This is a genomic window from Guptibacillus hwajinpoensis, from assembly GCF_020171785.1.
In the GTDB taxonomy this organism is placed as follows: Bacteria; Bacillota; Bacilli; order Bacillales; family Guptibacillaceae; genus Guptibacillus; species Guptibacillus sedimenti.
On record NZ_JAIVAE010000007.1, the window covers coordinates 173,015 to 230,685 of the forward strand.

At 39.3% G+C, this 57,671-nt stretch carries 51 protein-coding genes (1 of these 51 cut by a window edge); 33 read left to right on the plus strand and 18 right to left on the minus strand.

Going from position 1 to position 57,671, the window contains the following annotated elements; translation table 11 throughout:
- Window positions 1-169, plus strand: partial view of a 30S ribosomal protein S14 gene (gene rpsN, locus LCL91_RS11770; RefSeq protein WP_224882601.1) — the 3' portion only. 101 nt of this gene lie to the left of the window's left edge; 169 of the gene's 270 nt are visible here — the last part of the coding sequence; its start codon lies beyond the left edge, outside the window; its stop codon occupies window positions 167-169.
- A 113-nt stretch (window positions 170-282) separates the two neighbouring features.
- Here the strand turns inward: rpsN and LCL91_RS11775 are convergent, their stop codons facing one another.
- Both LCL91_RS11775 and LCL91_RS11780 read right to left on the minus strand, forming a co-directional pair.
- Window positions 283-1,488 (minus strand): PLP-dependent aminotransferase family protein, encoded by a 1,206-nt coding sequence (locus LCL91_RS11775; RefSeq protein ID WP_224882604.1) that lies wholly within the window; start codon window positions 1,486-1,488, stop codon window positions 283-285.
- Between the two features lie 167 nt (window positions 1,489-1,655).
- On the minus strand, window positions 1,656-3,311 hold the full coding sequence (locus LCL91_RS11780; protein ID WP_224882605.1) for a M4 family metallopeptidase: 1,656 nt from the start codon (window positions 3,309-3,311) through the stop codon (window positions 1,656-1,658).
- A 231-nt stretch (window positions 3,312-3,542) separates the two neighbouring features.
- Between LCL91_RS11780 and LCL91_RS11785 the strand changes: the two genes are divergently transcribed.
- Complete coding sequence (locus LCL91_RS11785; RefSeq protein ID WP_224882606.1) at window positions 3,543-4,559, plus strand: serine hydrolase domain-containing protein; 1,017 nt, start codon at window positions 3,543-3,545, stop codon at window positions 4,557-4,559.
- A 61-nt stretch (window positions 4,560-4,620) separates the two neighbouring features.
- Here the strand turns inward: LCL91_RS11785 and essA are convergent, their stop codons facing one another.
- The 6 genes from essA to LCL91_RS11815 are packed head-to-tail and all read right to left on the minus strand — an operon-like array spanning window position 4,621 to window position 14,467.
- Window positions 4,621-5,100, minus strand: coding sequence for a type VII secretion protein EssA (gene essA / locus LCL91_RS11790; protein ID WP_224882607.1), 480 nt, complete (start codon window positions 5,098-5,100; stop codon window positions 4,621-4,623).
- Window positions 5,090-8,134 (minus strand): type VII secretion protein EsaA, encoded by a 3,045-nt coding sequence (esaA, locus tag LCL91_RS11795; RefSeq protein ID WP_224882608.1) that lies wholly within the window; start codon window positions 8,132-8,134, stop codon window positions 5,090-5,092. Before esaA ends, essA begins: the two co-directional genes overlap by 11 nt.
- Window positions 8,131-12,582 carry a type VII secretion protein EssC gene (gene essC / locus LCL91_RS11800; protein WP_224882609.1) on the minus strand — a complete coding sequence of 1,484 codons (4,452 nt, stop codon included), beginning with the start codon at window positions 12,580-12,582 and terminating at the stop codon, window positions 8,131-8,133. The genes esaA and essC overlap by 4 nt, the downstream gene beginning before the upstream one ends.
- A gap of 15 nt (window positions 12,583-12,597) precedes the next feature.
- A complete protein-coding gene (essB, locus tag LCL91_RS11805) occupies window positions 12,598-13,860 on the minus strand; it encodes a type VII secretion protein EssB (RefSeq protein ID WP_224882611.1) in 1,263 nt (420 codons plus the stop codon).
- A gap of 14 nt (window positions 13,861-13,874) precedes the next feature.
- The gene (locus LCL91_RS11810) at window positions 13,875-14,117 is read right to left on the minus strand and encodes an EsaB/YukD family protein (RefSeq protein WP_224882613.1); all 243 of its coding nucleotides are present in this window, start codon (window positions 14,115-14,117) and stop codon (window positions 13,875-13,877) included.
- A gap of 56 nt (window positions 14,118-14,173) precedes the next feature.
- On the minus strand, window positions 14,174-14,467 hold the full coding sequence (locus tag LCL91_RS11815; RefSeq protein WP_194219140.1) for a WXG100 family type VII secretion target: 294 nt from the start codon (window positions 14,465-14,467) through the stop codon (window positions 14,174-14,176).
- Window positions 14,468-14,937: 470 nt separating this feature from the next.
- Here LCL91_RS11815 and LCL91_RS11820 point away from each other — a divergent pair, with 470 nt between their 5' ends.
- A complete protein-coding gene (locus LCL91_RS11820; protein WP_224882614.1) occupies window positions 14,938-16,488 on the plus strand; it encodes a sodium:solute symporter family protein in 1,551 nt (516 codons plus the stop codon).
- The gene (locus LCL91_RS11825; protein ID WP_224882615.1) at window positions 16,469-16,699 is read left to right on the plus strand and encodes a hypothetical protein; all 231 of its coding nucleotides are present in this window, start codon (window positions 16,469-16,471) and stop codon (window positions 16,697-16,699) included. Before LCL91_RS11820 ends, LCL91_RS11825 begins: the two co-directional genes overlap by 20 nt.
- A gap of 448 nt (window positions 16,700-17,147) precedes the next feature.
- On the opposite strand, the gene LCL91_RS11830 is transcribed toward LCL91_RS11825, so the two are convergent.
- Window positions 17,148-18,050, minus strand: coding sequence for an EamA family transporter (locus tag LCL91_RS11830; protein ID WP_224882755.1), 903 nt, complete (start codon window positions 18,048-18,050; stop codon window positions 17,148-17,150).
- Between the two features lie 497 nt (window positions 18,051-18,547).
- Here LCL91_RS11830 and LCL91_RS11835 point away from each other — a divergent pair, with 497 nt between their 5' ends.
- The 13 genes from LCL91_RS11835 (at window position 18,548) to LCL91_RS11895 (ending at window position 31,891) form a co-directional block, all read left to right on the plus strand.
- Complete coding sequence (locus tag LCL91_RS11835; protein ID WP_224882616.1) at window positions 18,548-19,879, plus strand: M20/M25/M40 family metallo-hydrolase; 1,332 nt, start codon at window positions 18,548-18,550, stop codon at window positions 19,877-19,879.
- On the plus strand, window positions 19,860-21,062 hold the full coding sequence (locus LCL91_RS11840) for a M24 family metallopeptidase (RefSeq protein WP_224882617.1): 1,203 nt from the start codon (window positions 19,860-19,862) through the stop codon (window positions 21,060-21,062). The genes LCL91_RS11835 and LCL91_RS11840 overlap by 20 nt, the downstream gene beginning before the upstream one ends.
- Window positions 21,063-21,076: 14 nt before the next feature.
- Window positions 21,077-22,384, plus strand: a complete 1,308-nt coding sequence (locus tag LCL91_RS11845) for a M20/M25/M40 family metallo-hydrolase (RefSeq protein ID WP_224882758.1) — start codon at window positions 21,077-21,079, stop codon at window positions 22,382-22,384.
- Entirely contained in the window at window positions 22,344-23,558 is a 1,215-nt protein-coding gene (locus LCL91_RS11850; protein ID WP_224882618.1) for a M24 family metallopeptidase, read from the plus strand. The genes LCL91_RS11845 and LCL91_RS11850 overlap by 41 nt, the downstream gene beginning before the upstream one ends.
- Window positions 23,491-24,498: an ABC transporter permease gene (locus LCL91_RS11855; protein ID WP_425589679.1), complete on the plus strand. Its 1,008-nt coding sequence runs from the start codon at window positions 23,491-23,493 to the stop codon at window positions 24,496-24,498. The genes LCL91_RS11850 and LCL91_RS11855 overlap by 68 nt, the downstream gene beginning before the upstream one ends.
- 27 nt (window positions 24,499-24,525) lie before the next feature.
- Entirely contained in the window at window positions 24,526-25,446 is a 921-nt protein-coding gene (opp4C, locus tag LCL91_RS11860; RefSeq protein WP_224882622.1) for an oligopeptide ABC transporter permease, read from the plus strand.
- A gap of 14 nt (window positions 25,447-25,460) precedes the next feature.
- A complete protein-coding gene (locus LCL91_RS11865) occupies window positions 25,461-27,137 on the plus strand; it encodes an ABC transporter substrate-binding protein (RefSeq protein WP_224882624.1) in 1,677 nt (558 codons plus the stop codon).
- 67 nt (window positions 27,138-27,204) lie between these two features.
- Entirely contained in the window at window positions 27,205-27,441 is a 237-nt protein-coding gene (locus LCL91_RS22045) for an aminopeptidase P family N-terminal domain-containing protein (protein ID WP_255640018.1), read from the plus strand.
- Window positions 27,438-28,268, plus strand: coding sequence for an aminopeptidase P family protein (locus LCL91_RS11875; RefSeq protein ID WP_255640019.1), 831 nt, complete (start codon window positions 27,438-27,440; stop codon window positions 28,266-28,268). Before LCL91_RS22045 ends, LCL91_RS11875 begins: the two co-directional genes overlap by 4 nt.
- A gap of 15 nt (window positions 28,269-28,283) precedes the next feature.
- Window positions 28,284-29,309, plus strand: coding sequence for an ABC transporter ATP-binding protein (locus LCL91_RS11880; protein WP_224882626.1), 1,026 nt, complete (start codon window positions 28,284-28,286; stop codon window positions 29,307-29,309).
- Window positions 29,275-30,264: an ABC transporter ATP-binding protein gene (locus LCL91_RS11885; RefSeq protein ID WP_224882628.1), complete on the plus strand. Its 990-nt coding sequence runs from the start codon at window positions 29,275-29,277 to the stop codon at window positions 30,262-30,264. The genes LCL91_RS11880 and LCL91_RS11885 overlap by 35 nt, the downstream gene beginning before the upstream one ends.
- Entirely contained in the window at window positions 30,264-31,406 is a 1,143-nt protein-coding gene (locus LCL91_RS11890) for an NAD(P)/FAD-dependent oxidoreductase (RefSeq protein WP_224882632.1), read from the plus strand. Before LCL91_RS11885 ends, LCL91_RS11890 begins: the two co-directional genes overlap by 1 nt.
- Before the next feature lie 11 nt (window positions 31,407-31,417).
- Window positions 31,418-31,891 (plus strand): DUF3830 family protein, encoded by a 474-nt coding sequence (locus LCL91_RS11895; protein ID WP_224882634.1) that lies wholly within the window; start codon window positions 31,418-31,420, stop codon window positions 31,889-31,891.
- Between the two features lie 346 nt (window positions 31,892-32,237).
- Here the strand turns inward: LCL91_RS11895 and LCL91_RS11900 are convergent, their stop codons facing one another.
- Entirely contained in the window at window positions 32,238-33,368 is a 1,131-nt protein-coding gene (locus LCL91_RS11900) for an aminotransferase class V-fold PLP-dependent enzyme (RefSeq protein ID WP_224882636.1), read from the minus strand.
- Window positions 33,369-33,401: 33 nt separating this feature from the next.
- On the opposite strand from LCL91_RS11900, the gene LCL91_RS11905 reads away from it, so the two are divergent.
- The 7 genes from LCL91_RS11905 to LCL91_RS11935 all read left to right on the plus strand — a co-directional run bounded on the left by LCL91_RS11905 (window position 33,402) and on the right by LCL91_RS11935 (window position 42,554).
- On the plus strand, window positions 33,402-34,106 hold the full coding sequence (locus LCL91_RS11905; protein ID WP_224882639.1) for a Crp/Fnr family transcriptional regulator: 705 nt from the start codon (window positions 33,402-33,404) through the stop codon (window positions 34,104-34,106).
- Window positions 34,107-34,573: 467 nt separating this feature from the next.
- Window positions 34,574-35,968 carry a cytochrome ubiquinol oxidase subunit I gene (locus tag LCL91_RS11910; protein WP_224882641.1) on the plus strand — a complete coding sequence of 465 codons (1,395 nt, stop codon included), beginning with the start codon at window positions 34,574-34,576 and terminating at the stop codon, window positions 35,966-35,968.
- A complete protein-coding gene (gene cydB, locus LCL91_RS11915; RefSeq protein WP_224882643.1) occupies window positions 35,965-36,978 on the plus strand; it encodes a cytochrome d ubiquinol oxidase subunit II in 1,014 nt (337 codons plus the stop codon). Before LCL91_RS11910 ends, cydB begins: the two co-directional genes overlap by 4 nt.
- Window positions 36,978-38,693, plus strand: coding sequence for a thiol reductant ABC exporter subunit CydD (gene cydD / locus LCL91_RS11920; RefSeq protein WP_224882646.1), 1,716 nt, complete (start codon window positions 36,978-36,980; stop codon window positions 38,691-38,693). The genes cydB and cydD overlap by 1 nt, the downstream gene beginning before the upstream one ends.
- Entirely contained in the window at window positions 38,693-40,447 is a 1,755-nt protein-coding gene (gene cydC / locus LCL91_RS11925; RefSeq protein ID WP_224882648.1) for a thiol reductant ABC exporter subunit CydC, read from the plus strand. The genes cydD and cydC overlap by 1 nt, the downstream gene beginning before the upstream one ends.
- A gap of 313 nt (window positions 40,448-40,760) precedes the next feature.
- On the plus strand, window positions 40,761-41,699 hold the full coding sequence (locus tag LCL91_RS11930) for a peptidoglycan-binding protein (RefSeq protein ID WP_098444676.1): 939 nt from the start codon (window positions 40,761-40,763) through the stop codon (window positions 41,697-41,699).
- 216 nt (window positions 41,700-41,915) lie between these two features.
- Window positions 41,916-42,554 carry a YczE/YyaS/YitT family protein gene (locus LCL91_RS11935; RefSeq protein ID WP_224882650.1) on the plus strand — a complete coding sequence of 213 codons (639 nt, stop codon included), beginning with the start codon at window positions 41,916-41,918 and terminating at the stop codon, window positions 42,552-42,554.
- A 32-nt stretch (window positions 42,555-42,586) separates the two neighbouring features.
- Here LCL91_RS11935 and LCL91_RS11940 read toward each other — a convergent pair whose 3' ends face one another.
- The 4 genes from LCL91_RS11940 to proB form a co-directional block, all read right to left on the minus strand.
- Window positions 42,587-43,387: a DUF2252 family protein gene (locus LCL91_RS11940; protein WP_369522952.1), complete on the minus strand. Its 801-nt coding sequence runs from the start codon at window positions 43,385-43,387 to the stop codon at window positions 42,587-42,589.
- A 248-nt stretch (window positions 43,388-43,635) separates the two neighbouring features.
- The gene (locus tag LCL91_RS11945; RefSeq protein ID WP_224882654.1) at window positions 43,636-44,745 is read right to left on the minus strand and encodes an NADH:flavin oxidoreductase; all 1,110 of its coding nucleotides are present in this window, start codon (window positions 44,743-44,745) and stop codon (window positions 43,636-43,638) included.
- Window positions 44,746-44,890: 145 nt separating this feature from the next.
- Window positions 44,891-46,156 carry a glutamate-5-semialdehyde dehydrogenase gene (locus tag LCL91_RS11950; RefSeq protein ID WP_224882655.1) on the minus strand — a complete coding sequence of 422 codons (1,266 nt, stop codon included), beginning with the start codon at window positions 46,154-46,156 and terminating at the stop codon, window positions 44,891-44,893.
- A gap of 33 nt (window positions 46,157-46,189) precedes the next feature.
- Complete coding sequence (proB, locus tag LCL91_RS11955; RefSeq protein ID WP_224882656.1) at window positions 46,190-47,332, minus strand: glutamate 5-kinase; 1,143 nt, start codon at window positions 47,330-47,332, stop codon at window positions 46,190-46,192.
- Window positions 47,333-47,752: 420 nt separating this feature from the next.
- Here proB and LCL91_RS11960 point away from each other — a divergent pair, with 420 nt between their 5' ends.
- A complete protein-coding gene (locus LCL91_RS11960; protein ID WP_224882657.1) occupies window positions 47,753-48,313 on the plus strand; it encodes a methyltransferase family protein in 561 nt (186 codons plus the stop codon).
- A gap of 114 nt (window positions 48,314-48,427) precedes the next feature.
- Entirely contained in the window at window positions 48,428-49,720 is a 1,293-nt protein-coding gene (locus LCL91_RS11965; protein ID WP_224882660.1) for a DUF2254 domain-containing protein, read from the plus strand.
- Between the two features lie 42 nt (window positions 49,721-49,762).
- Here the strand turns inward: LCL91_RS11965 and LCL91_RS11970 are convergent, their stop codons facing one another.
- A complete protein-coding gene (locus tag LCL91_RS11970; RefSeq protein ID WP_224882662.1) occupies window positions 49,763-50,368 on the minus strand; it encodes a hypothetical protein in 606 nt (201 codons plus the stop codon).
- An 11-nt stretch (window positions 50,369-50,379) separates the two neighbouring features.
- The gene (locus tag LCL91_RS11975; protein ID WP_224882663.1) at window positions 50,380-50,910 is read right to left on the minus strand and encodes a sigma-70 family RNA polymerase sigma factor; all 531 of its coding nucleotides are present in this window, start codon (window positions 50,908-50,910) and stop codon (window positions 50,380-50,382) included.
- 273 nt (window positions 50,911-51,183) lie between these two features.
- Here LCL91_RS11975 and LCL91_RS11980 point away from each other — a divergent pair, with 273 nt between their 5' ends.
- From LCL91_RS11980 to LCL91_RS11995, 4 genes are all read left to right on the plus strand, one after another.
- Window positions 51,184-52,374 (plus strand): DUF418 domain-containing protein, encoded by a 1,191-nt coding sequence (locus LCL91_RS11980; RefSeq protein WP_224882664.1) that lies wholly within the window; start codon window positions 51,184-51,186, stop codon window positions 52,372-52,374.
- Window positions 52,361-52,915 carry an HD domain-containing protein gene (locus LCL91_RS11985; protein ID WP_224882666.1) on the plus strand — a complete coding sequence of 185 codons (555 nt, stop codon included), beginning with the start codon at window positions 52,361-52,363 and terminating at the stop codon, window positions 52,913-52,915. Before LCL91_RS11980 ends, LCL91_RS11985 begins: the two co-directional genes overlap by 14 nt.
- Window positions 52,916-53,003: 88 nt before the next feature.
- Complete coding sequence (locus LCL91_RS11990; protein ID WP_224882668.1) at window positions 53,004-53,459, plus strand: DUF948 domain-containing protein; 456 nt, start codon at window positions 53,004-53,006, stop codon at window positions 53,457-53,459.
- On the plus strand, window positions 53,446-54,087 hold the full coding sequence (locus LCL91_RS11995; RefSeq protein ID WP_224882670.1) for a YtxH domain-containing protein: 642 nt from the start codon (window positions 53,446-53,448) through the stop codon (window positions 54,085-54,087). The genes LCL91_RS11990 and LCL91_RS11995 overlap by 14 nt, the downstream gene beginning before the upstream one ends.
- Before the next feature lie 75 nt (window positions 54,088-54,162).
- Here LCL91_RS11995 and LCL91_RS22050 read toward each other — a convergent pair whose 3' ends face one another.
- On the minus strand, window positions 54,163-54,291 hold the full coding sequence (locus LCL91_RS22050; RefSeq protein ID WP_255461919.1) for a hypothetical protein: 129 nt from the start codon (window positions 54,289-54,291) through the stop codon (window positions 54,163-54,165).
- Window positions 54,292-54,573: 282 nt separating this feature from the next.
- Between LCL91_RS22050 and LCL91_RS12000 the strand changes: the two genes are divergently transcribed.
- Entirely contained in the window at window positions 54,574-54,960 is a 387-nt protein-coding gene (locus LCL91_RS12000) for a response regulator (protein ID WP_160918473.1), read from the plus strand.
- A gap of 106 nt (window positions 54,961-55,066) precedes the next feature.
- The gene (locus LCL91_RS12005) at window positions 55,067-55,858 is read left to right on the plus strand and encodes a TIGR00266 family protein (RefSeq protein WP_224882672.1); all 792 of its coding nucleotides are present in this window, start codon (window positions 55,067-55,069) and stop codon (window positions 55,856-55,858) included.
- A gap of 75 nt (window positions 55,859-55,933) precedes the next feature.
- On the opposite strand, the gene LCL91_RS12010 is transcribed toward LCL91_RS12005, so the two are convergent.
- Window positions 55,934-57,055: a DEAD/DEAH box helicase gene (locus LCL91_RS12010; protein ID WP_224882673.1), complete on the minus strand. Its 1,122-nt coding sequence runs from the start codon at window positions 57,053-57,055 to the stop codon at window positions 55,934-55,936.
- 213 nt (window positions 57,056-57,268) lie between these two features.
- Here LCL91_RS12010 and LCL91_RS12015 point away from each other — a divergent pair, with 213 nt between their 5' ends.
- Window positions 57,269-57,517, plus strand: coding sequence for a hypothetical protein (locus tag LCL91_RS12015; RefSeq protein ID WP_098444658.1), 249 nt, complete (start codon window positions 57,269-57,271; stop codon window positions 57,515-57,517).
- Window positions 57,518-57,671: the final 154 nt, after the last annotated feature.

A 57,671-nucleotide genomic window follows, 5' to 3' on the forward strand; every position in this document is an offset into this window, starting at 1 on the left:
AGCACTGCGTAAGCTGCCTCGTGATTCTTCACCAACTCGTCTTACAAATCGTTGTGAAGTGACAGGGAGACCAAGAGCATATCTAAGAAAGTTCAAGATGTCCCGAATTGCGTTTCGTGAGTATGCTCATAAAGGACAAATCCCTGGCGTGAAAAAATCTAGCTGGTAAAAAGGTGAAATGGGTGTAAAATACAAGTGGAAAACAAGTGACCTCTTATGATTAAGAGGTCACTTCTGTTTAAACAAAGCTAAAAAAAGATCATGTCAAAAAAGATAGAATACCTATTGATGGATCTTTTCCAAATCCAGTTCAGCTGCCTCTTGAAACACGTCAACCAAAATCTCCATCCCTTTCTCAATTTTATCCTGAGTGGAATGCGTGAAATTCAATCGCATTGTATTTTGCTTTGCATCAGCTACATAAAAAGGTGCGCCAGGAACGTAGGCAGCGCCTTTTTTTACAGCTGTATTTAATAAAAGGGTCGTATTAATGTCTTCCGGTAATTCTACCCAAAAGAACATCCCACCTTTAGGTACTGTATAGGAAAGACCAGGTAGTTCTGCTTGATCAAGCAAACGCTGCATCACTTTCATGCGCTCATAATAGGTGCGTCTTAAGTTTTGGATATGACCGTTCAAATCAAAGTCGGTACAAAGGTGATAGAGGGCATGATGGGCTAGAGAGTTTGAATGCAAATCGGCTGCTTGCTTTGCCTGCGCCATAATGCGGATGATTTGATGTGGGCCTTTGATCCATCCTGTTCGTAACGCAGGCACCACCGTTTTCGAAAAGGTACTCGTATAGACGGTGTGCGAGCCATCGTCTAACGCTGAGATTGGTGTGTAGGTTTGACTACTATCAAATTTGATCTCACCATAAGGATCATCTTCAAAAATGATAACTTTCTTTCGAATGGCCGTGTCTAAGAGATGCTGTCGTCTTTCTAACGACCATACTTTTCCCATTGGATTAGAGAAGGTAGGGACAACGTACACACACTTTGGCTTGTACTTTTTCATTTTATAATTTAGATCCTCGGGGACCATCCCATGCTCGTCTGTTTCAACCGGAATAATCTTTACTTCATAGGACTGAAACACTTGAACAGCTGCTAGATAGGTAGGATTTTCAGTTAGAACGATGTCACCAGGGTTGAACATGACCCGTGCAAATAAATCGATTGCTTGTTGAGAGCCGGTAGTAAGCATAATGTCTTCTACGCTTGAAGCAATTCCTTTCTTACCCATACGATCCACAAGCACTTCACGAAGTGGGGCATACCCCTCTGTGGCGTCGTATTGAAATGCTTTTCCACCAGAATCAAATGTCTTTGTGAACGCATTTTGTACGGCTTCTACAGGGAACAGTTCGTCATCCGGTAATCCCCCTGCAAACGAAATAACATCTCCTTTATTCGTGATTTTTAGTATATCTCGTACCGCTGATGATTGAAGATGCTGTACTCTTTTAGCAAACCCGTACCTCATGACTAAAACGCCTTCCTTTGTTTTAATATTTAAAATATTATTATTATAGCATTTTAATGCGGTGAAAGGCTAGTGTGTTTCGTGTGAAATAAAGCTATTGCGTAAAGTGAAGAACGAGAAAAAGCATAAAGCTAATTAGCTTCATGCTTTTATCTTTAATTAGTCTGTTATTCTAAAATCCCTACCGAATTAAAACCGCCTGCAGCTGCTTCAACTTCTGCACTGCCTTCACCGTAAAGGTCAATAGCGGACTGAATGATTGCTTGTCGAGCATCACTGAAGTCGGAGTTAGGTGTGAGGTATTGAGTCAAAGCACGATAATAGATTTGTCCAAGCTTCTCACGTCCAATGTCCTGTGCAGTTAAGTAAGCGGCGTGATTAATAATGGAAGAATTGATGTGAACCCCGCCGTTATCTAAGTCACGAGGTAGATCGTAGAATTCATCCATATGAGAAGGATATTTTCCTTCACCATTTCCATATGGCACATAAGCAGCACCAACAGGGTATTTACTAGGATCACTTAAGCTTCTAAGAGAGGTTCGTCCATCTGCAACGGCAGCAGGTGCCATAATGTCTTCTCCAATCTCCCAGTCCGATTCATCGATTAATGCCCCGAAGATATCCGAGAAGGCCTCATTCAAAGCACCAGATTGGAAGCGGTAAATAAGGTTAGCTGAATTAGAGGTTACGCCATGAGTCATTTCATGGGCTGCAACATCCAGGCTAGCGGAAAGAGGAATAAAGAATTCACCATCGCCATCTCCATATACCATGTAGGTCCCGTTCCAGAACGCGTTGTTGTAATTATCACCATAGTGAACAACTGATTGAATCGGCATACCATTATCGTCGAGTGAGTTCCGTCCATGCTCACTTAAATAATAATCATAGACTTGTTCAGAATTATAGTGAGCATCCACTGCAGGTTCAGCAAATTCAGATTTGAACGCAGCGCTTTTATTTGAAAAGACCTCGAGGTAGTTTTTGGAGTAATCATAGGTAATGATTCCATCTAACCCATCATGACTGTAATCTGCTAGTTGAAAAGTGCTTCCTTCATTTTCAACCTTGTTTTTTGTTACATGTAGAAGACGGTGATCACCTAGTACGCCGGTACCAGTTCCCGTTTGGGTTTTGTAATGTCCTGCGTCCATAATGGCGTTGTACTGATCCACTACTTTCCCAGAAGTCGCATCCACAAACACAAACCAGTTACCAGGCTCATCTCCTAGGAAGTTTACATTCACCTTATAGGTAAGGTGATTTTTACCTTCGAATGGATAAATAACTAACTCAGAAGTTGGAACTTGATCTAAGGTAGCAGGAGCATTGGTCGAAGATTTTGCGACTTGCAAAGCATCTTCTGTAGAAACGTTAGGCGATGTATTGAGCTTACTTGATTCAACTTCTTCATTATAAGCCCCGTTTACGACTGTGATTTCATTGTCCGAATTGTAGTGAACAATAATTTCAGCCCCTTCCACGGGTACACCATTCTTTGTTTGATTAAACCTAACGTGAGTCATTCCAAGCTCATCTTTGACTGATTTTTTCTTTTTTAGGTCTGCTTTTGGGTTCTTAATGTTTACTTTTTCTTTATTTTGTTGCAGGTAGTTTAAGGCATCCTCTGTAGTAGAAGAGGAGCGTTTAACCGCTTGCTTTTCCTTCACAAATAGGGGAACGTTTGCTTTCTCGTTCCATTGCTTAACGGTATGACTTTCCACTTGAGCAGGCTGTTCAGCTAGAACATTATGATACGGAAGGGAGGCGGTGATTAAAGCAGTTGTCACAACAAGTGGAGCAATGAACTTTTTATTCAAATAAATTCCTCCTAATATGTAATCTATTTACAATTATATAAGGAAGAGGAAGGAAACTCATGAGTCGTTGTAATTATCTTAAAATATAGAATAATAAGAATTAGTGGTTATTTAGAACTATGATTCTTGGTATGGAAAATTTTATTGAACTCATTTCTTAAAGTAAAAAGGAAATGACAAACTTAAGTGGAAGATTGACAATTGGTATGAAAGTGAAGGGGGTGTATGTGCATGTTGTTTTCGCAAGAAAATGTTTTTGATCACCTAATAAAGGGTGTAGATTTTTCTGGTTCTATTTTTGTAAAGCAAGATGAAAAAGAATTTAAGTTATCTTCTGGCTATGCCAATCGTGTAGAAGAGCGATTAAATAAGGTGAATACAAGATTCGGGATTGCCTCGGGTTGCAAGTTGTTCACGGCAATAGGGATCACTCAGTTAGTAGAGAAAAAGCAATTATCGTTCAAAACGAAGTTAAGTGATTGCTTGAATATATCTTTTCCTCACTTCGATCCGAACATTACAATTCGTCAGCTTTTAACACATACTTCAGGCATACCAGACTATTTTGATGAGGACATTATGGCAGACTATGAAGATCTTTGGAAGCAGACACCAATGTATCTTCTAAGAAGCCTTCAGGACTTTTTGCCTCTTTTTCAAAATGGGAAAATGATTGCTTCCCCTGGGGAAGCGTTCCATTATAATAATGCGGGCTACATCATATTAGGTTTAATCATCGAGCAGCAAACAGGAATGACTTTTCAACACTATATAGAAGAAAATGTTTTTAAGCCTGCTCATATGAATGATTCAGGGTATTTCTCTTTAGATCGCCTCCCGCAAAATACAGCACTTGGGTATATTGATGAGGATGATGGCTCGTGGCGGACGAATACGTATGCTATTCCGGTTGTTGGTGGATCTGATGGGGGTGCGTATGTGACAGCACCTGATATGGTGAAACTTTGGGGTGCACTGATTGATTTTCAGTTACTGAATGAGAGTCTTACAAAAGAATTATTAACCACCCATGTGGATGTGAAAGAAGACGTGGGTTATGGTTACGGTGTTTGGATAAATAGTCGGAACAGACAAGTTTTAAAATACCATGTAATGGGTTATGATCCAGGCGTGAGCTTCCATTCTGCTTACTATCCAGAGAGTGGGTATAAGATCGCCATTCCTTCAAACCACGGTGATGGTGCATTTGATGTGATGAAAGGCTTCGAAAAATGTTTCATCGATTAGATACCTAAAAACAAAAGACTACGGTCCTCGAATAAGGGGGACCGTAGTTTTTTCTGTGCGATTAGTTTTTTGATGAAGAAAGACGATTGTAGACCACTAATACAATGATTAACACAACGAGACATATACCGATTAAAATTCCGATTAGGAGCTGAAAAGAGGTTGATGTCGTTTCGTTACCTTCTGAGTTAGTCGACGTAAAAGCTGCCGCTTCTGATGCAGAGAAAAGATTGAGGTTCTCTGCTTTATCTTTAATCGTACTATTTTCATGACTCATTGAAAGAAATAACTCATTTTGAGTTTTGTCAGGATTAAAAACCTTTTCTCCAGTAAAAGAAATGGATTGTTGTTCTTCTGATATTTCTTCCATTTCTTTCGTAGTCGATGAATCATAAATTAAGTCAGTATTTTTCTTGAATTTGTTCTTTTTGTATTCATTCGGTAAGAGCTCATTGATGTCTGTGTTTCCCTCTGCTGCCACTGGAACGATGTGACAGCAGAGAAAAATCAAGGTGAATAGGAAAATGATCTTAGGCTTCATGTGCCTCATCCTTTTTAATTTGTGTCCATGATCGCTTGTTTAAAGCATATTGAAGAATGATCAGGATGATCAAAATGGCAGATAAAATCATCGCACCTTGTGAAAAGAGTGTTTGTGTACTGTTTTGAATTGACATATACACGCGAGACATCGGATCAGTAAAGCTAAAGTTTGGTGTTGAAAGAGCAAGTAAAGGTGTGACAAACAGAGCGACGAGGCCAACGGTAATGAGCCATCCGATTAAATGGTGACTCATAAAGGCTACGCGAATGAGCGCCGCACAACTTAACAGTAGTAATATCGTAAAGATCGTCCATTCCATCGACCGATCGTTTCCTAAAGGATAAATCGATAAACTGTAGAGGCTAATGACTAGCCCAACGATACTTGTTAGCATTAAGAATAAAATACTTTGTAACCACCATGGACCGTATTGGAAATAGTAGCTTGCATATCCAATCAACAAGCTGCTCAAGAGAATAATAAACAAAATGACCACGGGTGGAAGATTCGTATCTTTCTTATCAGTAAAGACGCTTCCAGTTACGTCAATTGGAGTAGCAAGGAAATCATAGACGTAATCATTAGATTGGCCATCTACAAACGCGTTACCCATAACGTTAAAAACGTCATCACGAATCATAAGGGTGGAAGCGACGTTTGTTTCCCACTTGTTATTTAGTGTGTTGGCATCTGTTTGCACTTCAGCTACTCGAGACTGGAGTTCATCTGTGTAAGAAAGAATTTCAGATTGGCTATCTTCAATAGAATCCATCCAATCATATAAAGAACCCATCTGGCTCTTAACCTGATCATGATTACTTATGATATTTGTGCCCTGCGCTGTTTTATCAGGTGTTTGCTGCTGAGCCTGTTGCATTTGATTTAAAACGTTATCTGCTTCTTCTTCAATTCCGTTCAAGCTTTCAAGTAATTTTGCTTGCTGGGTATCGAGAACGTTTTTGTAATCTGCTAAAAAGACAGTGAAATCATCTTGTAACGTCGTTAGGGCATCGCTCGTCTTCGGTACTTGTGAGCCAACCGCGTCCCATTGACCTTCTTCTTTGTTCGTTAGTTCTAACATGCTGTTCACTTCGTCGCGAAGATCATTGTCCTGTAGAACAGTTTCCTTCACGTTGTTTTTAGAAAGCATGCTATTAAGCGTTGCTTCGTAACGATCCAAATAGGCATAGTATTGGAGAACATCTGTTAAGTTAGCCCCTTTAATAGGACGTTGGAAATAGACGGATAGCGTATCTTTTCTTGCTTGTGAAAGAGCTGGAGATGCTAGTATTGCATTTTCTTTCTCATTGATACCTGATGATATTCGATAGATTTTATCAGATACCATCACTAGTAAGTCTTTTAGCTCGGTATTTGATTCTTTTAACACATCAACCTGTTCCATTAACGTTTCTTTTTGAGAAGAGAGCGTTTCTTTTTCTTTCGTTAGCTTCTCCAGTTCCTTTGTTAACTCTTCAATTTGTTCAAGTAAACTTTTATTTTCTGTTGTGAGTGATTCAATAAGCTTCTTTAATTCTTCAAGTTCGCCATCTAGCGGGTTTTCGCCGCCTTCTTTGGCTAGAAGCTGTTGTTCCGTTTGCTTGATTCGATCGTTAAGCGTAAGCAACGTTGTCGATGCGGTTTGAAGATCTTCTACTTTTGGTTCTTCTAGGGCGATCAATGTTTCTTGTAACGCAACGACTTCTTGAGCAATCGCTAATAGCTCGTTACGTTCTGCGCTTAGATCAACAGGAGTTGAACCATTTGTTTCCTCCTCATCGATCACAGGTGGCTCTTCATTTTGTAAGCTTTTTAGAAGTTTTGTAAGATCTTCCGATGGATCCTCTTCTTCATCAGGATCTTCTGGATCAACTGGTTCTTCTGGATCTTCAGGGACTTCAGGAAGTTCAGGATCGTCCGGAATAATGATCTCGTCACCATCACCAAGTTTATTACTAAGCGTAGCGATTTCACCCTCTAGTTCATTTAAAATCATTGAATCTTTTAGTTGCTGGTAGTAGTTTAGAATTCGTTCTTGAAGCGTATAGAAATCGTTAACCTGACGCTCGACTTGATTGTATCGAAGTTCTTTTAGACCAGCGAACATTTCTTGCTGTTGAATCATTTGGTTTTCAACCTGAGACATGTTTTCAAGTACGCTCTCAGATTTACCTTCGAACAGTTCTTTATTGTTCATAAACATCGGTTGAGGCATTTCTGTAGCTTGTGAAATCGAATTGACTGAATCGGCTTGGATTTGTTCTAGAACTTCTTGCTGCTTCTGCTGATACTCACGATAGTCATTTGTATAAGTAACAAAGTTTGCTAGATTCTCTTGAAATCCTTCCATCGTATCTGTTTGTTCAGCCGCACGTTCCTCAGCATTTTCTGAAGTTGATTGAAGGTTTGCAAGCATCGAAACTTGCTGCTCCATCTGCTCGGCCAAATCTTTCGAACTTGGTGTATAGAAAGAAAGCATCGTTTGTTGGAATGCTTTCTCTTTTTCTACAATTTGGTCAAACTCTTGTTGGATGTTGACGAGGTCATTTGAAACATAGTTCCAATAAAGAGAAGACATCTTCGTGTTCACGCGATTCGTTGCTTGTTCAAGTTCAAGCAAAACTTGTTCTTTATTTAGAGCATTTAATTGATTCTGTACAGTAAATGCTAACTTTGTTTGCTCCGGTTGGTTTTCGTCGTACGTTAGAATCTTCTCAGAGAAAGTGGAGGGAATATAAACAACGGCATCGTACTTCTGATTGTTTAATCCATTTTCTGCAGCACTACGTCCTACGACTTCCCAATTGTATTGTGATTCAGATTTAAGAAGGGGAGGGACGTCATTTCCGAACTTGACGAGTTCCTCGTCTTCTTCGGTTCCTGTATCTTCATTGATGACAGCGATCGTTTTCGTGGCGCTCTCTTTCTTTTTCATCGGATTTTCTCCAATGGAAGTAAAGTAAATGATCGGGAGCACTAAAATGATTGCTGTTACGAGAATGAGCTTAAGGATGCTTTTCTTTTCTTTCACGCATGGACCTTCCTTTCTATTTGAACTAGTGGAATTTGGATTTTTTGCGCGGTTTCACTTTGCACATAATAAGCAAATCCAGCTTTAATATCGGGTTCTTTCCTGTCAAAAGGCAGATTAATGAGCGTTTGATCAGATTTCTTCATTAACAGGATGATTTGACGAACTTGCTTCAATTCAACTGTTAGCGGGTCATAGCCTTTCGTTAGTTCATTGCTGCTACCAGATGCAACAATACTTAAGCCTAGGTGGCTATAATTTTTCATTAGTGTGGTCATTCGATCCTGTAGCAGACTTCCGAGCGTTTGAGAAAATCGTCCATACCCATCGATAAAGAGGAGAACTCTAGAGAAGTCAGGAAGCGTCTCACCACTATTCATACTTTCGTGGTACTTCATCTCGCGTGACTTGAATTCAGTTGTCATTTGTTCAAGCCATTCTTCGATTTGTTCTTTTGTTTCTAAATAAGTTGTCTTTTCCTCATCTTTTAAATGAAATAACCCGCGATCGATTGAATCAAATATGACAATATGGTCTTCTTCATGCTGTAATGCTTGCTGAGTAAGAAGTCGCATGATATTGGTTTTACCTTTTTGAGCCTGGCCTAGTACAAGACAATGGGATGTCTGCGTAAAGGAGAGGGATACGGGCTTCACTGTTTCTTCATGCAGTCCAATTGGATAAGAGTTTTTTTGTTTGGAAGTTTGAATGTACGTCTTGAAAGTATTAAAAGTAAGATCACTAGGTAGCATTGGAATCGCTTCAGGTTTGCTTGTATCACGGTATTTCTCTTGGAGCATTTGAACTTCTTCTTTCAATGAAGCTAGCTGTTCGTAATCATCTTCTCCTTTAGCTGGTAGGATGATTTGACCGAAGTGTGTTTTCTCCTTTTTCATAATGGCCCTACCTGGGATGGCTTCTGGTGCAAAAGGGATTCTTCCAAGAACGGTGTAAGCCTCCGAATTATCGAGTAAATAATGGACGATCTTCGTTTTAAGGTTATTCATAAGAGCTTGTCGAATGGAATTTAAGCGGGTCGCGCTGACAATTAAATAAATTCCCAGCGACTGTCCATCTCGCGCAAACTGAGTGAAGATCGGATCAAGATCCATCAGCTCCTCTTTTACAAGATCATAATTATCGATTGTAATAAAGAGAAGGGGAAGAGGTTTTTCATTTAACCGATTGTACATCGTAATAGAGCTCACTTCTTCACGCTGAAAAAGTCGTTTACGTTTCGAGAATTCCTCTTGAATAAATTTCAATAATTTATTTAATTTACGTTCCTCATCAATTAAGAAATAATCTCCCGTATGGGGTAAATTCTTAATCGATAATAAGCCCCCGTTACCGAAATCGAGTAGATAGAATTGCGCTTCTTCTGGCGTGTTTGTTGATGCGATACTCATAAGTAACGTTAGAATGGTTTGCGTCTTCCCGAATCCTGATGAGCCAAATATGCCAACATTTCCATCTTTTATTAATTCATAATGATATGGAGATTGGGCTTGTTTTTCAGGTTCATCCAGCAAGGCAAACGTCATTTTTTTCTTTTTGGATTCAAAATCGTGACGATACAGTCGTTTCTCGAGTGGTGGTAGCCATGGGCTTGGTAATCTTCTTAGGCCCAGTTCCTGCTGGACATTAACAATTTTATCTACGATTACTTCGATTTCACTTTGCTTCTTTTTCTTGCTTTCTTCTGAAGAGGAAAGCTCTGATAGTGGAACGAGACCGAGGTCAGTCACAAGAGCGACTTCATCTTCCATATCCGAAGTATCTTCCATATACGTCGCTCGGCTATAGGCTGATTGGAATAAGTCATATACTTCGTTATTCCCAACCTGTAAGTAGGCGCGGCCTGTTACGGTTAGTGATGCAGCATCACCGTTCTTTAAAATTTCACGGCTATCTTCTACATTTTGTACTTTTAGAGCGACGCGGAAGCGAGCGTTACTCCAAATTTGATTATCAATGACGCCACCAGGTTTTTGCGTGGCAAGTATGAGGTGCACACCTAGACTTCGACCAATTCTTGCAGCGCTGACAAGTTCTTTAATGAACTCCGGTTCTTCCGTTTTTAACTCAGCAAATTCATCCGAAATTAAAAAGAGATGGGGCATTGGTTCAGCTGCTACGCCATTTTTATAAAGAATCGTATAGTCGTTTATGTGACTCACTTCATACTGATCAAAGATGGTTTGTCGTTTCTTTAATTCGCTTTTAATGGAAGCGAGTGCACGCGTACTGAAATTTTCACTACCTTCGATATTTGTAATTGTTCCAAGTAGGTGAGGAATTTGTTTAAATGGCTGAGCCATTCCACCACCTTTATAGTCAATTAATAGAAACGCCACTTCATGTGGATGGTAGTGAACAGCGAGTGAAAGAATATACGTTTGCAAAAATTCACTCTTCCCGGATCCTGTTGTACCAGCTAGTAATCCGTGCGGGCCATGAGCTTTCTCATGAAGGTTCAACTCAACAATGTCCTGTCGTCCTTTAAGTCCTACAGGTGCTGCAAGTGACTTAGACGATTGATTTGTTACCCAGTTATGAGATATCGGTAGTTCATCAATATCTTCTATGTTCAGCATCTGCAAGAAGGATACTTTGTCAGGAATCGAATTCGTAATACCACGCTGGTGATTAAGTGTGCGGAGCATTCGAGAGAACTGTTCATTATCGCTTTGTTTGTGTTGATCAAGTTCGAATGAGATTTCGGCGGCTTTTTTCTCTTGAATGAGAATATCTCCTTCGTTTTTGTTAATGTAGCGAATAAGCGTATGGATATTATCAGATAGACTCTCCTTTGCTTCTGCAACGAAAATCGTTGAAAGTCCTAGATGCGTGTGCTCGTTCTCTAAATACTCTAAAATGACATGGTCTGAGATTAAGTTGTGATTCGAAACAATAAACACATAGTGTGGGGCGAAACGTAGCTTTTCTTTATCTTCTTCTAGGTCACGTTCTCGAATCATTTCATAGATCGAAGAAAGGAGCTGATCACGAGTTTGTTCATTGTAAATAAACCCTTTTGAAAAGGAACCTGGCATTTGAAAATGAGGTAACCATTTCATCCATTCCCAATTGGCATATTCTTCTTCATCAAAAACGAAGACAAATCGAACGTCGTGATAGCTGTGGAAGAAGGCGAGCTGTCCAATGATTTGATGGAGCTCATTCTTTACAACCGCTTCTTTACCAATTAAACCGATTGCTCCCTGGAATAGATTTGCAGTAATCGGAAGGGAGTGTAGTTCATTGTATACTTGCTTCAGGTTCTGTGATTCTTCTAATAGCTCATCCATTTCTCTTGTCGACATGTCAGCTGAATTGACGGAAATTTTATAGCTTGCTGGTACCGTTCCTGTTCCCAAACGAAATTGAAGGAAGTCAGGACTCTCAAGGCTACGTTCCCATAAACGATCTGAAACCTGCTCTGTTAAGTATTTCATTCGCTCAAAGCTAGGGTAGTGGAACGTTAGCACTTTGCGTTGTTTTTGAGCCAATTCATGAAGTTCTTGTCGTTTATCCTCAAGGTACCTTTTATAAATCCTTTTCTTACGTGCTTTTGATTTCTTTTGATAACTTTTATCTTTGAAATATTGGACTGTCGATGTAACAAGCGTTGTCGCAAACATCACAACAGAAATAAGGATAAAGATTCCCCTTGGAATAAGAAGTGCCACTAGTCCCATTACGATTAGCATCATTAAAGGTGGTAGGATAATAAGCCATAGGCTTCGATTGTTTCGATCGGACTCTTGCGTAGGAAAGGAAAGATCGATTTTATCCTCAGGTAACTCATACATCATCCTTGGTGTACGACGATAGTTTGGGTATTTCTTTTTCATCTCAGATGACGGAATCGTAGCTTCTGGTAAAGATGTTTCAAATGTTTCTGAGCTTGTTACCTCAATCATATCTTCTGCAATTAGTGTTAGTGTCATCATCGGTAGGAAAAGCATATCTCCGATTTGGAGCGGTGATTTTCTATGTAGTAGCGAACCATTTTGGTAAACGGTTGTTGAACTAGTAGCTGTAACTGTCCAATGATTCTTCTTGCGAACGAGGGTTAAACCAACGTCATCAGCTAGACGTTTCATTTGAATATCTGATGAGGCCTTGGAAAGAGTTATTTCTTGCAGGTTACCAACATAGTAAACGTGCTTCTTTGCTTTAGAAGTTATAATGACGGCAACTTCTTCAGAACCTAATTGAAAAGTGGATTGTTTATTTAGAGGCACAGTCATGATCTCATCATCATTTTTAAACAATTGGTAGTGTTGTTCTTTACGTTTTATCGAAAATACGTGTTCATCCGAATGAGAGGAAGGGATTGTAAACGAGTGATTGATACTTGGTCCGATCGTAATGGGTAGAAACTGTTTATCAAGCTCAATCGTTTGATACGTATCTCGAAAGAACACCCATAATTGTTCCATTATTTCACCTCCGATCTATTTTTCTTCTTTTTTCTGTTCATCTTGCTGCTTCTCTTCTGGCTTTTCTTTAGTAGTTGTTTCTGGCTGGGCATCTTGCGCCTCTTGCTCTTCTTTTTTCTGTTCTTCTATTTCACTCTCATATTCTTCAAATTCTTGCTCTAACTCATTGATCATTTGTTGTTTCTTCTCGCTCTCTAGCTCAGAATCAGCTTTTACCTGTTCCTTACGCTTTAAAATGCCGTACATTAACAAGTCACGATCTTCTAAATAACGTGCGATTTCGAGTGCTTGTTCTGCTTCACCGCGTCCAATATGGATCCAATATTCATAATACCTTGGATCAGATTGAAGGGAGATCGTGTTACGCACGCTTTCTTTTTGGTCATCTGTAAGAGACTCATTGATGATATAAGAAAGGGCGAGCTGATATTGTGTCACTTTTGGAATATCGTCAATTTCATAAGATTGAAGAGAATTGACGACTTCACTATACTCGTTTGTTAAAAAGTTCTCCTGTGCCTGAACAATATTCTCTTGTTTTGGTTGAAGAAGAAACAAAGAGTAAAGGGAATAAAGTAATGCTGGGAGTAAACAAATAGAAACGCCAAGGAGAACATAGCGACTTATCTTCCACTTCTTTTTATTTACTTTAATAAATTCAGCTTCTTTCTTATGTAAATGTTTCATTTGGGAATGAATAATTGGCTGAAGATCAAGAAGTGTTTTCGCTTGAAGCACCTGTTTTAGTTCTGATGAAAGTGTGAGCGTGTCAGAGTAATATAGGTATTGTTCAAATGATTGCTCTGGATTCATCATAGCTGCGACAGTGGCTCGTGTTTCCTCAAGAATACGATCAGAATTTTCCTCGTACGGTGGAAGACTTTCCTTCACACCATAATGTAAAAAATATGGCGTCAATCCTTGATTCAATACAAGGTTATCAGGACAAATAATTAAGTTAAGACGCTTGAAGCGGTGATCCTTTACTTTTTGCACTAGTTGATAAGCACTAGCGAGACGCTCGCTTTCAGTCATCTCCTTAAGGATTGTTGGAAGAGCGGCAACGGAAGGTGGAAGCATGTGCTGTATTCTTATCTCATCTTCATTCATATCAATCGTTTTGGGAATGCCAGTATCGATTTCACTTAGAAAATGAACTTCCGTTAACTCATCAAATTTGATTTTTTCTTTTTGAAAAAGAAACGTAATAGCTTCCTTATCGTTCATAATCTTTGCATCTATTTGAGTTTCAAGATAGGGTTTCACTTGATTCGCCATGGTTGTGATCTCCTTCAGAGTATTTCAATACGATCTCCTGTCATAATTCCCGCATCAATTAAACGCTCATTAGCGGCTACAACTTTGTGCTTATTCGCTAACCGCACCCACTGCGTTTGATCAGGAGGAATTTGGATTTGTTCTGTTTGGCACACAATTTCAATGAGCTTTTTGACAGAATGGTAGTTTGATAGTCTGAGATCAAGAAAACGACCTTTTTTATAATGATGGAGATCGACCGTTACTTCAATGTACATGTTGTTCACCTCATAAGGAAGGAGCGCCTAAGCGCTCCTGATCAATTCATTATCGCTTATCCGCGAATTTGGTTAGCAATTTGTGCATCAGCATCTTCAAGAGATTTAGCAGTGCTTGCTAGTTGTGTTGAAATGTCAGCAAGAAGACGCTGCATGTCTACGAAAGATGGGCGAAGAGATTGATATTGATCGCTAAATGCTTGACTTGCAGCACCTTCCCACATACCTTCTAACTCAGCAATCATTTTGTCCAAATTACCAATTTGTTCTTCTACTTTACTCTCTTCTGTTTGATAGCGTTGGGACATCGTAATAAGTTCTTCTGGTGTTACGCGAATTTGACCTGCCATTCAAAATCACTCCTTTTTAATTAGTAATGTGTGCATCATTCCTACAGAACTGCATCAGTCTTTCCTATATATAATTAGCATAATTTGTAATAACTTGATAGGTTTAACGCACACATTGTCAAAAAATGAAACTTATATACTATGACATAATACCCCGTAATTTCCAGTTAATAAACATAAATTATGAAAAATATGGAATTATAATAAAATAAATGGAATTTTTGAGTGTTATTCCTAAGTATGAAATAGCTTTCCAGTATAATTTGACCGTTATCAGTCTAGCACTTGTTCAAAATTGGTTGATTAGTCAAACTGATCTTGAAGGAATATCTAACAGGTTAACGATGTTAGGAAAAATGACATAGGTAATTTTGATTGATAAAACTTTGTTACATAATTTAACAAATCAATTGAAGCGGTGAATGTAATGCTTTAACGTATTACGTAATTCAACGATTTGGAGGAATCATATGTTATCATCCAGTGTTGGTTATCTGTTGCTTTTAGTCTTTGGAGTGTTTTTTACAGGTCTTACGTTTTTCATGCAGCGAAGACGAAAACAGGCGATGACGGCGGAGCAGTATAGTACCGCTGGTCGTAGCGTAGGTGTAGGGTTAACGAGCGCGTCAATTATTGCAGCATGGACGTGGGCGGCTACCTTAATGATGTCCTCTTCGACTGGGTATCAGTACGGGATAAGCGGACCATATTGGTATGCTGCTGGTGCTTGTATTCAAGTGTTGCTGTTTGCGATTGTAGCCATACAATTGAAGCGTAGGGCACCAAATGCGCATACGTTTCTTGAATTTATCGGTCAGCGTTTTGATAAGAAAAATCACCGACTGATTATGGTCTTTGCTCTTATGACCAACATTTTAGTCACAGCAATGGTTATTCTCGGCGGAGCCATTGCTCTAAATTCCCTAACAGGTATGAATTTGTTTGTAGCAGCCTTTCTCATTCCCCTTACCTTCACGATCTACACCATGATTGGCGGATTAAAAGCTTCCTTTGTCGCTGATTACTTCAATACGATTATGATCTTTTTAATTCTTACCATTTTCGCGGTAGCGATCTACGTGAAATTTGGAACAACCCCCATCTATGAAGGACTTCAAGATCTTCCATCTTCTACATCAATGCTTACGATGGCTTCTATTCCAGGACTCTTTTTCGGTATGATTAATATTATTGGTAACTTCGGTGCCGTTTTCGTTGATCAGGCCTACTGGCAGCGAGCAATTGCTAGTAAAGATAGTGCAACTTCACGAGCATACATATATGGAGGAATTGCCTGGTTTTCTATTCCTTTTGCGATTGCCACTTTCCTAGGTGTAAGTGCAGCTGGTCTTGGCGTGCCGATTAGTACTCCAGATTCTGTTGCTCCTGAAATGGCTTCCTATCTTCTTGGTAGTGTAGGGTCAATCCTTTTTCTCGCAATGCTATTTATGGCCGTAATGTCGACTGGAGCAGCAGAATTAACAGCTATTACGAATATTGTCGTAACAGACATTTACCGTCATTCGATCAATCCAAAAGCAAGCAGCCAAAAATTACTCAAAGTATCCCGAAAAGTAACGTTAAGCTTTGGACTAATGATGGGGCTTCTGTCTATTCTCCTTTTCTATGTAGGGATAAGTTTAGGGTTTGTGTATATGGCAATGGGCATCTTCGTAAGTGGAGCCGTTATTCCAGTAACTTTAGGATTATTGTGGAGAAAAGCGACGAATGAAGGAACATTTTATGGGGCATTGTCTGGATTTATTCTTGGAGTAACAGCTTGGATTACGTCCGCATATGTAATGTTTGGAGAAGTGAGTGTTGGTTCGCTCGGACAGCTTGAATCGATGTTCTTCGGGAATATTACCGTGTTTATCGTAAGTGGTGTTATTTCTGTTGGTCACGGACTAATGGCTAATCAAGAATTTGATTTTGATACATTGAAAGATAAATTCAAAAGCTTTGATGACGAAGAATTTGAAGAAGAGGAGGAGATTCGACTTGAACGAGCAGCTCGATAAAGATGCGAAACTTTGCGTAAGGTGGGCCATAGGGTTAACCGCTGTTTTCATCATCATCTTCCCAGGAATTATGTTCATCACTGGCTATGAATACAGTTTAAGTTTCTTTAAAGGATGGACGTATGTATCACTAGGGTGGCTCATTATCGCAGGACTGTTTATTGCCATTCGGCCAATTGTGGAAATGATAAATGAAGGGAAAGAATCTTAAGGTTTTAGATTAATAAACTAGATGGAACGAATAGTCGTGTTCAATAGTAAGCATTCCCCTGTGTTAGTTGGTGAATGCTTTTTCTTTTTGCTCAAGGCGCAGAGAAAGAAATGGTTATTGTTCATAACCCTTTTGAATTAAGATACATGCTTTTTTCGGCGTGCAGATCAAATGGAGTTGGAACAGTTAAATCTATGAAGGAAAAAGCTTCTCCTCTTTGTTGGAAAGAATCACTTTGCTTATTCGGTTACGATTGCAAAAATTACTTTTCCCGATCCTTTAGATACGTACGAGCGTTAGTCACGTTGAGAAATATTCAAAAAGCGGAACGGAGCGATCGCCACTTTTGTATCAAGACTGGTCGTTTGAAATGAATGTTGGACCTATGGAATTTAAATGGAAGAATAAAGAAAAAAACACCTCGCCCAATTAGGATGAGGTGTTTTTGCTATTGCTGTTCGACTATTTTTCTCTGTGTAAGGCTTATCCTTTCACTGAAAAGAGTAGGGAGCGTCATGCCGATAATAATAATCACAATACCTGCAACTTGCAGAACGGATACTGTTTCACTTAATAAGACAACGGAAACCATGACAGCAATTGGGAGTTCAATCGCACTAAGAATAGAGGATTTTCCAAGGCCGACCTTTGGAATCGCGATGGAAAATAGGAAAACAGGAATGATCATTCCAAATAAGCCAAGTGCAATTCCGTAGACCCATAGTCCTTCTGTGAGCAATGTACCATTCCAAATAATTTCAGGAGATTGAAAAACCGCTGACATCAAGAACGCAAAAAACGACACGATGACTAATCGGTTTGATGTATTCATTTTGGCGTTTGCTTTCCCATTGAAATAGAGGAAGAGTGAATAACAAAGTGCTGCTCCAAGCCCCCATAACCAGCCTTGCAAAGGGATGTTTGATAAGTCAGCATCAATGAGTCCTGCAGCAGGAATCGTTCCGCCAATTAAGATAATAAGTGAAAGTATTTCCATTCGTGTTGGAAGCTGGCGTTTTGAAATACTTGAGATTAGCATGCCAATCCATGTGAATTGAAAGAGCAAGACGACAGCTAGGGATGCTGGTAAATAATTTAATGATTGTCCATAGAAAATATTCGTTAAGCCTGTAAAAATCCCCGCGAAAATAAGGATTTTAATTCCAGAGAAACTTAGCTTTTGTCGATTAGTGATGAGAAAGATTAGCACGGCAATCAAAAAGCCGATAAAGAATTGACTCGTAACAGCTTCAGATGCTGTAAAGCCACTACCCATTGCTAATTTAATGATGGTTGAAACAACACCGTAACTGCTAGCCCCGATAATGACGAGCAACGGATATAAATACATTTTCATTGAACAATTGCCTCCAGTTAAGCTCTAGCTTTATAGTATCTCGATGAAAGCGCTTTTGATTTGAAAAACACAAATTCAAATATAGCTTAGATAGGATGAATAAAGCAATGGTTAATTGAGGAAAAGTGCCTGTCACCACCCGAATAATGCTCTTTTTTGTCTAATCGAAAGAGGTAACTTAATATTTTTATCAACTGAAACAGTTTAAAGCGAAAAATATTTTGATGATTTTTAATAAATCATAAATGAAAAAAGTTGGACTATGTGAGTTCCAACCTCTAAAGAAGTTTTCTGCTTTGTAGCAGTTATTTATGTAGCTATTCTATGTTAATAAACTAGCGCACAACTGATCTCAGAGACTTTCCCAATCAAAGGATATGTTCGTTCAGGATTAATTGTTAGAAAATTTAGATTTTGTAAACTACTTTACATTAAAGTAAAAAATCAAATTATATAATAAATAAAAAGTAAGTGGTACTCAAAAGGTGGGGATGAGCCTGGGGGATTGGAATGTCGTCAAAGAAGAAGCTACTTTTTATTTAAGTAAATTGATTCAAATCGAAACAACAACGAAGCTTCAAAATGAAATGGATGCTATTCTCTATTTAGCAAAAATCGCCGAAGAAAATGGTCTTCAAACTTCAATTCAGAAGACGGCAGCAAATAGAGGAAATATCATTATATCTCTAAAAAAAGAATATGATTCGCCTGTGGTTTTATTGTCTCATGTAGATGTCGTTCCAGCGAATGCAGAAGATTGGAAGGTTCCTCCGTTTAATGGAGAAGTTGTAAATGAAGAGATGTGGGGAAGAGGAACCATCGATACGAAGCAACTTACGATAACACATTTAATGATACTTATTCTATTAAAACGAAATGGTATTGATCTTAAGCGAGATATTGTGATGGTAGCTACTTCGGACGAGGAGAGTGGAAGTCGTTATGGTCTTCTCCCATTTATACAAGAGAATCCGGGCTTTTTTAATCAAACAACAGTCTTTAATGAAGGGGGAGGATTCCCAATCCTCATAGGTGACAGAGCATATTACTTATGTGAGACAGGGCAAAAAGGTCGTGCCATCGTTAAAATAAACGCAAAAGGTCAAACCCCAAGCAATTCCTATTTACCCGATCAGTCAAGTCTACAAACCATATTGCAAGTGATACAAAAATTAAAGCATATCAAACTAAATGATACCATTCCTTCTTCTACAAAAACGTTGTTTGAAACAATCGCTTCAGAATATGGACATTCTTTCTCTGAGTTACAACTTGATGATTTTCTCGAATTGGTGCCAGAATATCAATCACTACTTCGGGCAATGGCTTCAACTACTGTTACTGTAACAAAATGGAATGGGGGAAGAAAGCATCCTATCCTTCGAGGAGAGTATGAACTTCATTTAGATTGTCGACCTGTTCCTTCAATCTCTAGAAGTGAATTTGAGAATTGGCTCAACACGATTCTAGACGGATTACCTGTTGAATGCAGCATTGAATCGTATACCGAAGGATTTGAAACGACCTTAAACCAGTCACATCTTGCATTATTTGAAAAAGAATTAAAAAAAGAGGTTCCTCATGCAAAAGTAGTACCGTTTCTATCTATAGGAGGTAGTGACTCAAAGCATGTTGTATCCTATGCTTCTCATATTTACGGTTACTGTCCGATGTTACCTGATATGACATTTGATCGAGTAATTAAAATGGTACATGGGGTGGATGAACGGATCCCATTGGATTCTTTTATTTTCGGGATCAAGAACTTGTACAGATTGTTAGTTGGAATAGGGGGTGAGGAAGATGAAAGCAATGGTACCTGATATCACATTTGAAAAAGCAGATCAGGCTGTTCAACTAATGAAGCAGAATGGAATTGATTCGTGGCTCATTCTGACGAGAGAAGGCTCAGATCCAGCTCTCCCTTTATTAGTAGGCATCCGCTCTGTTCATATGGCAGCTATTTTCCTAAGAAGTAATGGAGAACATTTGGCATTAACCTCTGTTAGCGATCGAGGAAGCTATGAAGCGATCGGCTTATTTCATAGAATTCTTACTTATGAAGCTAGTATGGAAGAATCGTTTCTAAATATTTTTAACCAGCTAAATCCTCAGAAAGTAGCTTTAAATATATCTGAATCCGATCATTTATGTGATGGATTAACTCAAGGGATGTACCTTTGGTTAGAAAAAGTTCTTGGCAGGAATCGATTACAACAGATTGAGACGAGCAGTGAAAGGCTCTTGAAGAAGCTACGTAGTATCAAAACTCATTCTGAAATTGAGCAGATACAACAAGCGATTACGATGACGACAGAAATCTATCAAGTAGTCTTTGGTCAGATAGTGTGCGGGATGACGGAAATTGAAATAGGGGATCTTTTTGTTCAAGAAATGAAGAGGAGGGGCGCTTCGAATGGTCTCGGCCATCCGCATGGTCCTCCTCTCGTTTGTATCGTTCGAAAAGGATTAGCCCATCGCAAACCAGCGAGTCATGTAACGAAGCCTGGCGATCTACTTATTATTGATTTTAGTCTGAAATTAAATGACTATGTATCAGATATTGCGAGAACTTGCTATTTCCTACCGGAACAAGAAACGTATCCGCCTGTTGAAGTTCAGCATGCATTCAATACGGCTATTGCGGCTATTGATGCTTCTATCGAATCGTTGTTACCTAACAAGGCGGGATTCGAGGTAGATGCAGCTGGCAGAAAAGTGATAGAAGAAGCCGGATATCCAACGATTCGTCATTCGGTCGGTCATCAGGTAGGAAGAGAAACACATGATGGAGGGACGATTCTCGGGCCAAAACGTATACCGATTAGACCAGAGGTTGAAGGAGTTATTGCTGCTGGCGAAATTTACGCTATTGAACCAACCGTTATTCAGGACAACGGTCTTCCTTGTATCCTTGTAGAAGAGAATGTTCTGGTAACGGAGCAAGGGCCACTTATTCTAAGTGAAAGGCAAACTGAACTTGTCATCATCGAGTCAGGCAGGTGAACGCTTTGAATCTTATGGGAAAAGCAGAACTGTGGCTAAGAAATTTAATTAAAATCGATACAACAAATGAAAAGCAAAGTGAAATCCTAGCGGCTACTTATCTCAAAGAAGAATTAGCAAAAGAAAACATTGATTCTACTATCTTGTTCAGTACAGCTAATCGCGCCTCTATTGTGGCTAAGTTACATGGGTGTGGAAAGAAAGAAGAGCCCCTTGTCCTCCTTTCTCATCTTGACGTTGTAGCCGCCAATGAACAGGAATGGTCTTATCCTCCTTTTAGCGCTGCCGTTGCAGGTGAAGCTATTTGGGGGAGAGGGACTCTTGATACGAAACAGTTAACCGTTATGCATTTGATCGCCTTTATATCATTAAAAAGGAAGGGGTTCCTACTAAATCGAGATATCTATTTCGTTTCGACAGCGGATGAAGAAAATGGAAGTGCGGAGGGTATGTCCTATTTAGCGAAAACTCATCCGGAAATTTTTAATGGAGCAACGGTTCTAAGTGAGGGCGGAGGTTTTACTGTTGAAGGAGTTGATCAATGCTACATGCTGTATGCCTGTGGTGAAAAAGGTACAGCTAGAGTGAAATTAACTGCCACTGGTGAAGGTGGGCATGCGGGTAGTCCACCAGTAAATCAAGCGATCGATCATCTAACACATGTGTTAAGTCTTCTTCAAGAAACGGGATTTGCCTCCTCGACCTATAACGTTGAAAAGTTTTTTAAGCTACGCATAAAAGAACAGAAGCTTATAAATGATCAGCTTAGTTTTGTTCGTCAATTACGTGAGTACATGTCGCAACTCACTTATACAGTTGAACATATTAGCATAGGGGAACAGCTAAATGTTGTTCCTTATAAAGCAGAGGCTATCATTGAATTTAGACTTCTTCCATATCAAACTGAAAAGCAATTTGTGGAGCAGATCATCCCGCTCCTTGCTCGTAAGGAAGTAGGAGTCGAGATTCTTTCTTTTGAACAAGGTTATGAAAGTGATGCGCTTAGTGAAATGGTTCAATTATTCAAAAAGTTTTCGTTTCGTGAGAGTCGAAGTATGGAGTGGGTCCCATTTACGGCGCTTGGTAAAACTGATGGTCGATTTATAGGTCAGAATGCTAGAAATATCTATGGCTTATCCCCAACGCTCACGCCTTTTACGGAGGTACTCAAAAGGGTTCATCAGGTAGATGAACGAATTGAGATCGATTCATTTCAATATGGCGTAGAGATGATGAGAAATGTTGTTCAAGAATACTGCATGATGAAAGGAGGGGGCGAAGTTGTATCAAGTTCAACAAGAGAAAATGAATCAAGTGATTGACCATCTTCAGCAATTGGATATAGACGCATGGCTTATCTATACATCAGAAGGTAGTGATCCATGCATTCCCCTTGTAACTGGAGTAGGAACTGTTGGTCCAGGGGTCTTTATGGTTACGAAAGATCGTCAGAAATTTGCACTATGTAGTAGTATTGATGCTCAAGATATTGAGGAATCCAGACTTTTCGATAAGGTGTACAAGCATGATGGTAATTTAGCTGGCCTTTTAACAGGTGTGATATCAGAAATGAAACCTAATAAGATTGCCTTGAATTTCTCAGTTGAGGAACACCTTGCCGATGGGTTAACCGCTGGGAGATACCGCTGGCTCACTAGAACCCTATGTGAAGTTTTTAAAGGAGAGATTGTATCATCTGAAACATTCTTATCCTCCATTCGAAGTATTAAAACAAAGACCGAAATCAATAGAATTGAACAGGCGATTAACATAACCGAGGAAATTTACAGTACCGTCTTCCAAAGAATGAAAATTGGAATGTCAGAGAGAGCGCTTGGGAAGCTTTTTGTGGAAGAAATGGAAAAGCGTCATGTTGTAAACGGTATTGATCGTAAGCTTTCTATGCCAATCGTTTTAAAAGAGAACGTTGCACACAGAGAGCCTGGAGAGGCAGTGGTAAAGGGCGGTGATCTTGTTATTTTCGATTTTAGTGTGGATGTGGAAGGATACGTCTCTGATATTGCCCGAACCGTTTATTTTCTGAAAGAAGGAGAAAGTGAACCACCAGATCATATTCATCAAGCATTTCAATCTGTCCATGAAGCAATTTCGATGGCTGGGGCAGCGATTAAACCAGGTGCAAAAGGTTATGAAGTTGATGATGCAGCGAGAAGGTTTTACTTGTCGCAGGGATTTCCTGAAATCTCCCATGCTACAGGACATCAAATAGGAAGAGATGTGCACGACGGTGGCATACTTCTTGGACCGAAATGGGAACGGTATGGGGCAGCACCACTTGGAGAAGTGAAAGAAGGAATGGTTTTTACGATAGAACCTACTCTTTTCTTAGATAATGGCATCCATTTTATCGTTGAAGAGAATGTTGTTGTCACATCTGAAGGGATTCGTTACTTGACGACTAGGCAGAATGAACTCATTCTCATTCCATTCAGCAAAGAACGGGAGGAGAAGGAAGTTGAAAAAGTATCTGATTAAAAGGCTACTCCAATCTATTCCAATTTTAATTGGTATTACAATTATGACCTTCGCCATCATGCAACTTGCCCCGGGTAATCCCATGCAAACAATGATTGACCCTAAAATATCCGCTGAAGAAATGCAGCGCGCTCAAGAAAATCTCGGTATGAACGATTCGCTACCTGTGCAATATGTCACGTGGCTAAAGGAAATTGCGCAGGGGAACTTCGGTTATACAGTGAAGACGGGTCAATCTGTCGGAGGGCTTATTGTTGAAAGGCTACCAGCTACACTACTATTAACGGGAACAGCTTTCATCATGGCATTTGCAATCGGTGTGCCACTCGGCGTTTATTCTGCAACACATCGCTACAAGCTACCAGATTATGTGCTAACCGTTATTTCATTCGTAGGTATTTCCATACCATCCTTCTTTTTTGGATTAGCATTAATCTTTATTTTTGCATTAAAGTTAGGTTGGCTTCCAACTTCAGGAATGATCACGGTTGGAGCAGATTATAGTGGATTTCAATTGTTTGTAGATTACCTCAAGCATGTTACGCTACCTGCCATCGTTCTAGCACTTCCAACAATAGCGGTTGTGATGAGGTTTACAAGGTCCAGTATGCTTGAAGTTCTCAATCAAGATTTCATTCGCACAGCTGATTCGAAAGGATTAAGTAAAAAGGTTGTTTATTTAAAACACGGACTGAGAAACGCTTTAATTCCTGTCATTACGATATTTGGTCTTTCCATCCCATTTCTATTTGGAGGAGCTTACATTACTGAACATATTTTTAACTGGCCAGGGATGGGGAGTCTCGGTATCCAATCGATTGTAGCTCGAGAATATCCAGTTATTATGGCATTGAATCTCTTTACTTCGATCCTAGTTATGTCAGGAAACCTACTAGCAGATGTGATGTATGCATGGGCAGACCCGAGAATTAGATACTGAAAGTAGTTAATGGAAAGGGGGAGTGAGATGAATGGCAGCTTAGAAGTTTCTGAAGAGAAGATCATTGTTCAGACAGAGGAAAGTAAAAGTTGGCGAGATAATGCAGCTTGGAAGCGATTTAAGAAGAACCGACTTGCCTTAATCGGTGCTGTTATTCTCATGGTGTTGTTACTGGCATCGATCATGGCACCTGTTCTTGCACCTTATAGTCCCTATGACTCTATCAAAAGTGAAGCAGGTACATTAGATGTTCTTGCACCTCCAGGAAGCGAACATATTTTAGGAACCGATAGTCTTGGAAGAGATATGCTTTCACGCATTATATACGGTGGTAGAGTCTCATTAAGCGTTGCATTTGTAGCCGTGATGATTGCAACTGTCACTGGTGTTCTTCTCGGAGTCATTGCAGGTTATTACGGTAGATGGATAGATACGATTATTATGCGTATTACCGATGTTGTGATTTGTTTCCCTGTTTTGTTTCTAGCTATTACGGTTGCAACAATTTTAAAACCTAACCTATTTAATGTCATGCTTATTATCGGCCTCGTTAGCTGGACAACCATGACCAGGCTAGTACGAGGTGAAGTTTTAAGACTAAGAGAGATGGACTACATCGAAGCAACGCGAGCAATGGGACAGCGAGACTTCATTATCATTATGAAGCATATATTGCCGAATATCATGGCACCGATCGTTGTGCAGGGGACGTTGCAAACTGCAGAAGCGATCTTAACAGAATCAGCCTTAAGCTTTCTAGGCGTTGGTGTTCAACAACCTGTTCCAAGCTGGGGTAATATGCTGAATGAAGCCACTTCTATTATGGTATTACAATTCAAGCCGTGGGTATGGATGCCGGCTGGATTTGCGATATTGATTACAATTTTATGTATTAACTTTGTTGGTGACGGTCTTCGAGATGCTTTAGATCCAAAAATGAAAAATTAAAAGGGGCGGTCTAAATGGGGAAAAAGGGTTTTGTAGGGATTATTTTCTTAATATTCACTCTTTTATTAACAGCTTGTTCTTCTACTAATAATGCAGAAAAGGCATCTACTGCCGAAACAGAGGAGGTTGTTGGCGGAACAGTTACGATTGCTTTTAACAGTGAGCCAGGAAACTTGAATCCAGCGATCTGGGCAACTACATCTGATACCGACATCACACACATGGTATTCGATTCTCTAGTTGTTCCCGATCAAGAATTAAAGATGGAAGGGCGTTTGGCTGAGAGTTGGGAAGTATCTGAAGATGGTAAAATATATACATTTAAGCTAAAAGATGGGGTTACATGGCACGACGGTGAAGCATTTACTGCGGACGATGTTGCCTTTACGTTCACTTCGCTTGCAGATGGAGCCTATGACTCTGGTGCCTATTGGAGGGTAGATCCACTTGTGGGAGCTGCTGAATACAAAGAAGGTAAAGCTAAAAGTATTGAAGGTATTGAAGTAGTAGATGATACAACAATTAAATTTACAACGAAAGAACCTTTTGCACCTTTCGTATCTGGGTTATTTATTGGAATCTTACCGGAGCATGTGCTAAAGGATGTTTCCCCAGGTGAGTGGGCCAAACATGAATCTAATCGCTCTCCAATTGGTACAGGACCATTCAAATTCGTGAAATGGGAAACAGGTCAATACATTGAATTAGAAGCGAACAAAGACTACTTTGGAGAAACGCCTAAACTTGACCGACTGATTGCTCGTTTTGGCGATGCGAATACTATGCTAGCCTCAGTGCTTAGTAAGGATGTCGATATCTCCCCGGTTCCTGTTTCTGAAACACCTTCAGTTGAATCACTGGATTATGCGAGTCTTGTGACACAAAATTCACTAAGTGTTTATTATGTAGGCTTTAACACGAAAAGTGCTCATTTCGATGACCCTAAAGTACGACAGGCATTGGCTCATGCTGTAGACAAGGAGTCGATTGTCACTTCCATTCTTGGTGAATATGGGAATATAGCGGATGATATTTTCCCTTCTAAGCACTGGTCCCATAGTCCAGATCTACCGATCTATGACTTTGATACGGCCAAGTCAGAACAACTGCTAGAAGAAGCAGGTTATGAAAAAAATAGTGAGGGGATTTATGAGAGGGATGGTAATGAGTTGAGTTTCATGATGGAAGTACCAACCGGAACGAAAGAAAGAGAAAAGTCCGCAGTCCTATTAAAGCAAATGTGGGAAAAAATTGGTGTGAAAGTCGAACTGAGATCGCTTGATTTTCCAACGCTTGTAACGAAGCTTCTCCCTAAGACTGATGACGGAAAACAGCGTGAAGTAACAAAGGATGACTACGATGCATACATTCTCGGATTTGGTATTGAAGTAGATCCAGATGAATACCGTAGTTATTTCGGCAGTGAATATATGCCTCCTAATGGTTATAACTTTGTCGGGTACTCTGATCAAAAGGTAGATGAGCTTTTAGAAGCTCAAACAACGGAAATTGATTTTGATAAGCGTCAGCAGTTGATTTGGGATGTTAGCCAAAAGTTAGCGGAAGATGAAATTTGGATTCCATTATACGAACAAGAATCACCGTTCGTTGTAAACAATCGTGTTAATGGGTTCGAACCAGATTTTCGTGGGGTAACATTTAGTGCTGAAAGCTGGTCAGTATCAGAGTGATGATTTCAAATAAGACACAACGAGGGTTCGGGTGTCCCCCGAATCTTCTCACTTACAGGAGAGTGAGATGTTAGAAAGAATTGAAAAGCTGAAGAAAATAATGCAGAAAAATCACCTTGATGCTGTGTTTGTCAATTCCTATGAAAATCGAAGGTACTTGTCCGGCTTTACTGGGAGCAACGGATACGTTTTCATTACATCAAATGACCATAGTTTAATCACTGATCAGCGATACGCAGTGCAGGCAAATGAGCAGACAGAAGGTTTGAGATCTATATTTATGGAATTGATCCATATGAAATGATGAAGGACATCTTCTCTACAAAAACAATCAAGACGATTGGCTATGAAGCTAATTCATTAACTGTGCAGTTCTTCCATAACCTTCAAAACTTACTACCTCATATGGAATGGGTTCCGCTTTCTTCAGAATTCCATTCGATGAGGCGTTTAAAAGATGAGAAGGAATTGAAGCTAATCAAGCAAGCTGTAGAGATTGCAGATCAGTCTTTTCATGAGCTTCTCCCTCGGATTCAACCGGGAATGACGGAAAAAGAGGTGGCTGTGGAGCTTGAGTATTTAATCGGGAAAAATGGGCATGATGGACCAGCTTTTGGCACGATCGTAGCTTCTGACATTCGCGCAGCTTTACCTCATGCTACGCCTTCATCAAATGTGGTGAAAAATGATCACTTTCTTTTGATTGATTTTGGTGTAAAGTACAAGGGGTATATGTCTGACATGACAAGAACGATTTGGATTGGCTCTCCCAATCAAGAACTACAGCAATATGATCGAATTGTTCATAAAGCCCTTGAAGAGGCGATTGCCGCGATAAAGCCAGGGAGGACAGGTCATGAAATTGATGCTGTCACGAGAAGGGTGTTTCAAAATGAAGGAATTGAATCCTATAGTCTCCGTGGACTTGGGCATGGTGTTGGATTAGCTATTCATGAGCATCCAAGAATCGTACTGAATGGGGAGGAAGTAGTAGAAGCTGGAATGGTTTTTACGGTTGAACCAGGTTTATACGTACCGAATAAAGTAGGCGTAAGAGTAGAAGATATCATTCATGTGACGGACCGTGGCTGTGACATACTGACAAAAACTCCACGGCATATCCATATTTAAATTAGGGGGGATGAGATGGATCCTTTATTGAAAGTCCAAAATCTAAAAACATATTTTTATAGTGACCAGAAAGAAACCCCTGCTGTTGATGGCGTCTCATTTGAAATTAATAAAGGAGAAACTTTGAGTATTGTTGGAGAGTCAGGTAGTGGTAAGAGCGTTACATCGCTCTCAATACTTCAGCTGCTCCCAAAACCTCATGGAAAGATTATCGGTGGAGAAGTTCTATTTAAAGGAGAAAACCTTGTCACGAAAAGTGATGGAGAGATTAGAAAAATTCGAGGCAATGATATATCAATGATTTTTCAGGAACCAATGACATCACTTAACCCTGTTTATACTGTAGGAAATCAAATTGTAGAAGTCCTAGTCTTACATCAAAAACTCTCAAAAAAAGAAGCTAAAAAGAAAGCGATTGATATGCTCACTTTAGTCGGAATTCCTTCGGCAGATCAAAGAGTGAATCAATACCCCCATCAATTATCAGGCGGGATGCGGCAACGGGTCATGATTGCGATGGCCCTTGCCTGCAATCCGGATCTCCTTATTGCAGATGAACCCACAACTGCTCTTGATGTGACAACTCAGGCGCAAATCCTCGACTTGATGAATGATTTGAAAACCAAACTGGATACGTCCATTCTTCTTATCACACACGATCTTGGTGTTGTGGCTGAAACTGCTGATAAAGTGGCGGTCATGTACCTTGGAAGAATTGTCGAATACGCAGACGTTGAGACATTCTTTGAATCTCCTAAGCATCCATACTCACGCGGATTGATTCAATCCATGCCAGGCTTGAAAGATCGCGTGGCTCGTTTAAGCCCTATCAAAGGTCAGGTACCCCATCCATCTGACGTTAAGTCAGGATGTCGTTTTGCTAGTCGATGCGAGTATGTTGAGTCCATGTGCTTAAGTGAGGAACCACCGCTTATTGAAGTAGGTCGGAATAAAACAAGATGTTGGATGAATAGTGAAGACTGGACAGGCGAAGGGGGGATTAATGATGAACGAGAGACTGTTGGAAATAGAAAATCTTAAGAAATGGTTTCCGGTAGATACCGCAGGTTTCTTCTCGAAGGAAAAAAGTTATGTGAAAGCTGTTGATGATATTAGTTTTTATATTGAGAAGGGTGAAACGTTAGGATTAGTTGGTGAATCAGGATGTGGAAAATCCACAGCAGGCAGAGTAATCCTTCGTCTTCTAGAGGCATCTGAAGGAAGAATAGTTATTGAAAATGAAGACATTCGTGCTCTGAGTTCGAGGGAATTAAAAAAGAGAAGAAAGAACATGCAAATTGTTTTTCAAGATCCATACGCCTCATTAAATCCCAGGTTAAAAGTTGGACAAATTCTTGAAGAGCCAATGAGCATTCACTTGAGTCTTTCGAAAAAGGAAAGAAAAGAGCGCGTAAAGCAGATTATGAATGATGTGGGCTTAAATCAGAGCTATCTTGATCGGTATCCCCACGAGTTCTCTGGGGGACAAAGGCAACGGATTGGCATTGCGAGGGCACTTGCAGCGAATCCGAAGCTCATCGTTATGGATGAGCCTGTTTCCGCACTCGATGTTTCGGTTCAAGCGCAGGTTCTCAATTTGATTCAAGATTTACAAGAGAAGTATGACTTAACATATTTGTTTATAACGCATAACTTAAGCGTTGTGAAGCATATATCGAATCGAATCGCTGTGATGTATTTAGGTAAAATTGTTGAAATCGCTGACCGAGATGAATTCTTTCATTCTCCAAAACATCCTTATTCAAAAGCTCTATTATCAGCGATTCCAGAACCCGATCCTAAGCAAAGGAAAGAAAGAATTATTTTAAAAGGAGATATTCCTAGTCCAGTAGATCCACCCGATGGATGTAGATTTCATACGAGGTGCCCATACGTGATGGATACTTGTCGGACAAAAACCCCTGATTTGAAGGTTACAAATAAAAATCACTTTGTAGCATGTCATCTTGAAAAAACAGTAGAGGAGATTAATTAATGAAAATGTATGATGCAGTGATTGTAGGTGCAGGAATTATTGGTTGTTCCATTGCTTATTTTTTAACAGAGAAGGGTTTTGCGAATGTTCTAGTCATTGATAAAGGAGGCATCGCTTCAGATGTTACGGGTCTATGCCCGGGAGGAGTTCGTCAGCAATGGGGTACGGAAATTAATTGTTTAATGTCTAAAGCGTCCACCGAGTTTTTTAATGAAATTAATGACAGATTAGAACCAGAACATGAAATTAAATTTCGCAGTGTAGGTTATATGAATACGTTTCATTCAGAAGAAGCGAAAGCCAAGTATGCTGAAAACGTAGCGTTACAAAACTCTTTGGGGATTCCGACTAAGTTTATATCTCCCCAGGAAGCGAAGGAATTAATTCCTGGTATTAACGAATCAAGTTTTCTGACAGCAGCTTTTTGTGAAACGGACGGATTCGTAGATGATGCCTATCATGTGACACAAAGTTTTGCGGATGCAGCAAAACGTAAGGGTGTTGAATTTGTAAATGATACGGTGAATCGTATCGTTGTCGAAAATGGCGTCGTGAAAGGGGTAGATTGTGAGAAAAGAGGACTTATTGGGGCTGATCGAGTTGTTAATGCAGCGGGGTTAGGTTCTAAGAAAATGGCTGAAACTGCTGGTGTTGCTCTACCGATTGAATTTGAAATCAGGCGAATTTTATATACGAATCGAGTCCCCAAGCGAATTTTAGAGCCCCTCTTAATTTCGTTTGAGAAGGGATTTGCTGCAAAACAATTAACGGATGGTACATTGTATCTAAGTTATTTAGGTAAAGATCTTAAACCACCGTTTAACTCCTTCGATTATCAAGTGAGGGCTGCGGAAGTAGGAACGGAAATTTTCCCTCCTCTAGAGAGTTTAGTTTTCCATACACATGTTGATGGTCGATATGACAGCACATCCGATCACCAGGCAATTCTTGGTGATGTAGATGGAGTACTAGGGTATTATCAGGCGGTTGGAATGAGTGGACACGGGTTCATGATGTCCCCATCTATTGGTGAATCTCTTGCAGCGATGGTCACAGGAAATATTCCTCAAGTGGATGTATCGAGTCTACATTTTAATCGCTTCCAAACAAATCAACTAGTCTTTGAACCTAGCGTAGTATAGGAGGTATATCCATGACAACATTTTATATTCATTTTGTAGACTCAGATGTATCATTAAAAGCAGAGGTGCTTTCTGAGCAAGCTCCTTCTACAACGGAGGCTTTTGTTCAAGCACTATCTGAGCCGATTGAAACTGCAGGCACACATGCGATGTATACTGGCAGAGAAATTTCAATTCAATTACCTGTTGATACGTGTCAAGACAGCAAGCTTCATGATCCTGCGAAGGAAAATTTAACGTGCTTCCCTACGCCTGGTGATATACTTTTTACGTTTATGCCAGCATATGCCTGGGGTGGAAATCCATCGCCAATCTATGACTTTGGTCTTTTCTATGGAAAGGAAGCGAGAACCTTCTTTCCAGCCGGTTGGTTGCCTGGGAATTTATTCGCTAGAGTTGTAAAGGAAGATTTAGAAGAGCTCGAAGAAATGGGAAGGATGATTCACATAAAAGGGAGGCAAAAAGTGATTCTATCACTTGAGTAGCTGCTTAAAAAGCAATAGGTGATTGGGCTAATACTCCGCGCATTTGCTATATAAATGCGCGGAGTATTTCTATTATAAAATGGTCTTCACAATAGAACTTTCTCTAAAACGACACTCTTTTTCCCAAGAAGTGTTATTGACAGTCAATCTAATTCAAATGTATTATTAATATACTATAATAATGATTTAATATACAATGAATACTAATTTCCATTTTCGTTAGAATTTGTAAAAAATATCATTATAGTAATAAAACATCTTATTTGTTGAATTTAGGTTATCGGTTTCTTTAAGTTTCAAATAAACCAGCCAATCCCATTAGATTAGCTGGTTGTATATTTATGAATTATGTTAAAGATCGTAATGTAGTGAGACACGCGTCAATATCCTCAGTTGTATTGTAAATATGGGGTGCGATCCGTATAACATTCTGTCTTGCTGAAACGATGAACTTGGCTTTCTTCATTTGCTCCTCAATTTGATGAGCAGCGTCCACGTAAATGGCTGTATTCGACCCTTTTTGAATGGCGCGATCAGGACTTGCTAGACGAAATCCTAACTCATCTGCTTTAACAATTGTATAAGCTGATAGCTTTTGCAAGTGCTGTTCAATCTGTTCCATTCCGATTTTCTCAATGAATGAAAGAGCTGCTTCAGCAATATAAGCGTTTATAACAGGAGGGGTCCCTGTATTGAAACGTTGGGCTGATGGAGCATATTCTAGCTCTTTTAATTTGAAGTCAAAGGGATTTCGTTGTCCAAACCATCCTGTAGTTGTCGGTTGCAAATGTTCTGCTACTTCTTTCTTTACGTATAGAAATGAAATTCCTGGTACACCTAGTAGGTACTTTTGCATCCCGGTCATAAGGATGTCGATTCCCATTTCCTGAACATCTATTTTTACGTTCCCAGCTGATTGATATGCATCTACCATGAGAAGAGAGCCATTTTGATGGGCAATTTCACCAATTTGTTTTACATCTTGCTTAAATCCATTGTAATAAGAAACGTGAGGAATACAGGTTAAAGCAGTATCTTTTGTGATAAATTTCTCGTAATGCTCAAGTGGGATTGTATGGTTCTCTTCAGGTATATAAGTTATACGGAAGCTTTGAGCTTGCTGCTGAGCCAGGAGTGCTTGACCAATGCAAGGAAAGTCCATTTCGGTGACGCAAACATTCTTCTCCTTTAGGTCCAGCGCATGTAGAACACTTGAAATCGAATCTGAAACGGATGAGAGGACAGCAACTTCATGTGGAGAGCAATTGATAAGCTTAGCAAATTTTTGTTTCGCTGCATTTACTTTGTCCATCCATAACTCCCACGACATGCCATCTTCAATCAAACTATCTTTGTAGTTCTCAATCGCAGTAATCACGTCATATGACAATGCACTTTGTGAACAGCTTGAAAGCATGACTTTCTTTTGTAAAATTGGAAATTCTGCGCGAATTCTAGTCGTTACCAGAGTTTTCATTAGCACTTATTCCTTTCATATGAGGTGAAGAACATGAATGATATCTTACAAGAGTTTAGCTTACTTAATCCCTGGTTTGATCATTTGCCTTACACCTGGACAGATTTGTTTGAAAATACAGATAAGGTATCATTTAGAAAGCATGAAACTATTTTTATTCAAAATGAAGTTGGTTCCTACATTTATTTGATTGAAAGTGGACGAGTGCGGCTTTTCTTAATCTCTCCAAATGGAGAAGAAAAAGCGCTTTCGATCGTTGGGCAGAATGGCATTATTGGTGAATGCTCTTTGAATCAAGATTCACGTCATGCGTCAAATGCGATCACTGCTTCAGATGTTATTCTTCGAAGAGTACCTAAAAAGCAATTTATCCAGTTTCTTTCTGCAAAACCTGAATACATCCTCCAGACTTTAGATTTAATTACAAGAAAATACCGTTTACTTTGTTCTCAAACGCTTCATCTAAGTTACATGAAAGCACTACCAAGAGTATGCGCCGCCTTTATTCAACTTTCAATTCAATATGGAGAAAAGGTAGGAGAGAATAAAGTGAAAGTATCTATTAGCTTTACGCATCAAGAAATGGCAAATTTATTAGGAACAACTCGAGTAACGATTGCGAAAAATATTAAATGGCTCGAAAGTGAAAATTATATTGTAAAAAACGGTAAATCCTACATCATCAATAATATTGAAGATTTAGCAGAGCTTGCTAATGAACAAATGATGCTTTCATAGCTGTATTATAATTAGAAGATTCAGAAAAAGATGTAAAGTGGTTAACAAAATGACTAGAATATTAGATGTTGAAGTTGAAAAAACAATAATTGTTATCCTCGTTTATTAAAATAAATAGATTACAAACTGGTAGATTGTAAAAGCGCTTTTCACTATTGTGAAGCGCTTTTTGCCATGTCTATATCTATGAGAGCTTTTTAAATCAACCACGACCACACGTTTCCTTTCAGTCTGTGACATCCCTCACTTTTCTTTTCCTTTCTGAATCAACTGTTGAAATTCGCACACAAGACAGACAAAAACCGTTCAAATTCATCTGCTCACTCATTTTAGCGTCTAAGGTAATCTAAAGAAGAAACGAAAGAGACTTTTGTCATAGGAGAATTTATCTAAATGGTGATTATTTACGTATTAGTTACTTTGCGCGTATGTGAATAGTCATTAGAGAGGATGGAGGGGGATTTAGTATGAGTGAACTATTTCTAGCAAGACTACAATTCGGATCAACAACGATTTTTCACTTTTTGTTTGTTCCATTGTCGATTGGGCTTGTCTTTCTAGTAGCGGTCATGGAGACGCTTTATGTTGTGAAAGGAGAAGAAGTGTATAAACGAATGGCGAAATTCTGGGGACACTTGTTTCTCATTAACTTTGCTGTTGGGGTCGTGACGGGAATTATCCAGGAATTTCAGTTTGGGATGAACTGGTCTGAGTATTCTCGATTTGTTGGTGATGTGTTTGGAGCTCCGCTCGCGATTGAAGCGTTGCTTGCCTTCTTTATGGAATCAACGTTTATTGGTCTATGGATTTTTGGATGGGATCGCTTATCAAAGAAACTTCATTTAATTTGTATTTGGCTCGTCTCACTCGGAACGTTGATGTCAGCGTTGTGGATTCTTGCAGCAAATTCATTTATGCAGGAACCAGTAGGTTTTGTGATTCGAAACGGAAGAGCAGAGATGAACGATTTTTTTGCACTACTTACAAATCCACAGCTCTTTGTTGAGTTCCCTCACGTTATCTTCGGTGCACTCGCTACAGGAGCTTTCTTTATCGGAGGTGTTAGTGCATATAAAATTCTCCGTAAACAGGAAGTGGCCTTTTTTAAAAAGTCGTTTAACATTGCGATGATTGTTGCTTTTGTTTCTGGGATGGGCGTCGCGTTCAGTGGTCATGCACAAGCGAAGCATTTGATGGAATCTCAGCCAATGAAGATGGCGGCTAGTGAAGCGTTATGGGAAGACAGTGGCGATCCGGCAGCCTGGACAGCTTTTGCGCTGCTTGACTCCAAAAATCAAGAAAACTCATTTGAGATTAACATACCTTATGCACTTAGTTACCTTGCTTACGAAGAATTTAGTGGTGAAGTACCGGGTATGAAGACCTTGCAAAAAGAGTATGAAGAAAAATACGGAGAGGGGAATTATATTCCTCCAGTTAAAACAACTTTCTGGAGCTTTCGCATTATGGTTGGGGCAGGAATGCTAATGATTTTTACATCCTTCCTCGGACTTTTACTGAATTTCTACAAAAAGCTTGAGGGTAGCCAATTTTATTTAAAAGGAATGGTATGGCTGATATCGTTTCCTTTTATAGCAAATTCAGCCGGATGGATTATGACGGAAATTGGAAGGCAGCCGTGGACAGTATTTGGATTGATGACAACTTCCGCCTCTATCTCTCCAAACGTATCAAAGGCCTCATTATTATTCTCCTTCCTATCATTTACATTGATTTATATGATTCTTGCTATCTTACTCGTTTACTTATTCATTCGTGAAATTAAAAAGGGATCAGAACATACTGCTCATGAGGACAAAGAGGTGGCAGTTGATCCGTTTGATCAGGGGGCTTATTTATGATCACACTTAATGAACTATGGTTTATACTTGTTGCTGTTTTGTTTGTTGGTTTTTTCTTTCTCGAAGGGTTTGATTTCGGGGTGGGTATGGCCAGTCGTTTCCTCGGAAGGAATGAACTAGAGCGGCGAATAATGGTGAACACGATTGGACCATTTTGGGATGCGAATGAAGTGTGGTTATTAACAGGAGGAGGCGCCATCTTTGCGGCGTTTCCACACTGGTATGCAACGATGTTCAGCGGTTATTATATACCATTTGTGTTTGTCCTTCTTGCACTCATAGGACGAGGTGTTGCTTTTGAATTTCGAGGGAAGGTCGATACCGCTAAGTGGATCAAGTCGTGGGACTGGGTTGTTTTCGTTGGAAGTATCATGCCGCCATTTCTGTTTGGCGTTCTCTTTACAAGTATTTTAAGGGGAATGCCTATTGATGAACAAATGAACATCCATGCGGCTTTTAGTGATTATGTGAATGTATACACGGTGCTCGGTGGGGTCACAGTAACGATGCTCTGTTTCTTACATGGACTTGTCTTTCTTACTCTGAAAACTGTTGGAGATCTTCAGAAGCGTGCGCGAGAATTAGCGAGCAAAGTGATTTATGGGGTTTTGACTTCATTAGTAGTTTTTGTTGGACTTTCTTATTTTGAAACAGATTTATTCAGTAACCGAGGTATTATGAGTGTAACGCTTATAGGATTGATTGTACTCAGTTATTTATTGGCGATTGTATTTTTGAAAAAACGGCGTGATGGGTGGGCGTTTGGAATGACTGGTGCAGGTATTGCTTTAACGGTTTCTACCATCTTTGCAGCCTTATTCCCACGTGTAATGATTAGCTCAATTGATGCCGCGTATAATTTAACCGTTTATAATGCTGCTTCGGGAAATTATTCATTAAAGGTCATGACCATCGTGGCGCTCACACTTCTTCCTTTTGTTCTTGGTTATCAAATCTGGAGTTACTATGTTTTCAGAAAGCGCGTAGATGGTAAGGATATGATTTACTAATGGGGAAAATTCTATTTCAATTAAAAGACGTCAAAAAGGTGCTGTTTATCCTAACGTTATTAACCGTTCTTCAAGGGATCGCGATTATCTTGCAGGCGAGATGGCTTGCAGAAGCAGTAACAAGACTCTTTGAGGGAGAAGCACTGCAACGAATTTATTCCGTTGTTTCGCTTTTCCTCATAGCTTTTATTATGAGGCATCTTGTTAAGTTGATCATGACCAAAGTAACCGATCGTTATGCTGCTCAAACGGCTGCTTCTTTAAAGAAAGATGCTGTTGCGAAATTGTTTGCGTTAGGTCCACACTATGCAGCAAAATGGGGAACGGGCAATCTTGTTACATTACTAATTGACGGGACAAAACAATTCCGTCTTTATTTAGAGTTATTTATTCCGAAATTAACGGCCATGCTTATTGTTGCTCCTCTTGTCCTTATCTCTGTTTGGACTCTTGATGTGACGTCAGCCATTATTTTAAGTCTAACTTTGCCGATATTGATTGGGTTTCTGATTTTACTTGGATTGGCTGCAAAGAAGAAAGCGGATAAGCAGTGGAGCACACATCGCGTTTTATCCAATCATTTTGTTGATTCCCTTCGTGGACTTGAAACGCTGAAGTATCTTGGGTTGAGTGAAAAGCACGCCGCAAGTATTAAGGAAGTGAGTGAGAAATATCGGAAATCAACGATGAGTACGCTTCGAGTCGCTTTTCTCTCTTCGTTTGCTCTCGACTTTTTTACAATGTTAGGAATCGCTGCAGTCGCTGTATTTCTTGGATTGCGCCTTGTAGAAGGAGAGATATCCTTAATGCCAGCTCTTATGATTTTAATTCTTTCTCCTGAATTTTTTCTTCCAGTTCGTGAGCTGGGAAATGATTATCATGCCACGTTGGATGGACAAGAAGCAGGAAGAAGGTTATTGGATATGATTCAAACACCAGACTTCAAAGAAGAGAATGGAACGATTCCTCATTGGTCCGATAAAGATCTTTTAACGATTCAGCATCTTTCTGTAGATCATGGAAATGAAAGGAAAGCTCTTCAAAATATCTCTTTTTCAGTAAAAGGAAAGCAGAAAATAGGGATCATTGGAGAAAGTGGTTCTGGTAAATCGACCTTGATTGACATATTGGGAGGATTTCTTGAAGGAAGTGAAGGGACCATTGAGATAAATGGGCAGGAATTGACCCATCTAAAGCATGAGGAATGGCAGAAGCAGTTATTCTATATTCCACAGGACCCTCATCTTTTTCATGATTCGTTAGCAAACAATATTCGTTTCTATAACCACAACGCTTCATTAGAAGAAGTTGGACGCGCAGCAGAAGCAGCTGGTTTGAGGAAAGTGATTGATCAACTTCCTAATGGCTTAAATGAAAAGATTGGAGAAGGTGGAAGAGAAATAAGTGGTGGTCAGGCACAGAGGATCGCGTTAGCTCGCGCATTTCTTGAAGATCGCTCCATTCTGCTTCTTGATGAGCCAACAGCCCAGCTTGATGTTGAAACAGAATACGACATAAAGAAAAAAATCCTTCCATTATTAGAAGATAAACTTGTCTTCATGGCCACGCATCGTTTGCATTGGATGATGGAAATGGACCTGATTCTAATGCTTGAAAAAGGAAAATTGGTTGAGGTTGGTACTCATGAAGAGCTTATGTCTCGTAGAGGTAGCTACTATCAAATGGTATGTTTACAAATGGAGGGAGTCTCATAATGGAGAAGAAAGGATGGATTCTTCCATATTTAAAAGAAAATGCAAAGCTCTTTTCGCTAGTCATCTTACTCGGTTTAGTGACAGCCTTCTCAGCAGCTTTTCTTATGTTTACATCCGGATTTCTCATTTCTAAAGCTGCGACTAAACCGGAAAACCTTCTACTAATCTATGTGCCAATTGTTGCAGTAAGGACATTTGGCATCTTACGTGCCGTTTCAAGGTATAGTGAGAAGTTGCTAGGTCACCATATTATTCTAAAGGTTCTTTCACATATGCGCTCTCGATTATACGAAACTATTGAACCGAGAATTTTAAAAGAAGGAGCCAGTATAAAAACAGGAGATCTCCTTGGTGTAATGGCAGAGGACATTGAATATTTGCAGGATGTTTACGTAAAGACGATTTTTCCTTCTGTCATTGGAATCTTTTTATATGCTGTTGCGATAGGGTTGCTTGGCGCTTTCTCCTGGGTATTTGCAGGATTAATGGCTATTTATGGCGCTATTCTCGTCTTTCTCTTTCCTTTAGTGTCCTTATTAGTTACGCGTAAAAATGTAGCAAAGCTAAAAAGTCGTCGTAGCTCTCAATACAGCACGCTAACAGATGGTGTCGTTGGAATTGGAGACTGGGTCTTTAGCGGTCATCAGAAAACGTTTATTGAAAATGTTGAAAAAGAGGATGATGAGATTTATAAGGAAGAGAGGCGTCGGTCTACTTTTGTTTCTTATCGAAATTTTGCTGCTCAGTGTATTGTTGCCATTATTGTGTTATCGATGCTTGTTTGGACAGGGAATCAAAGTATGAATGGACAGGTTTCCCATACGCTAATTGCTGCATTTGTTCTTATAGTCTTTCCATTAACAGAAGCTTTTCTTCCACTCTCTGATGCTGTGAGTGAACTCCCAGGATATGAAGATTCGATAAATCGATTGAAAGGATTGTCATTGGAGCAACCTGATGGGGAAAAAGATGATGAGAAAAACGTATGGAAGAATAGTCATCTTTGCTTGGATAAGGTTAGTTATCAAACGAAAGAGGGTCAATGGATACTGAAAGATATCAATCTAAACATACCTGAGGGAACAAAACTTGCTATTCTTGGTCCAAGTGGTTCCGGTAAAACGACCCTGCTTAAGCTTATGAAAGGAATCTATTCTCCTTCTGAAGGGAGTGTATCGATAAAAGGTAGAGAGACAGCTCGGTCTAAGGGTGATAAACAGCTCTTAAGTGTGCTAAATCAACAACCGTATCTTTTTGATACTTCGGTATTGAATAATATTCGACTTGGGAAGCCATCGGCTTCGGATGAAGAGGTCTATGAAGCAGCGAAAAGCGTCCAACTTCATGACTTTATTGTTGCATTACCTGAAGGCTATCAAACGTCTATGCAAGAAGCGGGTATGCGGTTCTCAGGAGGAGAGCGTCAGCGCATTGCCCTTGCTCGTATTCTTATACAAGAGACAGACGTTGTTTTACTAGATGAACCAACAGTTGGGCTCGACCCACGAACAGAGCAAGCCTTGCTCTCTACGATCTTTCAAGTGCTTGAGAAGAAAACAGTCGTTTGGGTAACCCATCATCTTGTAGGGATGAAAAGAATGGACCATATTGCATTTATGGAAGAAGGTGAGATTGTAATGGAAGGAAAGCATGAGGAACTGCTAATGTCGAGCGACCGCTATAGAAGACTTTATGAATTAGATACTCCTTTTCAATTAAAGAACTCTCATGTAAAAGAAAAGATGATAGGTTAAAAGACCTAATCAGTAGGAAGCAATAGTTTATTTTAAAAGATTTGATAGAGTTATATTCTTTGTGAAGAACCAAAAACGAGGGTTTTTACTGGTTTTTTGACATATTTGTAATAAAGACATGACGTAAATGGGCATATAGTACTATATTGTGCAAAGTTTATAAAAACCGTATTAATCTGTCATATTTATGTAACCGACTTGTTATTGGACTAAAATCGCTGTGTTATATTTGCCTGTTATCATGTGGAACATGGGTGATTGAGAGATAAACAAACCAACACCAATATTAAAAACTCTCAGGAGGAATGTATACATGGTAGCTCGTAAAAACATTGTAAGAAACGTGGTTACATCCACAGCACTAGCTGGAATGATGTTTGCTAGTCCGGTAGTTTCAGAGGCGGCACTAGGAGATCAGACACTTTCTTATGGTGAAAAACACGGCGACGTTGTCGAGTTACAGGATGTACTGTCTGCCAAAGGGTATTTCAACTATGATGAATCTACAGGATATTACGGATCAATTACTGAAGGTGCTGTAAAGCAATTCCAAAAAGAACACGGTCTTGCAGTTGACGGCATCGCAGGTCCAAATACATTTTCAGCAATGCAAAGCGTAAATAATGGACAAGCTATGCGTACGCTCGTTCAAGGTGACCGCGGTCATCAAGTACAAGCGCTACAAGAAGAGCTTGGTGGTTACTATAACTATACAGTAGACGGAATTTATGGTCCGATCACTGAACAAGCTGTTCGTGCGTTCCAGGCCGATAACGGTCTATCAGTAGACGGTATTGCAGGTAAGAACACTTGGTCTGTATTAAACGGTGGTAGTGCTCCTGCTCCAAAAGCACCTGCTAAGAAAGAGGCTGCAAATAAGGAAGCAGTTCAAACATCTACTACTTCTAATTCCACGCCTGCTAAAGAATCAAACACTGAAAGTAAGTCTTCACAGGCAAGTGGTCAAGAAATTCAAATGGAAGCAACAGCTTACACTGCATTCTGTACAGGATGCTCTGGTGTAACAGCTACTGGTATTGATTTGAGAGCTAATCCAAATCAAAAAGTAATTGCTGTTGACCCTGATGTCATTCCACTAGGTTCTAAAGTACATGTAGAAGGTTACGGAGAAGCAGTTGCTGGAGATACTGGCGGTGCAATCCAGGGTAACCGAGTTGATTTATTCATGGCTGATCGCCAAGATGCACTAGACTTTGGTCGTAAGACAGTTACTGTAACAGTACTTGACTAATTTAATTGAAGAACAAAACTGCCTGATGATTTCATCAGGCAGTTTTTTTGTCTTGTAATCTATTTAATTCTTTTCGTTGAAACGTGCATTTCACTACGAGTGATTGAAAAAGATTTAAGGGAAGTATTCCCTAGTTTACCGATTGGTTTTTATGTTTTCGATCCTGTGATATAGTTTCAAAGGTTTGAAATTGTTCTGTTTGAGAGGGGCTTTTTTGTGCGAAATAAAATCATTCGGTGGGGATTTTTCTTCGTAGGACTCGCCGTACTTGGTCTAGGCATTGCCATGACTATTAAAGGTAAAACATTTGGAATTGGTCCATGGGACGTCTTTCATTATGGATTATTTAAGCAATTTGGTTTAACGATTGGTAGCTGGTCTATCATTACTGGATTTATTATACTTGCATTCACATCACTGTACACAAAAACAATGCCGCAATTAGGCGCTTTTTTAAATATGCTTTTGCTCGGTTTATTTATTGATTTCTTCCTATATCTTCTCCCGGATCCAGTGACGCTGCTTTCTCAGGGAATTGTATTTATAGTCGGTATTGTTGTGCTCGGATATGGTATTGGTTTATATGTAATCTCTGGTCTTGGGGCAGGACCACGAGATGGTATTATGCTCTTGATTGTAGAAAAAACGGGCTGGCGCATTGATTGGGTAAGAAACGGAATTGAAATCGCTGTATTGCTTTTTGGTTGGTTACTTGGAGGGCCTGTTGGGATTGGAAGTATTGTCATTGCTTTTATGCTCGGTAAAATAATTCAATTTTCGATGCCTCAATGTAAAGCATTGCTAGAAACTGTTTTAACTTATCAAAAGCCAATGTCCTCAAATGAATCTGCTTAATGAAAAGCCTGCCGAATTCGGCAGGCTTTTCGTTAGATATAGTTTTTCTGTTTGCACCATTCTATGAAAATATCATAGTCTTTTTTTACACGTTTTTGATAAAATGTGGCCCATTCATTCACTTCATAACGTAGGTTTTTCCAGTCATCAATTACACGAAAAATTTCCGTTTCACTATGGTAGGTTAAATAATGGTGATCAATGTCAGTATCCGCTCGAGCATGAATTTTGGCAGAAATTTGACCCATCGTCTTAACAGTTTGTTTAAGATCTTTGTATTCTTTTATGTGTTTTGGCTCGGTTTCCTTTGTATAAGGTGATTTTTCTCTAACATAGAATTCTTTATCGCTAATTGTCACGTAACCAAGGTGAGGGTCTTGCTTATGGTGCATGGCTTGTTGCGCTTTAATTACCCTCAAACCTTCATGTTTATTTGTATCCCAAAATGCCTGTTCGTATGGAAAGAAATAAGCTGGAATAGGTGTGCAAGCTTCCTTAATTTCAAGGATAAGATCAGTTAAATGATCTTCAGCACTTTCGCCGTGAACGAGGATAAGGTAGCGTTTTAACCCTGTAGAGCCAATGCCCGCTTCTTTTTTCTCAACGATATCTTTCATTTCATAATGTCTCAAGCTTTCATCAATCTCATCTAACCAGGTTGGTTTATCATCTTGGGTATGGTAATGAAAAGGTATTTGTGTCACATCATAATAATACAAATACGCGCTCCCACGAAAGAAGCTAAATGGACTTTCGCTCATCTTACTATATTTCGTTTTACGTTCAGCTTTCGTAAGTTGCATTAACGTAGAATCGAATTGGTCAATAATCATTTATAGCGTTTGTTTTTGTTTACGAAGATGGTTTCTTGTGTTTTTGATATGTTCAGTTGAGACGGATGTCATGTTGCTTCCTCCTTTGTTCGTCATCATTCTAGTGTACTTTAGTTGAAGATCTTAACAAAAAAATAGGTTATAAGAGTCTTATGATTTGTATGGGTGCTTACAATCATTGCTAATAATGGTGTGAAAACAACTTAAGAGATCCCACTCCAATGGCAAGGAGTAGGATCTCTTAGTTTCTAGTCTCTTATAATCTCCTCTTTCAATTCATGTTCTTTAATATAGGCAAGAGGAAGGAGGGTACTCTCAAAATCAAACACTTTTAATTCTTTTCCGTTTAGCAGGCGATTTGGGTAATCAGGGTTAGCAAGGGCGCTTGTACCAAGACTAACAAAATCAGCTTCGTGCTTTTCGATAAGATTACTTGCTTTATCAGGAGCACCTAACTGGCCATTTGCAATGACAGGAATCGAGCTATAGGCTTTCGCAGCAGCAGCTAATGATTTAGAATCGTCTCCAAAAGCAGGTTGAGTGCCATCAGGCTCAGTTACGTGAATATAATCAAGTTCTTTTTCTAACGTTGAAAAGATGAGCTTTGCTGATTTTTCTCCTTCAGGCCATTTATAGGCTGGGTCAGCAACTTTGATTTGAGATAAACGAATACCAACAGTAAAGTTCTTTCCAACTTCATTTCGCACATCTTTGATCACTTCTGCTAAAAGCTTAAGTCGGTTTTCAAGTGATCCACCATATTCATCTTCACGCTCATTTAAATAGTCTGTTAAAAATTGGTCAAGCAAATACCCGTTTGCACCATGAATTTCAACCCCATCAAATCCTGCTTCACTCGCATGACGAGCTGCTTTTTTAAATGAGTGCCTTATTTCCTTTATTTCATCTAAAGAAAGAGACTTCGGTGTTTTGAATGATCCTGATCCTCCATAAAACCCAAGCTGTTCTCCTTTTGGGGGGATAGGTGAAGGAGCTACTGTGACATCTGTGTAGGCATTTCCCTGACTTTGACCCCCAGCATGCATCAGTTGAGCAATGATAGAAGTTCCGTATTCATGAACGGATGAAGTGACATTTTTCCAGGTCTCTATATGATTATGATTCGTTAAACCAGGCTGATTTAAATAGCCCTGGCTGTAAAGCTCATCTGTATAGATGCCTTCAGTGATAACAGCACTGAAACCTCCTTTCGCAAAACGTTCATAGTAATCGCGCATGGTCGTAGTAGCACTTCCGTCATCTGTAGCGGTAATGCGAGTCATAGGCGCGACGATGAACCGATTTTTTAGTGAAAGCTTTCCAAGATTAGCTGATGTAAATAATTTGTTGTGGTTCATTTCCCTCATCCTCTCTGCGATTAAATGATGGTTACCATTATAAAGCGTAACCTAGTGATAAACGAAAATTATGCTCAATTTATTTGTAGATGGTGATATAACGCAAAAAAACCACCCTTTTATTAAAAGGGTGGTGGAAGTTACATTATCTAGTTTGACCAGTACCTGTCATGCAATATTTAATCGTAGTTAAAGCAGGTAGTCCCATAGGACCTCTGGCATGTAGCTTTTGTGTTGATATGCCGATTTCTGCACCAAAGCCTAGAGCAGAACCATCTGTAAAGCGAGTAGATGCATTATGATAAACAGCAGCTGCATCTACAAGATTGCGGAATAGAGAAGCTGATGTTGCATCTTCTGTAATAATCGCTTCAGAGTGTTTCGTGCCATATTGTTCAATATGATAGATCGCTTCTTGCGTATTTTCGACTGTTTTGATTGCAATTTCAAGACCAAGGTATTCGTTACTCCAGTCATCTTCGTCAGCAAGGACAGCATCTTTAAATGTGTTTACGATATGGTCATCACCGTGAACTTTAATGTTATTTTCAGCTAATGCTTTTTCAAGAGCATCTTGATTTTCTTCAAGCCATTTTTTATGAACGATTAGCGTTTCTACGGCGTTACAAACCGCAGGGCGGTCAGTTTTCGCATTGATTAAAATGTTAATGGCTTTGTCAACTTCAGCTGACTGATCAAAATAGATGTGGCAGTTTCCTACCCCCGTCTCAAGGACTGGTACCGTTGCATTGTTTACAACAGTGTTAATAAGGGCGCCACCTCCACGAGGAATGAGAACATCAATGTGTTCTTTCATTGTAAAGAGCTGACTTGTTGCTTCACGATCAGTTGTTGCAATAAGCTGCACAGCTTCTACAGGGATTTTTGTTTTTGGAAGTGCTGCATGAATGACGCGAACAATTCCTTTATTTGAGTTAAGAGCGTTAGAGCCACCTTTTAGTACAATTGCATTACCTGATTTAAGAGCAAGGCCGGTTGCATCAACCGTTACGTTAGGTCGTGCTTCATAAATCATACCGATAACGCCTAGTGGAACGCGGACTTGTTCGACTTGCATACCATTATCAAGTGACCAGTCCGAAATGACTTCTCCTACTGGGTCTTCGAGCTCAGCCACTTCGCGAAGTCCATTCGCAAAGTCTTTCACACGCTCTTCTGATAAACTTAAGCGATCCATGAACGCTTCTGTAAACCCTTTTTCTTTCCCGCGCTCAAGATCTTTTTTATTCTCGTTTAATATATAGTCTGTTTCTTTCTCAAGTTCGTCTGCAATAATGAGCAACGCCTGGTTTTTTTCCTCAGTTGTTAGCAGGGAGAGGGTTTTAGAAGCCCCCTGTGCCTGCTTTGCTTGTTCTTTAACATCTACTTTAATTGGATCTAGAGTAGTCATCAAACGCCTCCTATATTTTTTATTCTTATTTTATTACGAGCCGAGTGGAATAGCTAGCTGATCGTGATAAACGAAATCGTTAATGTGGACGGCTTCTTTCACTGAAATATCGATAAGCTCAGAAATCTCACCAGTAGAAAGTCCTTTAATCATTTTCAAATGCTTGGAAGAGTAGTTCGTTACACCAAGACCGATTTCTGCACCGTCCATGTCTGTTAGTTTCACAACAGCTCCTGGCTTAAAGTGTCCGTGTACATAATGCACGCCTACAGGTTGTAAGCTACGTTCATGTTCAGAGATTTCAGAGCTTGCTTTATCTGTCACGATGACTTCACCTTCAGGACCTGAATTAAATGCAATCCATTGTTTCTTATTATCAAGCTCAGCTTGACCTTCCGGTGTAAAGTACGTTCCGGTAGCAGTTTGATGAACCGCGTTATAAATAATTCCTTTTGTAGTCGCATTACCTAAGAATGAAGGTGTACCTGATGCCATCGCAATTTTAACAGCATCAATTTTGGATCTCATGCCACCAGTACCGACAGAGCTACCAGGTTCTCCGGCAGATTCTTCAATTTCTGGTGTGATTTCAGTGACGTGTTCTAATAGTTTCGCGTCAGGATTCTTTCTAGGATCTTCACTATATAACCCATCTATATCTGAAAGAATAATAAGCTGGTCAGCACTTACGAGTGCAGCCACTTTTGCAGATAGTGTATCATTGTCTCCAAATTTTAAGCGTTCAACTGTTACCGTATCATTTTCATTAACGATTGGAACAATTCCTCTTTCTAATAGTACATTAATTGTATTGCGTGCGTTATTGTATCTTTTGCGATCAGAAAAGTCACTGCGCGTAATCAGAATTTGTGAAGCAGTATAGCCGTGAGATATGAAGCGTTCTGAATAAGCTTCCATTAACAGTCCCTGACCAATTGATGCAGCGGCCTGTTTTTCTGAAAGGGATGTTGGCCGTTCAAGGCACCCTAGACGGCGGTAACCAGCGGCTACTGCTCCTGATGACACAAGGAGAACTTCATGGCCTTCATCTTTTAACATTACAATATCGTCTACTAGTCTTTCTAGTTTTCTTCGGCTAATGTCACCTAGTCTGCTCGTTAGTGAGCTGCTTCCGATTTTAATTACGATTCGTTTTTTTCCGTCGTTTAGATTCATTATTTCACTCCTATATAACTTGCCGTTAAATGTGTGATTGCTTTAATCAATTGACTGTAATGAGTATAACAAACGGTCATATCGTGACAACATCACATGCCCAAATAGTCCGTATACGAGGAGAATAAGTATGAATTTGGACGATGCTCGCTCTAAACTCGTTTCACATAAGCTTAGAAGATGAGAGGCTGGCTTATCACGGTATATAAAGACTGTATAACAAAATAAATTTACAATTTAATCCATTTTATACGTTTGATTGTATGGAATAATTAATTGGATTAGCTGTTTTGTAAGGGCTTACATAATGGTGGTGTGCATAAAAGTTAAGATTTATGCAAAAAGAAACAGACACAGATCAGTCAGTAAGGAAAGAACTCTGGTATACTGCTGATAAAAGGATGTCGAAAGGGTGATGGCATGATCATAATCGATGTACTATTTGTTTTATTGACTGTTTTATGGATTAGCGAGTTTGTGATGAAACGAGGGAAAAAAAGTACGGAATCATCATCTTCTGAAAAGCGATCTTTTGTTTTGATTCTAAGTATGATTAGTTTAGCCATTGTAGGTTCCATTATCTTTAGTGAACGTAATCTTTTCGTTTTTAATGAATCTCCGTTTACTGAATTGCTAGGGCTACTTCTATATGCTAGTGGAATTGGGTTAAGGTATTGGGGGATTCAAGAACTGGGGCGTTTTTTTTCGAGAAACGTGATCGTAGAACAAAAAGTCGACCTTGTCAGTTCAGGTCCTTATCGTTTATTGCGTCATCCCCTATACACAGGATTGCTTCTTACTTTAGTTGGGCTGCCAATCTACATAGGTACCTGGGGAGGCGGGATATTATCATTTCTATTGCTTGTTCCTGCCCTTCTTTATCGAATACGTATCGAAGAAAGAATGCTCTTCGATTCTGTTGGGAAAACTTATTACGAATGGGGGAAGGAAAGATACCGACTGCTTCCTTTCATTTACTAATATAAGCCGTTCGATTTATCCTAGGAAAATTTTGCTGTTTATATAAAGTGATTAGGATAATGGAAAGAGGGAACAAGAATTAGATGACATAATAGTGAAAGAGGACTCTAATGAATGAATTATTCTAAAACATCAATTAACCTACGCAATAGTTTCTGGTTTCTGCCAGTCGTATACGGCCTTATTTCTTTGGCGGTAGTAGGACTCACTACATGGATAGACATCATGTATGTGTCGCAGCTTCAAGGGACGTTACCGAAGCTATTTCTTGCAACTGAGAAACTTGCACAGTCACTCTATGCTCCGCTGGTTACGGCTATTTTAACGATGACGACGATTTCATTTTCATCCATTATGGTTGTGTTGACGACTTATTCATCACAATTTTCTCCGAGAACATTACAGGATTTTATCTCGGACCGTTTTACACAACATGTACTAGGTGTTTTTGTGGCGGGATTTGTTTTTGCACTTGTTAACATGCTTCTTTTAACAGGTAAAGACAGTCGAATTATTCTATCACCACTTTTAACGGTTATTCTTGCGATTACTTGTTTACTGTTCTTCATCTTATTTATTCATCATTCGGCCACGTTTGTTCAGGTAAATAACTTAATTGAAAAAATCACAAGAAGATCCCTATACCTTGTTGAAAAGAAAAGTGAACTTTACGAAGGTGAGACGTTCGAGAAATGGGATCGCTGGGAAGAAAGTGAACTTAGAGAAGAAGATGGTATACCGATATATAGTCATAAGATGGGCTATATTCAGCAAATCCCTTACTCGAAATTAGTCGATCTCGCCACTCAAAATGAAAGCATCATTCGACTTAATTCTGATGTAGGGAATTACGTAAAGGAAGGTTCTAGAATCGCAACGGTATGGATGAAAGACTCTTCCACTTTTTCTACTGACAATTTCTTAAATTCAATTGCGATCGGTACAGAAAGAATCAATGATCAAGACCTGGAGTTTTCAATACAAAAACTCGTAGATATCGCCCTTAGAGCGATCTCGCCATCAGTGAACGATCCGCATACAGCAGTTAACTGTACGAACCGAATTGGTACGATCCTTTCAAAAATCGGCCATTCGTATGACCCAAAAGAAGCTTTTTTTGATAAAGAAAGAAACCTTCGCGTTCTATCAACGCCAAAACCATTTTTTCAATATCTCTATAAATCGTTCTATCAAATACGTCATTATGGAAAAGATGATGTATCCATGTTAAACGGGATACTTGATGCACTCATATTAACCGCGGATGGGCAACGGAAGGAAATTAAAGCAGATGTTCAGCGGTTTCATCAATATTTATTAACTAGCATTGATCTAAACGAACTACCAGATCTTGACCGTGAGTTTCTTCTCCATACTTCAGAAGTATTAAATGATGTATGTAAATAACATAGAAAGGCATCCGACAAATTATCGGATGCCTTTATTTTTTTATTTTTGTAGCTCAACCTGTGCGAGCGCTTCTCCTGGTAAGCTGAACTCTTCAAGAATACTGCTTTGTTGGTTCCGGATGACAAAATTGAGAGGAAGACCTGTATCTGGTTCAATCCATATACTAAATGTCATTTTCTCAAAATACCCTTCCGTAATTCTACCTTGAGCAAGAATCGCAGGCTGTTCCTTATAGATCGCTTTTGGGTTGCTGATTTTCCAATTATCATAGTTAGCTAAGTAAGAAAGGGCAATCGAGCGGATTTTTTCTTCATCATCGGCATTATTTATAAGAGATGCTGAGTGTAAGACATCATTATATAAGTCTTCTTCCGTAAGCGTGTGGACGCTAGCTGAATTCGTTTCTGGCAAAATGCCAATCTCAGATGCAACAATTAATCCGGTTCCTACTAGCATCAATAAAAGAGTAAGATAAGTAAGAAGAGCAGGGATTTTTTGATGTAACACTGATCCAAAACTACTTTTCTTTTTTGGACGAGTCTCTCTCTTAACTGTTTTCCAAACATTGTTCTTATGGGAACGAGTAAAAGTAACAGCTTTTGTATCAAGCAACCTAGTACGAAGGTTTTTAAAATGTTTCTCCATTGTGCCCCTCCCTAGTACATTTCTTTAAGAAGCATTCTTGCCCGTCGTAATCTAGTTTTAACGGAGTTTTCATTAATGGAAAGCAGTTCACTGATTTCTTGTACTTTCAAATCTTCAAAATAATGAAGAAAGATAACCTCGCGATATTTAGTAGGAAGCTTAAGTATGTTTAATGCAAGTTCATTATTCTCTTCTGAGCCAATGAGCACCATATCAGGTTCAGAAGCGGAATGCTTAAATGTACTTAAAAGGGATTGAGCGAAGGTGATGTTACGATAAGCCCAGCTCTTAAGAACATCCTTGCATTTATTTGCGGTAATGGTTAGAACCCAAGATTTAAGAGAAGATTCCACATTAAATGTGTCTAATTTCGTATAACAAATAATAAACACTTCTTGAGCAATATCTTCTGCCTTATCTTTATCTTTTAAGTAGCTAAAAGCAAGCCAGACAACACTATCGCCATATTCATCCATAATTGTTTCAAGGACCGCTTCCCTATTGGTAAGATCAAGGTAATTGGTTGGTTCTTTGTTCCCCAAGGTTGCGTCTTCCTCCTTCGGCCCTTCAAATAAAAGACGTGTAACGTGCGCGAAGGGTTTTGTATTAAATTTCCATAATTTGTGTTTGTTTCTATTATAGAATAGATTTAACCAAACTTGGTAGATTTTACTTAAATTATATAAAAATAATGTACGGTGGTAAATATTTGACTAAGTCGGCTTCGTTTATAGAATCGCTAAAGAAGGATTAAGTTTGATTAATGTGGAACGAGTTCTTTAGAGGTATATCATTAGAATGAAAAGAGGAATAAGTTGACTAAATTAACCGCAGTCCCCACTCCTACGAATGAAAGAATTCAATCCATTGATGCGATGCGAGGTCTCGCTTTACTCGGTATCTTTTTTGTGAACATGATTGATTTCCATTCACCATGGATGTACATCGATCAGTTGAGCTACTGGGGGGATCAATGGAATCAAATCTCCATGAATGTGATTGATGTACTCGCACAAGCGAGTTTCTATCCCTTATTTTCGTTTTTGTTTGGTTATGGATTTATTATTCTACAAAATCGTTTGATTGCTCGTAGTACCCGGTTTCTTCCGGTTATAGTTAGGCGATTGGTTTTCCTGTTTGTCCTTGGCGTTATGCATTTCGTATTGATCTGGCATGGTGATATTTTATTTACTTATAGTCTTTGTGGTTTCTTCTTGCTTCTTTTTATCAAACGAAAGGGGAAGCTTTTATTACAAATTGGAATCAGTATGTGGCTGTTTTATGCCATTATTTTCTTTTTATTACTATTGCCATTTAACGGAGATGAGTTTACATCGCATCATCCTGACGCGATTCAACAATCACTTCTCATTTATGGCTCAGGTAGCTATATGGAAATTTTAAATCAACGTGTGAGTGATTGGACTTATGTGAATGGTGGGATAAATGGTGTATTTCTTTTATTTTCAATCTTCCCTTACTTTCTAATAGGTGCCGCTTTTGCGAAAGAAGGGTGGTTTAATGGGAAGCAGAACAATTTGTTATTAGTGAAAAAATTGTTTTTTATTGGAGCAATCGGCTTTTTTATAAAGATTTTGCCTTTTGTATTTGATTCTTATGCATTTTCTCATCTTCAAGATAGTCTTGGTGGACCGCTTGTTTCTCTTTTTTATATGTCGGCTATTGCTCTTATTTACTATTCGGGAAAAACGCTAAAGCCACTTGAGTGGGTTGGGAAAATGGCGCTAACAAATTATTTGTCCCAGTCAATTGTAAGCACGCTTCTTTTTTATAATTATGGTTTGGGTTTATATGGAGAAGTTGAGGTTACCACAGGCGTTCTATTATTACTGGGCATTTTCATGTTGCAGATCGCATTTAGTCGATGGTGGCTTTTGAAATATCGTTACGGTCCGATTGAATGGATTTGGCGAATGGTAACGTATAGACGGCGTTTTTCCTTAAAAAAAAACCAGGAAAAGGAGTTTGGATATGAGAATAATTGAAAAAGCTGTTGAATTTTCAGCAGTCGCTCATGATAAGCAATACAGAAAAGGCTCAACATTGCCATACTTTTCTCACCCTGTCACAGTAGGGTTCTATTTAATAGAGGCAGGCGCCTCAGAAGAAGCCATTGCAGCAGGAATACTCCATGATGTGGTCGAAGATACCCCCATGACTTATGAGATGGTTAAAGAAGAGTTCGGTGAAATCATTGCAGATTTAGTTGAAGGGTGCTCAGAGCCTGATAAAAGTCTTAGTTGGGAAAAAAGAAAAAGTCATACGATAGATACGATAAGAACAGCTTCGTTCCAAATAAAACAAATTGCTTGTGCAGATAAACTCCATAACTTAACGACAATCCATTATGATTACGAGACAGAAGGTGAACGAATTTGGGAGCGATTTAATCGTGGAAAAGAAATGCAGCGCTGGTATTATGAATCGATCTATGTAAGTTTGTTAGCTGGTCTTACAGCAAAAGAAGCGGAATTTCCATTGTTTTTAAAGCTAAATGAAATGATTGAAATGGTTTTTAAGGATTAGCGAAACGTTTGTCATATGAATTTCATGATTACATTTCCTACTTCGGGGTATGGATAATTATATTCAAATAGAAGTAGGAGGAATAGTAATGGAACTTATTCTTTATTTAGCAGTTGCTCTTATCGCGATTGTATTCGCTGTACTTAGCATCTTTTTAATTAAAGTGTTAAAGTCAACCGAAAAAACACTTTCTAACACAGCAGAAATGATTGATTCTCTGCAAGGACAGATTGATGGGTTATCGAAAGAAACAACAATGATGTTGCACAAAACAAATGTACTTGCAGATGAAGTACAATCGAAAGTTGGGCAATTCTCACCCGTTTTCAAATCTGTTCAAGAAACAGGTGCATCTCTACAAAACCTATCCCGTTCTTTTTCCAAATTAAGCAAATCAGTTGAGAAAGGCGTCGAAGCCAGGCAGGGAAAAGCAGCTGAAGCGGCGAATTGGGGAAGTACTGCACTGAGTATGTGGGAGAAGTATCGCATCAAAAAATCAAACATACAAGCTGTTAAGGAGGAAGGTAAATATGAAAGAGTCTAAATCAAGCCATGATGTAAAGGTTGAACACGAACCAGCACCAGAAGGGTATTCATCTTCAACAAGAGAAGTGATTCGCATTGATTCTTCCGATCCGATCAAGTCAGAAAGTCAGTTTAAAGGTCCAGCGATTGCTGCTTTAGCTGGTAGTGTCGTAGGAGCAGCTGCAGGAGTATTGCTAGCTCCTAAAGCAGGGAAAGACTTAAGAAATGATATTAGCGGCGGCGTTACCAAAGCGAAAGACAAAAGTGTTGAAGTGTCTAGTAATGTGAAAGTTAAATCCACTGCTTTTGCACAATCGGTTAAAACAAAGTCGAATGATATTGTGAGCAAAGTAAAGAATCGTAAAAGTGATTCAAATCAACCAGAACAACCAGAGGAAGAAACACTTGTAAGTGGCTATTCGATCAAACGAGCAGCTGAGCTTGACGAGACAGAAGTGCCAACTTCAACAGTGGTGAATAAGGACATCGAAAAGATTATTGTTGAAACAGAAGGTGCTGAAACATTTAACGATGTGATTCAACGTGATGTAGAACGTACGCTTGAAAAAGATCCAGATCATCCTGAAACCCTCGATGAAGCAGCCGAATTAGAGTTAAAGAGAACATATAATAAAGATTCAAAATAAAAAACCGCCTTGGCGGTTTTTTTTGGTCATAGAAAAAGCAGAGAAAAGGTCTCTCTGCTTTACGCGAAAATGAAATTAGGACGGGTGGATCGAGTTTACTTTTGTAGCTTCTCGGACAACGCTTCTAGCTTTAGACGCTTCAAGTTGTTCTTTCTTCGCTTTGTTCTCGATTTCTTTAATGGTCTGAATCGTGGGACCAGTCATTTTTTAAACCCTCCTAATTTTAATCTAGTTATCTTTTCCCCACTTTTAAAAGATAAAACAGCTTAAAGGTTAAAAAGTTATAAAATGGTAAAAAAGAACCTGTGTTTTTGATTAAACGCTTACATTTCTTAATAATGAACAGTTCGAGAGGCGAAAATGTGCGAGATTTGTAATCTCATGACTAGTTTCGACGAAGTTATTTCCTTTCGGGATTAGATGATGCACAATAATGATAAGAAGTCGCATGATATGAGACTATATCGCAAAAAAGGTGGGCATACGATGAAGAAAATATTAATTGTGGACGACCAGTATGGCATTCGCGTGTTGTTAAGCGAACTATTTAAGAAAGAAGGGTACCAAACGCTCCAAGCTGCGAACGGTATGACAGCCATTGAGCTTGTGAAACAAGAATGTCCCGATCTTGTAATCCTCGATTTGAAAATGCCCGGTATGGACGGATTGGAAGTATTTAAAAACTTGAAAAAGCTTAATGAAGGTGTTCAAGTTATCTTTATGACGGCTTATGGTGAGTTACAGCTCGTACAAGAATTTATGAAGCTTGGTGCAATCACTCATTTTGCAAAACCGTTTGACATAGAAGAAGTGTGTCGAACCGTTAAACGTGTTGTTCCACTTGATACAAAAGAAATGGCACGTACCAAATAATTGTTTTCCCTGCTTTCTTCAGAAAGCAGGTTTTTTTCGATCAATTTTGAAACCTATTTAGCGGTCATCCGTATCATAATCAATGATTAAAAAGGGGGATTATGAAATGAATAATCACGAAATTGACTATAAATTATACGGGGATGATATGCAGTTTGTGGAAGTAGAATTAGATCCAGGAGAAACGGTTGTAGCCGAAGCGGGAAGTCTGATGATGATGGAAGATCATATTGAAATGGAAACGATTTTTGGGGATGGAAGTGAACGACAAAGTGGCTTAGTAGGTAAGTTGTTTAGTGCAGGAAAACGAGTACTTACAGGCGAGAGTCTCTTTATGACGGCTTTTACGAATGAAGGAAAAGTGAAAAAACACGTATCTTTTGCATCGCCTTATCCGGGTAAGATTATCCCAATGGATTTAAGTGAGTGGGATGGGAAAATCATTTGCCAAAAAGATGCTTTTCTTGCTGCAGCGAAAGGGGTATCGGTAGGAATTGAACTTCAAAGGAAGTTAGGTACAGGTTTCTTTGGCGGAGAAGGGTTTATTATGCAGAAGCTTGAAGGAGACGGTTTAGCATTCGTCCATGCTGGGGGGACGATACATAAAAAAGTACTTCAACCAGGTGAAACGCTTCGTCTTGATACGGGGTGTTTAGTAGCCATGACAGGCGATGTAGATTATAACATCGAATTTGTAAAAGGGGTGAAAACGGCGTTGTTTGGTGGAGAAGGCTTGTTTTTTGCAACGCTTAGAGGTCCAGGAACGGTTTGGGTGCAATCACTACCGTTTAGTCGCTTAGCAAGTCGCGTATTTGCTGCAATGCCACAAACGCCAGGTGCTAGTAAAGGGGAAGGTAGTATGGCAAAAGGACTCTTTGATATGTTTAATGGAGATTGAGAAAATTTGTATTCAAAAAGCTGCTCTTCATCCATAAGTGATGGAGAGCAGCTTTTTAGGTTGCGTAGTAAAGCTTTACTTGCGCTTGCGAGATTTAGGAGCTGGCGCATTCTTTCTTGTTAATTCAAGATCTAGTTTTTGGGTGATTTTCTCGAGGTATTTCTCTTCACCAGGAAGTAGTAGAGTGACAACCGATCCTTCTTTCCCCATTCGGCCTGTTCGTCCTGAACGATGAAGATAAGTTCTTGCGTCCTCAGATAAATCGTAGTGGAAGACATGGGTAATGTTATCAATATCCAAACCTCTTGCAGCAAGGTCAGTCGTTAACAAAAGTTGAATCTGATCGTTTCGAAAACGATTTAGAACATTCTTTCTTTCAGTCTTGTTTGTGGAACTATCCAATACATCGAATGAAATTTTTTTAGTTGCAAGAATATCCTTTAAACGCGATAGATAGTTGCTATTGTTAACAAAGGCTAGAGCTTTAACACCATCTTTACGTGCTAGCTTTCGAAGTAGTTCTGGTTTTTCACGACGGTTGGTTACGTAATAACTGTGATCAATGGCTTTCTTCTCTTCAGCAGTAGCTTTAATGCTTAATACTGATGGGTTATCAGACAGCTTTTTCGCTTGCATGAGTACTTTATCGCTAAGAGTAGCTGAGAAGAAAAGAAGCTGACAGTCTCTAAGGGCGGATTGACAGATGTAAGAAACATCTTCCATTGTAGAAGGGTGTAGAACCTGATCGGCTTCGTCGGCTACGATGCTGGTAACCTCATTCATCTTAAGTTTCTTCATATCGATCAATTCAGCCACTCGGTTTGGCGTCCCAACAATGAGTTGTGGGTGTTTTTTGAGTTTCTCTAATTGGCGTTTAATCGCAGCTCCCCCGATCATCGAAGCAGCTGTCATGTCACTACCTTTTAAGAACTTTTGCGCGACTTCAAAAACCTGCATGGCAAGTTCCCGAGTTGGCGCAAGTACGATCGCCTGTGTATTTTTCTTAGTTGGATCAAGCTTTTGCATAATAGGTAAAAGGTAAGCTAACGTCTTTCCGGTACCCGTGGGTGCTTCTACAAGTAAATCCTCACCGTTCAAGATACGAGGAATTGCCTGTTCTTGGACATCTGAGAAATTTGTAAAGCCGGCAGCTTGCCAGTTTTCTGAAAGAAATGGGTGTTGATTAAACATTGTCATATTGTTACTCCTTTATTATCATATACGTTCAACCTGCAAGGCAGGATAAATATTCAATTTCTACGCCTATTTCATCAAGTTATCTTTATTTTAACATAGTCGTCATTTTCTCAGGATGCTAACCATGTCTTTTCGTTTGCTTCTTTCCTTGCGTCTCTTTATGTTTTATTGGGTCATGAGAGGGAATAAGCAAGCAAGAGGGAGGGATCGGACATGAATGGATACTTACTTAGAAGAATGGCAGTGTATACATTACTTACAGGAATCATCGCCGCGCTCTTTATTGGCATTACACTTGGAGAAAACTTACCGAATTACGCTACGATTGAAGAGCCTTATCCAATGCGTTGGCTGATTGGAATCGGAGCATTTGGAATTAGTGGCATCATTTCATCTATTCTTTATACAGGTGGTGTGATAGCGGATATCATTGCACAAAAAAACGAAAAAATTTCTCCATGAAATTGACAAAGAGCGCATCGCTTTGATGCGCTCTTTCATTATATATAACGATCGTTATTTATTAACAGTAACTCCTTCATTGCCGCGGTAAACATACCATAGAGATCTGTTGATCTCTCAAACAACGAAAGCCCTACCTCTCTTCCATCCTTAC

Excerpts from the sequence above, each read along its gene's own strand:
- LCL91_RS11775 (WP_224882604.1), bottom strand. The coding sequence starts at position 1,488 with ATGAGGTACGGGTTTGCTAAAAGAGTACAGCATCTTCAATCATCAGCG.
- LCL91_RS11785 (WP_224882606.1), top strand. The coding sequence starts at position 3,543 with ATGTTGTTTTCGCAAGAAAATGTTTTTGATCACCTAATAAAGGGTGTA.
- essA (WP_224882607.1), bottom strand. The coding sequence starts at position 5,100 with ATGAAGCCTAAGATCATTTTCCTATTCACCTTGATTTTTCTCTGCTGT.
- essC (WP_224882609.1), bottom strand. The coding sequence starts at position 12,582 with ATGGAACAATTATGGGTGTTCTTTCGAGATACGTATCAAACGATTGAG.
- essB (WP_224882611.1), bottom strand. The coding sequence starts at position 13,860 with ATGGCGAATCAAGTGAAACCCTATCTTGAAACTCAAATAGATGCAAAG.
- LCL91_RS11810 (WP_224882613.1), bottom strand. The coding sequence starts at position 14,117 with ATGTACATTGAAGTAACGGTCGATCTCCATCATTATAAAAAAGGTCGT.
- LCL91_RS11815 (WP_194219140.1), bottom strand. The coding sequence starts at position 14,467 with ATGGCAGGTCAAATTCGCGTAACACCAGAAGAACTTATTACGATGTCC.
- LCL91_RS11820 (WP_224882614.1), top strand. The coding sequence starts at position 14,938 with ATGTTATCATCCAGTGTTGGTTATCTGTTGCTTTTAGTCTTTGGAGTG.
- LCL91_RS11830 (WP_224882755.1), bottom strand. The coding sequence starts at position 18,050 with ATGTATTTATATCCGTTGCTCGTCATTATCGGGGCTAGCAGTTACGGT.
- LCL91_RS11835 (WP_224882616.1), top strand. The coding sequence starts at position 18,548 with ATGAGCCTGGGGGATTGGAATGTCGTCAAAGAAGAAGCTACTTTTTAT.
- LCL91_RS11840 (WP_224882617.1), top strand. The coding sequence starts at position 19,860 with ATGAAAGCAATGGTACCTGATATCACATTTGAAAAAGCAGATCAGGCT.
- LCL91_RS11845 (WP_224882758.1), top strand. The coding sequence starts at position 21,077 with ATGGGAAAAGCAGAACTGTGGCTAAGAAATTTAATTAAAATCGATACA.
- LCL91_RS11855 (WP_425589679.1), top strand. The coding sequence starts at position 23,491 with ATGAACTCATTCTCATTCCATTCAGCAAAGAACGGGAGGAGAAGGAAG.
- opp4C (WP_224882622.1), top strand. The coding sequence starts at position 24,526 with ATGAATGGCAGCTTAGAAGTTTCTGAAGAGAAGATCATTGTTCAGACA.
- LCL91_RS11865 (WP_224882624.1), top strand. The coding sequence starts at position 25,461 with ATGGGGAAAAAGGGTTTTGTAGGGATTATTTTCTTAATATTCACTCTT.
- LCL91_RS22045 (WP_255640018.1), top strand. The coding sequence starts at position 27,205 with ATGTTAGAAAGAATTGAAAAGCTGAAGAAAATAATGCAGAAAAATCAC.
- LCL91_RS11875 (WP_255640019.1), top strand. The coding sequence starts at position 27,438 with ATGATGAAGGACATCTTCTCTACAAAAACAATCAAGACGATTGGCTAT.
- LCL91_RS11880 (WP_224882626.1), top strand. The coding sequence starts at position 28,284 with ATGGATCCTTTATTGAAAGTCCAAAATCTAAAAACATATTTTTATAGT.
- LCL91_RS11885 (WP_224882628.1), top strand. The coding sequence starts at position 29,275 with ATGAACGAGAGACTGTTGGAAATAGAAAATCTTAAGAAATGGTTTCCG.
- LCL91_RS11890 (WP_224882632.1), top strand. The coding sequence starts at position 30,264 with ATGAAAATGTATGATGCAGTGATTGTAGGTGCAGGAATTATTGGTTGT.
- LCL91_RS11895 (WP_224882634.1), top strand. The coding sequence starts at position 31,418 with ATGACAACATTTTATATTCATTTTGTAGACTCAGATGTATCATTAAAA.
- LCL91_RS11900 (WP_224882636.1), bottom strand. The coding sequence starts at position 33,368 with ATGAAAACTCTGGTAACGACTAGAATTCGCGCAGAATTTCCAATTTTA.
- LCL91_RS11905 (WP_224882639.1), top strand. The coding sequence starts at position 33,402 with ATGAATGATATCTTACAAGAGTTTAGCTTACTTAATCCCTGGTTTGAT.
- LCL91_RS11910 (WP_224882641.1), top strand. The coding sequence starts at position 34,574 with ATGAGTGAACTATTTCTAGCAAGACTACAATTCGGATCAACAACGATT.
- cydB (WP_224882643.1), top strand. The coding sequence starts at position 35,965 with ATGATCACACTTAATGAACTATGGTTTATACTTGTTGCTGTTTTGTTT.
- cydD (WP_224882646.1), top strand. The coding sequence starts at position 36,978 with ATGGGGAAAATTCTATTTCAATTAAAAGACGTCAAAAAGGTGCTGTTT.
- cydC (WP_224882648.1), top strand. The coding sequence starts at position 38,693 with ATGGAGAAGAAAGGATGGATTCTTCCATATTTAAAAGAAAATGCAAAG.
- LCL91_RS11930 (WP_098444676.1), top strand. The coding sequence starts at position 40,761 with ATGGTAGCTCGTAAAAACATTGTAAGAAACGTGGTTACATCCACAGCA.
- LCL91_RS11940 (WP_369522952.1), bottom strand. The coding sequence starts at position 43,387 with ATGATTATTGACCAATTCGATTCTACGTTAATGCAACTTACGAAAGCT.
- LCL91_RS11945 (WP_224882654.1), bottom strand. The coding sequence starts at position 44,745 with ATGAACCACAACAAATTATTTACATCAGCTAATCTTGGAAAGCTTTCA.
- LCL91_RS11950 (WP_224882655.1), bottom strand. The coding sequence starts at position 46,156 with ATGACTACTCTAGATCCAATTAAAGTAGATGTTAAAGAACAAGCAAAG.
- proB (WP_224882656.1), bottom strand. The coding sequence starts at position 47,332 with ATGAATCTAAACGACGGAAAAAAACGAATCGTAATTAAAATCGGAAGC.
- LCL91_RS11960 (WP_224882657.1), top strand. The coding sequence starts at position 47,753 with ATGATCATAATCGATGTACTATTTGTTTTATTGACTGTTTTATGGATT.
- LCL91_RS11965 (WP_224882660.1), top strand. The coding sequence starts at position 48,428 with ATGAATTATTCTAAAACATCAATTAACCTACGCAATAGTTTCTGGTTT.
- LCL91_RS11970 (WP_224882662.1), bottom strand. The coding sequence starts at position 50,368 with ATGGAGAAACATTTTAAAAACCTTCGTACTAGGTTGCTTGATACAAAA.
- LCL91_RS11985 (WP_224882666.1), top strand. The coding sequence starts at position 52,361 with ATGAGAATAATTGAAAAAGCTGTTGAATTTTCAGCAGTCGCTCATGAT.
- LCL91_RS11990 (WP_224882668.1), top strand. The coding sequence starts at position 53,004 with ATGGAACTTATTCTTTATTTAGCAGTTGCTCTTATCGCGATTGTATTC.
- LCL91_RS11995 (WP_224882670.1), top strand. The coding sequence starts at position 53,446 with ATGAAAGAGTCTAAATCAAGCCATGATGTAAAGGTTGAACACGAACCA.
- LCL91_RS22050 (WP_255461919.1), bottom strand. The coding sequence starts at position 54,291 with ATGACTGGTCCCACGATTCAGACCATTAAAGAAATCGAGAACAAAGCG.
- LCL91_RS12000 (WP_160918473.1), top strand. The coding sequence starts at position 54,574 with ATGAAGAAAATATTAATTGTGGACGACCAGTATGGCATTCGCGTGTTG.
- LCL91_RS12005 (WP_224882672.1), top strand. The coding sequence starts at position 55,067 with ATGAATAATCACGAAATTGACTATAAATTATACGGGGATGATATGCAG.
- LCL91_RS12010 (WP_224882673.1), bottom strand. The coding sequence starts at position 57,055 with ATGACAATGTTTAATCAACACCCATTTCTTTCAGAAAACTGGCAAGCT.
- LCL91_RS12015 (WP_098444658.1), top strand. The coding sequence starts at position 57,269 with ATGAATGGATACTTACTTAGAAGAATGGCAGTGTATACATTACTTACA.